Source organism: Chitinophaga sp. OAE865, from assembly GCF_040546735.1.
Classification (GTDB): Bacteria; Bacteroidota; Bacteroidia; order Chitinophagales; family Chitinophagaceae; genus Chitinophaga; species Chitinophaga polysaccharea_A.
Map to the genome: position 1 here is coordinate 6,012,830 of NZ_JBEPOF010000001.1, position 57,671 is coordinate 6,070,500.

Here is a 57,671-nt window from a genome sequence, read left to right on the forward strand (position 1 = left end):
TATGGTCCCGTTGTTTTATGCCTCCTGGAAAGCATGCCACAGGCTGGCCGCGCCGATCAGTGCAGCTGCTTCACCCAGGGTAGCCGTTACCACCGGGATGCTGATCTGTTGTTTTTCCAGTTCTCTTTTTAATAACGGGAGAAATAGATCCGCTGCGTTGGCGATATTGCCGCCAATTATTACTATTTCCGGTTGTTCTTCTTTAATAAAGGTAGAAAGGAAAGTGCCGAGATTAACGGCAAATTCGCTGAACAGTTGAAGTATTCTATCGTCAACGCCTATACGCGTTATGAGCGCTTTTACATCGGCTACTGCTTCACCGCTTATTTCCTGGTAGCGTTTTACAAACCAGCGGGTGGAGAGATAGTCTTCTGCGATTCCGTCTTTAAAAGGAGTGCGCCAGCGGTCGCCGTCGCTGGCCGTACCATCGCGGTAAACAGCCGAGCCCAGGCCGGTCCCCAGTGTAAGCCCTATTACCCGGTGGTAGTTCCTGCCTGCGCCACTGAAAACTTCGCCTTGCAGGAAGCAGCCTGCATCATTGATAAAGCGGATCTGCTGCGGGGAAATGCCCAGGCGCTCTGCCAGCAATTCCTTTACATTCAGGTTATATAAGGCATCGTATTTATGCTGTCCTTTCATAAGACTGATCCCGTGCTCATAATCGAACGGCCCCGGCATCCCAATACCAATACGCAGGATATCTGCCGTAGTATGAGAGCACACTTCACTGATAACAGCCGCCCAGCCATTGATAATATCTGCTACTTCGCCCTGCGAGTTAATACGCGTGCGGTTCCATGTGCCTTCTATGATAGATCTTGTATTCAGATCTACCAATGCTGCGGTAATGTGAGAGCCGCCGATATCTATTCCTAACGCCGTGGAATTTGTCATAAATTCAAAAAGATAGAATGTTTGCTAAATCGTTTAAGCTAAACAAATATAAAATATTATTTGGTTGACTTGCTCAGAAAAATCGTTTTAGCTTCGTAAAAAAATGGTTAAACAGCTCCCAATATAGGGTGTTTTTCTAAAAATCAAAAAAAAGGGTGGAATTTTAAATATTTTATCAAAAAAGATACCCGGGATTATCTGAAACGATCTGCAAACATCCCCAGGAGTATTTACCGGTAATTTTCATGTTATCCGTAGTTATCATCTCCCGGAAATTATTTTGGCAGATAAAAAATAATGATCAATTTTACATCGTAATTCATTCTTCAATGGAATCCGATAATTGCTCCGGCAACGACATCCTGATATCATATATCACCACGAACTTCAACACTTCGCCCCCACTTTCCTGAAACATACCCGCATGGATCAAACCCTGAACTGACATACTTTTCAGCAGTATGGTCATGCCATTGAATTCATCTTTACACAAACACATACCTTAACAACCACCCAACAAATGGAAAACACATTTATCAGATGGGCTTTGCTCATCGGCCTGCCCCTGCTATGCCTTGTATTGTACAAAGTAATTCTTCGTATATGCTTCGGCGTTGTTATTGTACCGGAAGACCGCATAGGCCTGGTAACCAAAAAATTTGTGCTGCTCGGTAAACAGGAATTGCCCGAAGGCCGTATCCTTGCCACCAACGGGGAAGCCGGCTTCCAGGCGCAAACACTGGCACCCGGCGTTTACTTCTGGAAATGGATCTGGCAGTACAGCGTTGCCTTCCAGCCGTTTACCATCATCCCCACCGGTAAAATAGGACTGGTATTGGCGAAAGACGGTGCCGAATTGGAAACAGGCGCCATCCTGGCACGTAAGGTGCCATGCGATTCCTTCCAGGATGCAGTGGCATTCCTGCAGAACGGCGGCCGCAAAGGCCGGCAAACCGCTATCATCACGCCCGGATCTTACCGTATCAACACTTTCCTGTTTGAAGTGGAAATCACCGACATGCTATCCATCCCGGATAACGCGGTGGGCATTGTTACCACTCTCGAAGGACAAGCCATTGAAACCGGTTCCATTGCAGGTAAAACCATCGAAAACCACAACAACTTCCAGGATGTGGACGCCTTCCTTGAAAAGGGCGGCTACAAAGGTTTACAGGAACAGGTAATCCTGGCCGGCTCCTACTTTATCAATCCCTGGTTTGCCAAACTGGAAATGGTGCGGATGACGGAGATCGCCATAGGTCATGTAGGCGTAGTGATCTCCTTCGTAGGTAATGATGGCGTAGATATCAGTGGAGCCGAATTCAAACACGGCAACATTGTAGCCAAAGGCACCAAAGGCGTTTGGGCCGAACCACTGGGCCCCGGTAAATATCCCATCAACCCCTATATCATGAAAGTGGAACTGGTACCTACCACCAACCTGGTACTGAACTGGGCCTCCGCCAGAAGTGAAGCCCATCAGCTGGATAAAAACCTCTCTACCATTACCGTGAGAAGCCGCGATGGTTTTACTTTCAATCTTGATGTGGCACAGATCATCCATATCCCTACCAATGAAGCGCCTAAAGTAATTGCCCGCTTCGGCAATATGAGCAACCTCGTTACCCAGGTGCTGGAACCTACCATTGGTAACTACTTTCGTAACTCCGCCCAGGGATCAGATGTGATCAGCTTCCTTACCAGCCGTAAAGAACGGCAAACCTCCGCGAAAGAGCATATCGGGCAAGTGCTGGATCAATATAACGTGTTTGGTGTAGATACGCTTATTGGCGACATTGTACCACCGGAAACGTTGATGAAAACATTGACCGACCGTAAAATTGCGGAAGAACAGAAAATCACCTATGATACAGAACGACTGGCGCAGGAAACCCGGCAGACTTTAGAAAAAGAAACCGCGATCGCTGAAATGCAGAAGGAAATTGTAAAAGCCGACCAGGGAGTATGGATAGCTGAAAGACATGCAGACGCTTCTGTGAAAAAAGCGACCGGTGATGCCAACAGCGTGCGGTTACAGGCTAATGCAGAAAGCGACCGGATGAAATTACTGGCAGGCGGTGAAGCGGAAAAAGTAAGATTGCTGGCCAAGGCAGAAGCCGAGCGTACTGAATGGATCGCAAAAGCAGATGCCGAGAAAATTGCCCTCACCGGTAAAGCAGAAGCAGAAAAGATCCTGGCTATCGGCCAGTCGAGCGCCGAATCCTACAAACTGGCTGTGGAAGCCATGGGTGGCAGCAACTTTACCCAGCTGAAAGTAATGGAAGCCATCGGCGCCCAGCAGATCCGCATCATGCCGGATGTGCTCATCGGTGGCGGAGATGGCGCCAACGGCCCTATCAGCGGGCTGCTCGGGCTTAAGCTCCTGGAAGAGGTAGCAAAGAAAAGCGACCCAGGCAAACAGTCGGAGTAATTTGCCCAAAACATAAAAAGGGAAGGCTCAAACACCTTCCCTTTTTCTTTATGCTTTGCGGTTGTCTATACTGTAAGGCCCTGCGCCGAAATAAGCCAGCAATAACGCCCCTCCCAGGATGGCCACATTTTTCATGAACATTGCCATTTGCATCTGTTGCTGCATAGGATCTTTTACCGTCCAGAAATTATGCATTGCAAGGCTTACCGGCACCAGGAAGATGACAATCAGCCATGCACCGTACTTCACCTTATATCCCAGCAGGATGCTCAACGCGCCCAACAAGGCCAGCAGCCCGGCAAAAGGCACCAGGAAACCGGGCGCAGGCACACCAGCAGCAGCGGCATAATCCGCTCCCTCGCCTGTAATATGGTTCAAACCGGACATGAGAAAAATCAGGGCAAATAAGATCCGGCCCAGCAGTGGAACAATTTTCATAGTTAACAGATTTTATTAATACAACAAACCTAGTGCTAAATATGTTCCCGCAAAACAGGGTTACCCAAAGGATAGTGGTAACCTCCATGATAGCAGTGTAATGCGTATCTTTAGACCTTAAAGAAAAAATGAACGTATGCGAAAAGAAAATTCCTCCAATGCCATCAACGGAAAACAGCTGCGCGGCGACTGCGGCACAGCATATACCCTGTCTTTGATCGGCGGCCGCTGGAAACCCAGCATACTGTGGCGCTTACTGGATGGCAAACTACGTTATAACGAACTGAAAAAGTCGATCACCGGGATTTCAGAAAGAGTGCTGGTGCTGCAGTTGAGAGAACTGGAAAATGACCACCTTGTTAAACGGATCGTATACCCGGAAGTGCCTCCGCGGGTAGAATATGAGCTTACCCCGCTGGGATGGAGTATGGAAAGTATGCTGCAGCATATCTCTGACTGGGGTACTATGCACCGGGAAGATGCCATAGCGCGCCAAAAGCCCAAAGACAGGACTGTAGCGGCTATGGCCGGTAAAGATTAATAAGAAAGTCCTGCATCCTCCAAAGCACCGGAAGCCAGGGCCGTCCAGTCGGCGTCATGTATGTCCTTTGCCAGGATGGTTGCCAGGCGGTTTTGTACCAGGTTGGCCAGCGGCATCGGCGTATACGACTTCCGCGCTGTTTGCAATACAAGATCCATATCTTTCAAACCCAATGCAGCACTGAAAGAGGGATTACCGGTAAATTTACGGTCCAGGATCATGGCGCCATAATTACGGAAAATGGGCCCTGAAAATAAGGTGGTAGTTAACATCTCGTAAGCGACCCTGGGGTCTACCCCGTTTTTCTCCGCCAATGCAAATGCCTCCGCCATGAGTTCCATTGCCCCCGCGATCATAAAGTTGCCCATGAGCTTCAGCACATTAGCGCTGCCCGCATCCTCTCCAAGATCAAACACATTGCGGGCAAACCCTGCCTCTAATAACGGCCGGATCTTTTCTTTGGCAGCAGCAGGCCCCGAAACCACGGCATTCCCTGCTTTTGCCGCCGCTGCATCCGGGCGCGCAAATACCGGCGCCGCAACAAATGTAACCCCATACCGGCTATGGCTTACCGATAGTTCCCTGGAAATATCAGGCGAAACTGTGCTCATTGATACATGAATACCACCGTTGCCCAGCGCCGCCAATAACGCATCTGTAGCTACTGCCTCCAGCGCCTTATCATCTGCCACCAGGCTCATTACTATGCCGCCTTTCACCGCCGTTTCTTCCGGGCTGCCTACCAGGATAGCGCCCAGCTGCTCCAATGGTAATGCCTTTTCACGGGTGCGGTTATAAATTCTTAAAGTATATCCTGCCTTCAGCAGGTTTTCTGCGATGGGATAGCCCAAATGGCCGGTGCCGATAAATCCGATGGTTTCCATAATACTTCAGTTAATTACTTGTTGATTCAAATCTATTGTTTCGCGAACGATTAATAAAACATTTTTCCGGATTGGTTTGTTGGTGAAGCCTGCTTTGTAGAAATATCCATTTCCCTCGGTAAATAAACCACCCACCTTTCATCACTTCTGCATTATTTAACGTATTTTAATAGTACCACTTTATAAACGCCACCGCTATGAGAACAATCCATCAATGGCTGGACGAGTACGGCAGCAGCCACCGTAACCATACCAATAAACTGATCCACTGGGTTTGTGTACCTGCTATTTTCTTCAGTATCGTTGGATTTTTATACGCGATCCCTTTGCCTATCGGCGGTGTGCGCGCTTATATTTCAGTGGCGCATGCAGCATTGCTGCTGCTGATTATCTACTACCTGCGCCTTTCTCCCTCCCTGGCCGGAGGCATGTTGCTGATCGGCGTGATATGCCTATGGCTATGGCGGCTTATAGCGGCCACCCCGCTGGTGATATGGCAGGTGGCACTGGCTATTTTTGTGCTGGCCTGGATCGGGCAATTTATCGGTCATAAAATTGAAGGGGCAAAGCCCTCCTTTTTCAAGGACCTGCAGTTCCTGCTCATAGGACCGGCATGGTTACTGAGCTTTATCTATAAAAAAGCGGGCATCCGTTTGTAAAAACGCTCAGGCAGCGGCGGCAAGATACAGCCTCAATATATAGCTCATTTCGTAGATGATAAATGCTATGACGAGCGCCCCGTGAAAGGTCCTGTTACTGATCCTGATGGCCATCAGGCAGAGGATAATATGTACAACATTGCGGATGGGGTATTCTATCCCGAAATGATGATAGTAATCATGCCCTTTTATCAGTGTATCCACCACATCTGCAATAAATGAAAATGCCAGTACACCAAAGAACCACTTTCGTCTCGAGTAAAAATAATCCTGGTATCCTTTATAATCTTTCAGGTCATCCGGGTATAATAAAGCGCAGAGCAGGAAAAAAGTAGTAATAAAGGAGATGATAAAGATGTATTCCGGGAAGGTCCATTTTTTTAACGCGTGCAATGGCATTTCCCACCACCAGAAATGTACCAGCATCACAAAGATATAGACTACCCATGAAAGATGTATCCAATAAGGCTTCTCCCGGTCGGGGTGCTGAATGAATTTGGCAGTGCCTTTGAGCAGATGTGCAATGCTGAGGCTCAGGATAAATCCTATTACCATTCTTACATGGCCGAATGTTTCCATAGCGTGGCGTTTCTATGAATTTAATTCATTACGCCTGAAAAAACAAAAGCCCCGATTAAGATCGGGGCTTATTTACCTAAACCTACAACTGTTACACTGTTATTGCAACAATATTTTATGTTGAAAACTATTTCCGTTAGTGCATAGCAGACGGATCAAGTTTCGCAGCTTTCTTAGCTCTTACCATGAGTACAAACGGCACACAGATCAGGAACAGCATACCCAGGTACAGGAACACATCCATATAGGATAATATGGCGGCCTGTTTGGTAACACTGTAATCCAGTAGTTTGTAACCGGTGTTCAGCGCCTGGTGAGGATCCATTCCTTTAGCCCCGAAGGTGTGCTGCAAATTGTTTACACGGTTGATCACATCCGGGTTATTGGTATCCAGTTTGGCAACCAGGTCGCTGCGGTGCAGCATATTCTGGCGGGCCATAAACGTAGTGATCAAAGCCACACCAAACGATCCGCCCAGCTGGCGCATCATACCTGTGAAGGCTGCACCCTGGCCAATCTGTTGTCCTTTCAAACCGGACAGCGACAACGTGGTAATAGGAATAAAGAGTAAACCCATACCAATACCACGAACAATCAGCATCCAGAAGAAGGCTTCCGAACCGGTATCTGCCGGTGTGATGATCTTATATCCCCAGAAACAGAAAACAAAGAACAGGAACATACCACTTGCCACCAGGTATTGCTGCGGGATGCCTTTTTCCAGCATCTTACCTATCAGCGGCATCATCACTGCGGTGGTTAATGCCGCAGGGATCATGAGCATACCAGACTGTGTAGCGGTCCATCCCAGGGAGCCCTGCGTATACAGCGGGATGATGAAGGTGGATCCATATAACCCGAAGCCCATGATAAACGACAGTACCGTACCAACCCGGAGGTTCCCGTTCTTGAGCACCCTTAGTTCCACAATGGGATTCTTATAGGTAAGCTCCCGCCATACAAAGAAGAACAGGGCCAGTACACTTGTTACCGTTAATGCAGTAATAGTGGAGTCGTTAAACCAGTCATCTTCCTGCCCGCGTTCCAGTACAAACTGCAAACAGCCTACCATCACCGCGAGGAGCCCTATACCCAGGAAATCTATCTCCGACATGGATCTTTTCTCGCCATACTTCGGGCTGCGCACAAACTGCAGGGTAAGCAGCGTGGCAATTACGCCGATAGGAATGTTGATGTAAAAGATATAAGGCCAGGAGTAGTTATCAGTGATATAACCACCTAACGGGGGGCCTAAAGTAGGACCGATAATTACACCCAATCCGTAAATGGCCTGGGCAATACCGCGTTTTTCAGGCGGGTAACTTTCGGTGATAATTGTTTGAGAGGTTACCAGCAATGCACCTCCACCCAAACCTTGTATAAAGCGGAATATGATCAGCTCCCACATCACGCTTGCGTTACCGCAAAGGAAGGAGGAAACGGTGAATATAATAATAGACGCCGCGAAGTAGTTACGACGACCAAATTGCTGTGATAACCAGCTGGTCATCGGTACTATGATTACGTTACCGATAGCATAGGCGGTAATGACCCATCCGATTTCACTGAGTGTAGCACCCATGTTACCACGCATGTCATTCAACGCCACATTTACGATAGTGGTATCCACTATCTCCAGCAAAGCGCAAAATATAGCGGTGATAGTGATGATCACCCTGCGCGAGCCGTATTCTACCAATGATTCTTGTTGCATGCAGCACTTATATTTTGAATGAAAACAACGCTACCCCGAGTTAATAATTAATGATGAACATGACCTTTCTATTGATGATCTGTTAGAGCTAATCGATTACGCCTGTCTGTTAATTATTGCATGGTTCCCACTAATTATTAACTCCGGGTACGTTGCTGTTCATTGATATGATTAGTTGAGATGCACATCTACCAGCACGTTCATACCCGGGCGCAACTGTTTTACCAGTTCATCGTTAGGGTTATCGAACTCAATTTTTACCGGTAAGCGTTGCACCACTTTTACGAAGTTACCGGAAGCATTATCCGCAGGCAGCAGGGCAAATTTAGAGCCTGTGGCCGGGGAGAAGGAAGTTACTTTAGCTTCCAGTCCTTTTTCAGGATAAGCATCAATATGTACGGTTACTTTCTGACCCAGTTTCATTTTATCCAGCTGTGTTTCCTTAAAGTTGGCCACCACCCATGGAGTAGTGCTCAGTACTACACTGAACAGCGATTGTCCTGCTGTAACAAACTGGCCGGGTTGCACATAGATCTTTGACAGCACGCCGTCTTCCGGAGCAACGATCACTGCGTAAGACAGGTTCAGTTTTGCATCTGCCACATCGGTTTCACGTTGTTTGATACCAGCGTTGGCAATGTTGATCTGCTTGGAGGTAGCGCCGCTCTGGGAGGCAACTACATGCGTCTGACGGCTGGCGGCAGCTTTTTGCTGGGCCAATACATCTAGCTGGCGTTCAGCAGTTTGTTTGGCAGCTGATGCCTGTTCAAATTCCTGCTGGGTGATAGAGTGATCTTTGATCAGGTTGGCATAACGCTCGTAATCCTGGCTGGCTCTCCAGAGGTTTACCTTTGCAGCTTCGATCTGCGCATCAATGGTGCTGATCTGTGCCTGTGCGGTGCTGATACCTGCTTCTGCGGCTACAGTGGAAGCCTCGGCAGCGCCCAGGTTCGCCTGTGCAGCATAAAGGGCGTTTTCTGCGGCCTGCACTTTAAGGGCCAGGTCGCGATCATCCAGGATTACCAATGTGTCGCCTTTCTTCACAAACTGGTTATCTTTCACTCTCACTTCTTTCACATAACCGGATACACGGGGTATAACAGGGCTTACATTGGCATCTATCTGCGCGTTATCAGTTTCTTCATGGTGTTGGGCATGAATGTATTTAGTGATACCAAATGCGCCGCCACCAAGTACCAGCACTGCCAGCACTATGACGAACCCTTTACTTTTCTTTTTAGGCGCGGTTGTTTCCTGCATGTTTATATTGTTAGTAGGTTTTGTTTGAGTTTGCGTTTCCACGGCTTTGATATTTATTGGTTTGTGGTATTATTTATTGTTGGATTCCAGTAAACCGGCTGACTGTAACAGTTTGTTATAAGCTACCAGTGCATCCGCCTTTGCATACGCATAGTTGAGATGCGCCTGCAAATTCGCCACGTCGGCATCCAGCAGATCTGTGGTAGTAGCCAGGTTGTTATCGTGCTTATTCTTCGTGATACGGTAATTTTCCTCTGCCTGTTCTATCGCCTTGATATAAGTATCCATTTTCTTATGGCTCAGGAGGTAGTTTTCGTAAGATTGATAAACATCGAGATGAATACCATCTATGAGCTTGGCCTCATTGGCCTGTACTTCCGCCAGTTGCGCCTTTGCGTAGTTTACTTTTGTACCTGTTTTCCAGAGGGAAGAAAGATTATATTTTAATCCTACACCGGCATTCACCGCATTGGTGATGGTTACCACGTTAGGAATATAAGCCGCCACATATCCGCCGGTTACAGCGAGTGACGGGAAATAATCTGCCTTTGCACCTTTTATACCGGCATTGGCTGCTTTCTCACGGGCGCCCAGTGAAGCCGCATCTTTACGGTTCTGGTAAGCCAGTTGCTCAAACTCTGCTACGCCGCGGCTGTCTACTTTATCTTCAACCTTAAAAGCGGTGCTGTCTACCTGGATCACTGTATTATCGGGCAGGCCCAGCATGATATCCATATTGAGGTTGGCAATTTTAAGGTTGTTTTCAGCGTCCATCAATGCCACCTGGTAATTGGATTGCTGCAGTTCTGCTTTTAAAAGATCATTACGCGCAAGGAGACCATTCTTTTCCTTATTCGAAAATTCCCTCACTCTCTCGTCCGACTGCCGGATGTTTTCCTGCACCAGCGCTACTGCAGCTTTTGCTTTATAAAGATTGCTGTAGGCAGCGATGGTATTCTGGATCACATCTTCACGGTCTTTATCTACATCCAGGCGGGCGGCTTCTGCCAGGTAACGGGCAGATTCCTTACCACTCTGAAGCTTTCCACCGGCAAAGATCGGCAGTGATACACTGGCTATTCCGTATGCAGCCTGGTTCACTTTAGGGCTTTCGGATTTGGTTCCTCCATTGTTATCATCTCCCATTTTCAGTTTCAGGTCAATATTTGGTTGTGTGAGCCTGAGATAAGAACCTGAAACGCTTACGTCCGGCAATTGGCCCTCATTGGCTTCTTTCAGTGAGGCGGTGGCCTGTTCTACTTTTGCATGACTCACCTTCAATTGTTTGCTGTTTTGTATACTCAACGATATGGCTTCATTTAACGAAAGCGGTTTTACGCTCTGTTGTGCGGATGCTGTCTGAAAGAAAAAAGCCAGCAGGATTCCCGACGCAAGCACATATAATCGTGGGTATATGCTTTTAGAATTCATGTTTTAGGATTGCTTTAAACAATTTTTTTAAATGTGTACTTACTCTGTTTTTCACAAACTCCCTGTATTCATCCTCGCTCAGATCTTCCACACCGGAGCTGCTTCTTAATATATGCTGGGCAGGTATTACCTGGTGAATAGTCCCGAATAATGTGGTCATCAGCATTTCCACGTCCACATCTTTATAAAAGATACCCGCTTCCTGGGCGCGTGTAACGATGGGGCGCATCAAACCGAGCATTTCTCCCTTTAGTTGCCAGATGAGATCCCTGATAGGGCTTTGCTGACTGTTCAGCTGTTCACGGCTCATAATGCACTGGAAATACTGCTCTCCAAGCATTTTATTGACGAACCGGTCGATCAGGCTGTTTATTTTCTCCAGTGGCTCCATCGTATCGTTCTCCAATAATTCATTGATGAACTTCCTGGAAGCCTCCAGTCTGTATTTGAAAATAGTTTCCAGCAATTTGTCTTTCGAACCAAAATAATAGGAGATCATGGCGATGTTCACATCTGCTTCCTGTGCTATATCTCTCACCGACGTGCCATGAAAGCCCTGATCGGCAAATAGCCGCTCTGCAACCTTTAAAATCGAGAGCTGTTTTTCACTATATTCTTCCATGTTCCTTTTTATGAATTTGACAACGCAAAGTTAAACAAACGTTTAATTTAAACAAGCGTTTATTTAATCGGTTGTTTAAATTTAAATTTCTCAATATTATAGTTAATTGATTTTCAATAAACAGCCCTAAAATTTTAAGCTGTTTTTAATATTTCTTAATAATAGATCAAGCTAAGAGGTGAAATCTTACCAGGTAGGAGGTTTTTATAGCGGAATTTTTTAATTTAAGGAGATGTATAACGCTTCTTCTATCTCTCATATAAAAACAAATTTCATGCGTGCTGTTTCTTCTTTTCCAGGTGCTGTTTTACTGGCTGGTCTTGTTACCGGCACCCTGGATATCCTATCTGCATTTGTATACTTTTCAATTGCCAGTCATGGACAGCCGGTGGGAAGGATACTGGTGTACATCAGCAGCGGCGTGTTTGGCAAGGCGGCATTTAACGCCGGGCCGGCTATGATGTGGTGGGGGTTGTTGTTTCATTACCTGATCGCACTGGTATGGTCGTTCGTTTTCTTCCTTATTTACCCGAAGCTGCCGGGCCTCCGCCAGCATCCCGTGGCTACAGGAATGGTTTACGGGCTGCTGGTATGGTGTGTTATGAACCTTGTGGTGCTGCCGTTAAGCCAGGTACCGCATGGACCGCTGCGCCTGGTGAATTCCATTATTAATATAGCTATCCTTATGGTAATGATCGGGATACCGCTTTCGCTGATGGCCCGTAAATTTTATACGAGGTAAAGGCAGGGATCATGAACAGCATAGTTATTGGCCAATAAAAGCATCTTACAAAATAAAAGCGGAGGAAATTTCCTCCGCTTCATCATTTATATTTTACACCCGGAAAATCCTTCTGTGCCTGCCGGAACTGTGTTTCCCATTCCTCCGGCCATCCGAAGGCAACAGTGGCCTGCGGTTTCAGGTTTACGCCCGCGGCGCCGCTCCAGAAATGAATAAATTCGCCCCAATTCATATCCTGCGTATAGGCGTTGCCGTTACGGGGGAAATTTGCGGCCAGCAAGGAGAAGAAATTGTTCAGCACTTTAGCGCCGCCATATTGATGATAGATAGGGTAAAACCAGTTTTTAAACCACTGCGTACCCGGCCGGGGAAAGTTGTCGGCTCCCTTCATCTGCATATCGAACCAGCGCTGCGCCTCTGCTTCCCAGCCGAGCGCGCGGTACACGTCGTACTGGTAGATCTCCATCCACTTGCTGTCTTTCCATATCGGGAACGCAGGCGAGCCATGCACCCCTTTGGCTGCCCCTTCCACGATATGCCCTACTTCATGCACTGCAGCATCCAGGTTCCAGCCGGTGGGGCTTACCCAGTCGCCCGCATGTCCCACGTCAATTACATTGCGGTAGTCATGGCTTGCATCAAAATAAGTAGATGGATGCCCGCCGGCATACTTGCCGGTGTGCAGCAGTACAAACAGGCGGTTATCCTTTCCAAAGGCGCCATAGGTTTGAGTGGTGTAATTCCATACTTTGGTTAGCAGCGTGTCCGGCCAGGTAATGGTTCCGGGCGTTTCTTTGTCGTAGTACACGGAAATGGAGGAGTTGCTGAACACCCGGCGCATCTCCTGCCGGTGCTCAAACCAGTGCTCCTGCCAGGTGGGCGGCGGCGTCAGCGCTGTATCTTCCACCAACCTGTGGCCTGCGGTGGCTGCACCTCTCCTATCCAACCGCTGCGCCGGACCAGCGATACACTGAAACGCAAAAGTGGCTATGGCAATAAAACTGCCCCCGGCCGGCCATACATACCTTGAATATCTCTTCATACAGGGATTTTATAAAAAATGCTAAATCGATTTTCTAATACAAAAAAAGTAGTATCTTACTGGTGAAAATAGCCAACAGGAAACTAATCAATTTTAAAAAATCCCTAACGGATTGTAAACAGAATTTAAAAGCATCGGGAACAGGCGTTATCAACAATTGAAGAAGAGGAAAAGTCAACCAAAAGTAACAAAGCGGAGCATGAGGCATTCCATCAAGCTGTATATCCTGACAGCGGTTATCTGTATTATCGCATTGGCTATCGTACAGTTTTTCCTGATATATAATACCTATCAGTTGCTGGACAGTCGTTTTAACTACGTGGAAAAAGGAAGGATCGGCGAAGCCTACAACCTGGCTATTGCCAACGATAAACTGTTCCCCGGCGGACAACCGCTGCTGGACAGCATCATAGTGCCGCAATATCCCTACCTGGAACAACTTTATAATACAAACCGTCACAGCTTTGATACTGCCTCCCAGCGCCTGGTGAACCGTATCATCCGGGAACTGGTAAAACATGAGAATACCGACAGCATGCTGAAAGCCATCAAAGCGAACGATGGGATCAAAGACTCCCTGCTGTTTGCTTTATGTATCCACCGGCTGGATATCAAGTTCAAAGACAGCCAGTACGTGAACGTTTATAACCGTTTTAAAAAATACCCGCTTATCCCGGCCAACAGGCAAAAGGAAATGGGCCTTTTTATTTGCGGCAACCTGCAGCAGCTGAATGAAAACAGTGCTGCCTCGTCGCTGGTAGCCAACTCCCCCATGCCCTACTCCTATTCCCTGTCGTTTTCTTTTTATGCCGATCCCTACAACCGCCGCACACTGGTGCTTCAGCAAATGAGATATACCATACTGCCCGGCTTACTTACCCTGCTGGCCGTGATTACGCTCTTTGCCATCACCCTGTTCAAATGGATACGGCAAAAACATTTGTCGGATATGAAATCTGATTTCATTAACAACATTACCCACGAATTCAATACGCCTATCACGGCGATTATTGTCGCCAATAAAAATATCCAGAATGAAAAAACGCTGGATAACAAACAAAGCGTTACCGCACTGTCTGAAATCATTAACCGGCAGGCGGAACGACTGAAGCTCCTGGTAGAAAAAGTGATCAATATTGCCGCCACGGAAAAACTGGCGCTTAAAACCACCACCACCGATCTCAATGAACTGATCAGCGGCATACTGGCGGTATACAGTCTAAATACCATGAAACAGGCTATCCGCTTCGATTTTCACAACAGCGGCGGCCCGCTCATGATAGAAGCAGATACTTTTCACTTCACTACCCTGCTGCAGAATATCCTGGACAACGCCGTGAAGTACAACGACCAGTCGGAGAAGATCATTACCATCACCACTTCCCGAGAAAAAGAATCTATTATACTAACTATACAGGACAACGGCATTGGCATGAACACTGCCACCCTCCGCCATATCTTTGAGAAATTTTACAGGCATCAGCCTAACCTGTCCAGGCCCACCAAGGGCCTGGGGTTAGGCCTTTACTATGTAAAACAATGCGTGGATGCACATGGCTGGACCATAAAAGTGAGCAGCGAACCCGGTGCAGGCAGCACTTTTGTAATTACCATACCTTCAAAAATATAACGCTATGAAACATCACATTCTGCTGGTAGAAGATGAAACAGATCTTGGTAACGTTGTGAAACAATACCTGGAGCTGATGGATTTCTCTGTCGACTGGCAACAAAACGGCCGGGCGGCGCTGGAGGCTTTTACGGCTACTCCTTCTGCCTGGCATATTGTACTGATAGATATCAACCTTCCTGAAATGGATGGCTTTGAACTGGCGCAGGAACTGGTAAAAATACAACCCAATGTTCCGTTCCTTTTCCTTACGGCGCGCAGTGAAAAGAAAGACCGGCTGTATGGCCTGAAAATAGGAGCGGATGATTATATCGTAAAACCATTTGATGTGGATGAACTGGTGCTCCGCATTAAAAACATCCTGAAAAGGAACCAGACCGTTAACAGCATCTCCGCCGGTAATGCCATTGAACTTGGCGGTATGCGTTTCCACAAAGATTCCCTGAAACTCACCGGCAATGGGAAAGAAACTATTCTTACACCACTGGAAAGCGACCTGCTGCTGCACTTCTATCACAACAGCAATAAAGTGATCCGCCGGGAAGATATCCTGCACCAGGTATGGGGAACAAATGATTATTTTGTAGGAAGAAGTTTAGATGTATTTGTATCCCGCTTCCGCAAATACTTCCAGGGAAATGAAAATATCAGTATCCGCAATATTTACGGGATCGGGTTCATGTTCAGCCTTACCTGAATAAAAAGGGCGGGCGCTACATCGCTTAAGGGCCCGCCCCTGCACATCTCGGATTATCTACAAGATGTTGTGCCTGTTTATCAACCGTCTCTTTATCAGTGTCATGTATGGGAAAAACAAATACAGGAGGGCCTTGCCGCTATAGGTGTTTTTCATAGTGATACATAGTTAACAGGGGTGATGAAAAAAAGTTCACCCGCCGTTGACTGTCTTTCATAAAAAAATGGATCGGATATAAAGTATATCCGATCCATTTCTTTTATGATGCAATTACCTTATTTCAGGGAGTTGATCCAGGTGGCAATCTTCACCGCATCAGCCTGTGGCACCTGCGGGAACGGAGGCATTGGCGTAGCATAGCCAGGCCAGTTTTCCGGCTGCGGATTTTTGATCAGCGCCAGTATTTTGGCAACAGAATAATTCCTTTTGGCTACATCGCGGAAACCAGGGCCAACCTGCTTTTTATCAGGATTATGGCAGGAAGAGCAAGTGTATTTGTTCAGCAATGGCTTCACCTGCTCATAGGTCAGCGTTTTTGCAGGAGCTGTTTTTGCTGCTGTGGATGCTGCTTTTGCCTCTGCTACTTTAGTGGCAGTGGTAGCTGGTTTGGCTGCAGAGTTTTTGGTGCTCAGTGCAGATACCGCCAGTTTGGCCCCATCCGGGATGTTATTCAGCGTATAGTATACATCAGGATGTACCAGTGAATAGGAATTTTCCTGGGTACGGATACCGTTCAGCGACAACTTGTGAATGTAGTACTGACGCAGCCCGTCGATCACCAGGCGCACCTTCATACCATCAGGAGATACCTGTACCCCTTTAATGGTAAGCTTCTCGGTATTAACGGTAGGGCTTCCGTACACGGGATGGTATTTATAGATAAAGCTCTCCACGTTGTAGGAAGCGATGTCTTCTGCATACTTTTTATCTACCGGTAAGGTGAAGGTAATTTCAAAACCATCCGGCATAGCATTTACCGTTCTCATTTCAAACGGCACCTTGTTGTTCCATACCAGGCGTTGCAGGCCCTGGTTAGCATCGCCGGCGGAGCCCCATCCACGGTTGGTTTCACCTACAAAGAGGGAACCGTCTTTACCCCAGGCCAAACGTAATACGCCCGACTGGAAACCGCTTCTGAAATCCCATGCAGCGCCCTGGTATTCTCCATTCACTTTCTCAAGGTATACCCTTACAATTTTACTTTGTCCCTGGTCGCCGATCAGCACCTGTTTTGCAAAGGGGCCGAAAGTTCCTTCGGGGATAGTGGTAAGCTGTGCATTGGAGATCCCTAAAACACCGTGTGGCAGCCAAACAGCCGGTACCTGTACTTCAGGAAAATATTTCTTCATATCAAACAGTGTCACAAACTTTTCGTTCTCTACGTTTTCAGGTTTGATAGCGCGGCCGTTGGCATCCTTGCGGAAACGGGGATCTACTTTAGCGTAAAGTTCTTCTGTAGTAAGCTTCACTGGTGAATTAGGCAGGTTGGTCCAGCGTAAACCGGCCGGGTGGCCTACAAAGCTGCCTTTTTTCACATGGGTTAAACCACCTGATCCCATCCAGTCGCCCTGGTTTTCTGTATAAAACAGTTCACCATCAATGGTACCGAGTCCGCAGGGAGAGCGGAAACCGGTAGCCCATGGTTCCATTTTACCATCTTCAGTGATGTGCATCATCCAGCCTCTCCAGGGCACACGGCTTTCACCGCGCCACCATTCTTCGTCGCCAAAGGCAACGTTACCGGAAACAAAGAAGGAACCATCTGTGCCCAGCACCGGGCCAAAGCTGTATTCGTGATAGTGACCAGACAGGGGCCATGCGAATACGGTTTCGAACAGGTCCATTTTGCCGTCCATATTGGTATCGGTCATTTTGGTAAGCTCTCCGCGTTGTGCGCAGTAGAGAGAACCGTTTTTATACGCCAGCCCCAGTACCTCATGCAGCCCGGAAGCCACTTTCCTGAAGTAAGGTGATTTGCTGGTGGGATTCTCTACTATAAATATATCGCCGCGGCGGGTAGCCACACCAAGGTCGCCGTTAGGCAGGGTGCATAAGCCCCCTACTTCCAGCAGGGTACCTTCTGGTGAGCTGATGCGCGCGATGCGGAAAAAGTCCTCTTCCTTCGGGGACTCCTGTGCTTTTACAGGCGTGATGGCCGTTGTCATCAGGAACATACCTGCGGCTATTCCTGCTGTAATTCTTTTATAGTTCAGTTTCATAATAGTCATTAGTATTGCTGCTTAGAAGATAACCGCATAACCTGTTTTCGCCTGTATCGGCACTATCAGCTCCGCGCGGCCGTTCTGATTGCGGATAATGGGATTTGCTTTGGCATCATCCATCTTCACATAATAGGATTTATCGCCAATCACATACAAACCAGGGGATACCTGCTCTATACTATCTCCTACGGCTATACGCAGATACAGGTCGGAGGCAGGTTGCTGCACCGTAACGGTACGGTGAATGCCCTGGTTTTCCGGGAGCACGCTGATATCATCTGTTACAGCGGTACCATAAATATTATAACGGAAAGTAGGTTTACCGCTTTCATCGAGTGAATAACCGGTTGGACGGAAGCCGGTACCTGTAGTATCCGCGCTCCAGGCAGTTTCTTTGGTAGCCAGTTTACCAATGGCCAGTGCAGGCTGGTTGGTAAGCACCTGTACGGTACCCAGCGGGCGGGAAGATCCATCGCCGCGGTCATGCCACATAGGCGTGGTGTTCAGGAATTCGCCGCGCCATACCTGGAAAGGCAGACCGTTGTCCATATCGTAGGTGTAATGCACTTTGGTTGGGCTGCCTACAGACACAGCATGTACCACGCGTTTGCCGCCACGAACATCCATGAAACTGCGCAAAACTGTGTTTTCGTTGGCCGTTACCAGGATAGGATCAGTGGGATCATCAGCGGGTACATTGGTATCGCTGATCACGAACTCGCGGATACCTGCTTCACTTACAGATAAAGTGATGGACGGTTTAGCCCAGTCGGTGTTTTTGACGTATAATACTTCCACAGGGTAGTTACCCGGCTGCAGGTCAATGCTGCCACGGCCATCCCAGCCCCTCGGGAGGATCACCTGCTGGTTGTTCACCTTCAGCACACCGCCGCCGCCGGATGTATGCAGGTTGAAATGATATTTACCGGCTGCTTTAACGGCCAGAGTAGCGGTGTAGCGCACCAGGAACTCATTGTCCGGCAAACCTGCAATGTTGGAGGTAAGCAGCGGGGAGGTTCCGGTAACGGCAGGTTTCAGGGTAGCAAAGTTGGGTTCTTTATCGAAGCTGCCTTTGTACACGCTGTATTTTACGTCTTCCAGGGTTGGTTTGGGAGCGCTGAAGTTATTGATCACGATGTTTCTGAAAGCCACGGTACCGTGATCGCCCTGGATACGAAGCGGACCGGAAGGCACTTCATTATTTTGTACAGCGCCGCGGGTAGGTCCGGAAAGCACTACGTTTTCCTGGATGGTTACGCCATTCAGCTCCAGCTTCAGGATAACGGCATCGGCGATTTTATTGCCGGCGGCATCAAAGCGGGGGGCCTGGAAGGAAATTTTCATGTGCTGCCATAAACCGGGAGCGCGGCTTACATTCTGACGGGGAGCATGGCCGTCATAGCCCTGCAGTCCTTCCGGCTTGCTGTCGTTCCAGCGTTCATAGATCCCTCCGTTGTCGGATGCGCGGGGAGCTAAGGTACCCCAGCTGTCGAGCAACTGGATTTCATACCTTCCCTGCAGGTAAATGCCTGAATTAGAACCTTTAGACATCATATAATCCAGTTCAAGATCCAGGTCACCATGTTCCAGCGTACTGAAAAGGTCTTTACCATGTGCATTCTTTTCCGGCAGGTTTACCAGGATACCGGTACCTGCAGTTGTTTGCAGCAGGTTGTTCTGTTGCAGGTCTGCTTTAACCCCGCCGGCTATACGCCAATTGGCTGCAGGCTGCTGGAATGCAGATAAATCTGTTAATGGCAATTTGTTCTGTGCCATCATCTGTTGACAACTGCCAATACTTAAAATCAATACCAAAGTTCTCCGGTCGTACGCACGTAACTGTGTCAACTTTGGACGGAACCTGTTCCATCTAAGCATAGATCTGGATTTTTTTTAAAAAGTTTACATTGATTGCTAAATGCTTTTAGCGTTTCAGGTGATACATCAATTTTTTTGTACAGGTACTTCCCAATTGTTAATGAAATTTAAATTCTCAACTATCGCTAAACGTGGGACTGTGCTAAATTTGAATCACGGGTGCCAAAATAGAAATTAATTACAACAAAGTAGTGCGCGGGGGAAAAAAAATTACACCAGCGGTAAAAAACTCCTTTGGCGATGCGCGGATTTTGTCTGACTCAGGATTAAACTGATTACTCCTGATTAGACTGATTTGATTTCTTTGGATTACTAAAGATTCAGGGAGACTTAAGCGGATTGGCCTGCCGCGGATTTTGTCTGACTCAGGATTAAACTGATTACTCCTGATTAGACTGATTTGATTTCTTTGGATTTAAAAAGATTCAATGAGATTTAAGCGGATTGGCCTGCCGCGGATTTTGTCTGACTCAGGATTAAACTGATTACGCTGATTACGCTGATTTGATCTTGTAATGATCATTAAAAATAAAGATTCAGGCGAAAGTATCCGCTTAAATCTCCCCGAATCTTTTTAAATCATTACAAAATCAAATCAGCGTAATCAGCGTAATCAGTTTAATCCTGAGTCAGACAAAATCCACCGCCGAACGCGCGCTACAACACCAACCCGAAGCCCGCCAGCTTATTAAGCGTGCTTTCATAATCGGTATGACAAACGCCGTTAATACCCAGCCCCGCTGCTACGTCGATGAACATGGAGCGATCCTCTATATATACTACTTCGGCAGGTTTTACCTGTGCAATGTCCAGTGCAATTTTATAAATGTCCGCATCCGGTTTACGGAAATGCACAAAGCAGGAGGAAATATAAAAGTCAACGAACCTGCTGATATTAAAATGATGGATACGGTGCTCATTCAGCTCCCGGCCTTCGTTATTTACGATCGCAATTTTCAGCTTGTATTTTTCTTTCAGCTTCGGGATCAGCTCCAGCATCTCCGGGTATGGCGCCGATTGGGCATACATAAAATCGCGGAAATCCTGCCGGCTGAATGATCGCTCTTTATAAAATACCACCCGGGTAAGGTATTCATCCAGGGTAAGTTTACCTTCTTCATAGGTATCAAAAGTGAGATGATGCCGTTCTTCTGTTTCCAGGGCATCCAGGTCAAAGGTCTGGATAGCCAGCTTGCGCGCGGCCCTGTCCCATCCATTGGTTAATAATACACCGCCTATGTCCAGGAATAGTGTTGTGATCTTTGTATGATTATCCATTTGTAATTTTTTTACCCTGCTAATGTACGCGGATTTTGTCTGACTCACTGATTACGCTGACTATACTGATTTTTTTTAAATAATTGGGGAGATATAAGAGAGTAATACCCGCTTATATCCCCCCAAATCATTTAAAAATCCAAAGTGATCAAATCAAACAAATCAGTATAATCAGCGTAATCAGTGAGTCAGACAAAATCCATTTATTTCTTCTTTTTGGTTTTCTGCTCCGCTATATAACCGTTAAAGCTGATGGGCGACCGGTCGCTGCTGGTTACCTGGAGGGAAGCATATCCCTCGCTTGACACACTTAAATTAAACGATTGCACCGATCTGTGATCTTTGGGTTTAATGGTGATATTCCAACCATCCTTTTTACCCGGTGTAATGTTGTAATCGAAGGATTTGGTTTTGAAATCCAGTGGCGATTTTGTAGCGCCGTAATCCACAGAAGTATAAGCCCGGCCAAAATATGGCAGGTAACTTATCACGGAATCCGCTCCCACAACTACATTGTATTCCGATGTAAGGTTACGCATGCGGCCACTCATAGGCAGCGCATTCTGCGCTACGAAAACATAATTCTGCGAGTCTATCAGTGATTTGATCCTGGCTGTTTTGTCTGCTTTCTGCTGCGCTTTTGTTTCCTGCGCAAAAAGACTGGTAGAAATAACGGCGCCCAGTAAAAGAAGCATCGCTGTTTTTAATACAAAGAACCTTTTCATATGGTAAGTTTTTACGTAAGAGGAAATGCCAATATCGTACCATAACAGCCGGGGCTACGTTTTGTTCACTGTCAGAACAACACAAATTGCTGTTAAAATACTACTTTTAAGGATCGATGATAAACCCGGAAACATGCCCAACCCATATATCTCGTTACTGAAAACAGCCTGGAAATATGCCCGGAAAGAGCGTAAGAAATATCTGCTCGTCTATTTCCTGTTCCTGATGGCCAATGTCGTTTTTTCCCTGAACCCCGTATTGTTCGGTTGGTTCATAGGGAGCATACAGCGCGATAGCCCTAACCTGCCCCGTTATACCATGATCTTTGCCGGTACTTATTTCGCGCTTAAACTCCTGGAATGGTGCTTTCATGGCCCGGCCCGTATCATGGAACGGCAGCTGGCCTTTAACCTGAGCCGGAACTTCCTCCAGGAACGATACCACCAGGCCCTGCACCTTCCTGTGAAATGGCACCAGGATAACCACAGCGGCTCAGTGATTAATCGCATACGGAAAGCATATGAGGCCCTGAAAGAATTCTTTGAACGGGGCTTTATGTATCTCCACGCCATCTGTAAACTGCTCTTCTCTATGATCGCCATGCTGTATTTCTCCCCCCTCTACGGGAGTATAGGTATTGCGCTGGGCGTGCTTTGCATATGGATCGTACTGCGGTTCGACCGCCCCTTTATCCGCACCCTCAATGAAATCAATGAAGGCGAGCATGTGGTGTCGGCAACGCTGTTCGACAGTCTCTCCAATATTATGACAGTGATCACCCTGCGACTGGAGAAAAGCATGGAAAACGGCCTGCTGGCAAAGATACAGCGCATCCTGAAGCCCTTCAGGAAAAACACCGTGATCAACGAATGGAAATGGTTTGTGGCCGAAATGATGATCTCATTGATCTACTGCGTAATAGCGGTGGGTTACGTTTTCCAGCATTGGGTACCCGGCGAAATCTTTTACGTGGCCGGGCTGGTAACCCTCCTGGGTTATGTAAACCAGTTCACCAGCGTATTCCAGGACGTTGCCTGGCAGTACACAGATGTGGTACAATATAATACGGCAGTGGATACCGCGGGGAATATCAGTGAAGCCTATACGCAGCATCACCGCCCCGATGCAGCGCCGGAACTGCCGGCCAACTGGAACCGGATCAGCATCAGCGCGCTGAGCTTCTCCCACACCGCCACTTATGAAGACAATGCCGGTCCACAGCGCCTGCACGACCTCCATCTCCTGATCGAAAAAGGGAAAAAGATCGCTCTTATTGGGGAAAGCGGCAGCGGAAAAAGTACGCTGCTGGCCATTTTACGCGGCCTGTATGAGCCGGAGCCCGGAGTAACGATACAGGTAAACGGTGAGGCGTTACCGTTAGCTACCGTTAATGAAAGCGTTACCCTGTTCCCGCAGGAGCCCGAGATCTTTGAAAACACCATAGCATACAATATTACACTAGGCCTGCCCTTTCAACCGGAAGAGATCATGGCAGTATGCAGCAGCGCCCATTTTTCAGAAGTGGTGGAAATGCTGCCGCAGGGGCTTGCATCCGATATCCGGGAAAAAGGCGTGAACCTCTCCGGCGGACAAAAACAACGTCTCGCACTGGCCCGCGGCATCCTCGCTGCACGCAACAGCCAGGTGATCCTCCTGGATGAACCCACCAGCAGCGTAGATCCTAAAACAGAAGCCATGATCTACGAAAAAATGTTCCAGGCGTTTTCCGATAAAGCCATCATCTCCGCCATGCACAGGCTGCACCTGCTGCCGCAATTCGATTATATCTACGTACTGGACCAGGGCCGCATTGTATCTGAAGGCACCTTCCATTACCTGCGCAGCAACAGCGCCGCTTTCCAGGAGCTCTGGAAACACCAGGAAAACAAATAGCGTTTTTTGGTAATATTTTATTATCATTGCAACTGCGTTTTCATCCTATGGAATGGTTCTCTCCCACCAGTTACTATCACCCTATGAAAACTCTATGCAAAAAATTTCGCTGTATGACCTGAAACGCAAACTGAGAAACAGTCAGGAGCCAGATGAAATTATCACCCTGCTCGGCTATAACCTTTCATTCTTTACACGGGAGGAGCGGTCACAACTATTATGCGATTTACTGGAATACCAGGAGATATTTTTTGAAGCGGCGGAACTGCTGATCGAAGAAGGCGGCGCAGATATGCATTATAAGAAAGAAGATATTATCCCCATTATTTTTTGTGCAGTGGGCGCCAATAAACCGCAGGCTGTACAATACCTGCTGAACAAAGGTGTGCCGCTTTATATCGATAATGCAGATTATCTTTTTGCCATCGCCTATATTTTTAAACATCACCGGCTGGCAGCTATCACCGATATGCTGCTGATCCTCATTGAACACAACATCCATTTCAATTTTGTACTGGCCAGCATGGATACGCCGCTGCTGCTGGCAACCAGGCATAATAATAACCGGGAAGTAGTACAGTTCCTGTTATCGGAAGAAGTAGATAAGTATGTATATGATGAAGACGGATTTACCGCTATCCATTATGTGCCCTTCGCCAAAGCGCCGTACCTGTATAAGGATATGATCACCTGTATGGCCGATATCGGGGTAAGAACAAAGTTTGCCACCAGTATGGAACCGGTATTTGAATGCGTGATCAGGGTGAGTGAGCACCACACTTTCGAAGAGTTTATCTATGAAGCGCTGAATGCCTTCCTGGAAAACAGGCACCGTATGTACGACGATATTTTTGAAAAGTACTATTACCGGCTGCACCTGATAGCAGAACATATTTCCAATATACGCGCCAGTGCCGGCGATGCTGCATAGCAACCCTTTAATACCGGTACATCCCGTTAAGGCAAATCATGGTTTGTACATGTGAAAATATTTTCATATTTTAGAACAACTGATATTTTCTATACCTAAATTAACCAGAATGCTCACAACACTTGCTGTACTGGCCACCCTCTTCTTCCTGGCCCACGTTTATCTCCTCTTTACCTCATTCGGGAAAAAAGGATTTCAAAAACAAAAATACCTTTGGTCGCATATCACCCTGTGGATTACGGGTGGGCTTGCCTGCCTCATTGCCCTCTTCTTCGCCGGGAAAGGCATTTCCGGTGTGATCGATGTGTTTAATACCCCTGGTAAAGCGGCCCTGCTGTTCCTTATTGCCCTGGCTTTATCAGGCGCTGCACACAGCATCGTGAAACTGCTGGTACTGCCCAGATACCAGGGAGCCGCCTGAATAACGGGATATATTATACGAAAATCCCCTGGCGGTTACCAGGGGATTTTTGATGCGCGTTTCCACATAAAATGTTAAAGGTGGAAAATTTTCTTTTGCCATCAACAATATTGATTATATTTATACCCTGTTGATCCTGGTTTCTTATAACCGCCGGCGCTGGCTGGCTACCGCAACACCTGCAATACTCCGCAGGTTCTGACAGATGATCACCATCAAAAGAAAAAATTGCGCGTTGAAATCATCTTCATAAATAATTATTTTATTAGCACGAAAAGAGAGACACATTTTTATGAATAAGAAAGATATCTGGAGATATAAATCTTTGGAGCAGTTGGAGAATAAGAGTTGGGGAACGGCCACAGATAAGGATTCGGGAATAGTTCAGAAATGTCTTGCCTTAGTTAAAGTACCAGTAGTAAAATTAGCCGCAAGCGAATTGCGCATTTTAATCGGACAATCATTTAATCCTTCTTACCTGGTTCCTTTAGCATTGGAGATATTACAACATGATGTACTGGTAACTGCCGGTATGTATCCCGGCGACCTGCTGAAAGCCGTGCTCGACGTTCCTGCTGCTTTCTGGGAAGAACATCCCGACCTTCACAAAAACCTGCTTGACCTCATGCAGGAACGAAGCGAAGAGATTGAAACAGAAATAGACCTGCCTGAATTCTGGCGTAATAACCTGGTCATGTAAGCATTGTTATTCCTGCGGCAACTTATCTTCTCCCGCTTAAAATAACAACATCACCGGAAAACCTGTCACATCTCCTTCAGTATAATACTACATTACTCCACGTATTTATCAGTAAGGATCTTACCGGAGCTGCTGCAGCGTATACTGCGTAACAGGAATGTTTTGCCAGTACGGCAAAAAAGTATCGCTATTCGTCAAAATTGAATAACGACAACTGCCCTGATGGAGGTAACTTCTCCTGGCTCAACGGCGCATCATTAAAATTAGATAGGGTAATACCTAACAGGCGGATCCGCTTATCTTCCGGGTAAGTAGCTGCCAGCAACTGCTTTGCCGTATCTACAATAATATCATAATCGCCTACAGGAAACGGGAAGGAATGATTCCTGGTGATCTGCTTAAAATCACTATACTTTATTTTCAGGGTAACAGTACGGCCTTTCAGCTGGTAGCGCTGCAACCGGTCGTATACCGTTTTCCCGATCTTTTCCAGTTCCGCTTCCATATCAGCTACCACGGTTAAATCATATGGGAAAGTATCTTCCGCACCAAGCGATTTCGTTTCCCTGTGCGGCTGCACTTCCCGCTCATCTATCCCCCTCACAATCCGGTAATAGAAACTACCTACTTTGCCAAAATGGGTTTTCAGATCCTGCTCCGATAACTTCTTCAGATCAGCCCCTGTAAAAAGCCCCATCCTTTTCATTTTATCGGCAGTTACCTTTCCCACGCCATGGAATTTTTCTACCGGCAGCGTTTCCATAAAAGACTCAATAGACGATGGCCCGATAAACGTAAGCCCGTCCGGTTTATTGAGGTCCGACGCAATTTTTGCCACAAACTTGTTTACAGACACACCCGCTGAAGCGGTGAGCTGCAACTCATTCCTGATGGCCTGCTTGATCTGCCCCGCAATTTCAATGGCGGAACCAATATTCAGCTTATCCTGGGTTACATCCAGGTAGGCCTCATCAAGCGATAATGGCTCTATCAGATCCGTATAACGGGAAAATATTTCGCGGATATGCCGGGACGCTTCCTTGTACGCATCAAAACGGGGCCTGATAAAAATAAGCTCCGGGCATAACTGCAAGGCTCTTTTGGAAGGCATGGCGGAACGCACGCCAAACTTACGCGCTTCATAACTGGCAGTGGCTACTACCCCACCCCGGCCCTCCGGCGAGCCGCCCACAGCAATAGCCTTGCCGCGGTAAACCGGGTTATCGCGCTGCTCTACAGATGCGTAAAACGCATCCATATCAATATGAATAATTTTTCGTTGTATACTGTTTGGTCTGTTCTCCATTTCAACACGCCGGAAGCCCATGTAAAGATATTCAGTATTTGGCGATTCAACCCACAAAAAAGATATTTTTACAGCACATACCGTTACCTTCATACACTAAACTTTCTAACAGTGGCCGACTACGATCAGGAAATTTCACACGAGCACAAAAAATTTGAAAATATCACCTGGGAAGGCAAAACACTCTCCGGCAGGGAGTTCTACGACTGCCACTTCTATAAATGCAGCCTGAAGGAATGCATCTTTATAGAATGTACTTTTGAGAAATGTACTTTCGAAGAATGCGATCTTTCGCTGATACAATTCAAACAAACTGCTTTCAGCCGCGTGACACTGCAATATACCAAAGCCATTGGCATTGCCTGGCACAATGCCCGTAGCCCGCTCACAGTAGAGTTCCATCACAGCCGTATCAGCTACTGCAGCTTCTCCGGTCAGAACCTGAAAAAAGGAGTTTTCCTCCATTGCCAGGCAGATGAAGCCGATTTCTCCGGCTGTAACCTCTCACAGGCCGACTTCTGCGGCACCGATCTCGCAGGAGCGCGCTTCTCAGAAACAGATCTTACCCAGGCCAACTTCACCGGCGCCCAGCGATATGCCATTGATGTACAAAGCAATAAAGTAAGAAAAGCGAAATTCAGTTTGCCCGACGCTCTGGCGTTGCTCGATGGATTGGGCGTGGAGATAGTAGAATAACGCGACGAAATTCACATGGATTTTCTTACTTTGGAAAGAAAAGCAGCTGCGCTATGATCAGGAAGAAAGAAGGCTTTCAGGGCCAGCGGATGATCGTTATTCCACGTAATATCCTCAACAGGAAATGCGCCCGGGAACCGGCGCTTATGCCGCTGTATATCACGGATATAGGATATTATCCCAAAGCGCTGTTCCATCACAGGAAAAGGGCGCAGGGCGCAGAACAGCATATTCTGATCTATTGCCTGGAGGGTAAGGGCAGCATCTCGCTGAAAAAAGAAGTACATACTATCCAGGCGGGCGACTGCTTCCTGCTGCCGAGGAAATGCGCGCATGAATACAGCGCAGATGAAAATGACCCATGGACCATCTACTGGGCCCATTTCCTGGGAACCAGTGCAGATGGCATTGTTCAAACAGCTATCAGGGAATGGAAAGGGAATAAGGTATACCTCCCACACTCGCCCGACAGACTGCACCAGTTTGAGCGCATCTACGAGCAGCTGCAAAGAGGCTACAGGGAAGAAAACCTGGTTTGGTCCAATATGAACTTCTGGTCGTTCCTCTCCTCCTGTGTTTACCCCGACCTTACCCAGCAGGGGAAAGCTTTCCGTCAGAATGATGCCATCGATCAGTGCATCGATTATATGAATAACCACCTCGACCAGATGCTTACCCTCCAGCAAATGGCGCAGGCGGTAAATCTCTCCCAGTCACATTTCTCTTACCTTTTTAAAAATAATACCGGGTTCTCTCCCATCGAATACTTTAACCAGCTGAAAGTTCAGAAGGCTTGCCAGTACCTGCTCTTCACACAACTGCGTATCAAGGAAATAGCCGCCCAACTTGGCATGGAGGATCCTTATTACTTCTCCCGGATGTTTAGCAGGGTGATGGGTGTATCACCCAATCAATACAGGGAAAAGAAATCGTAACCGTAAGATAATCCATCATAATCAGCATATCATCTAGCCCCTGTTTCATGCCACCGGCTTATTTTTACGGACGTCAATGAAAAAACAATGGACCATTTTTCCACGTTGAGGATTACAGTCAGCCTCACCCTGGCAGCAGGAGCAGGTTTGCTCTTTGCCGCCTGCAGTTCTGACAGGAAAGTAGACTTCAGCACCGAGGTAAAACCAGTGCTAAACAAGCATTGTATCAGCTGCCACGGTGGGGTGAAGCAAAGCGGCGGATTCAGTGTACTGTTCAGGGAAGAAGCCCTGGGCGTAACCAAGTCCGGCAAGCCCGCTATTATTCCCGGTCACCCGGAAAAAAGCGAATTCATACGCCGCCTTACCTGCAAAGATCCTAAAGAACGGATGCCGCAGAAAGGCGAGCCGCTTACCCACGCAGAAATAGATATACTCACCCGCTGGGTGAAACAGGGCGCAGAATGGGGAGAGCACTGGGCGTATGTATCTCCCAAAAATATCCCGGTACCTGATATCGATGTTCCCAAGGGGAATGAAATAGACCACTTCATTCAAGCAAAATTAAAAGAAGAAGGACTGAAACCTTCCCCGGAAGCAGATAAAATGACCCTGCTACGCCGCGTAAGCCTGGACCTTACCGGCCTGCCACCCACTCCTGAAATGGCCAGGCAGTTTGCCGTCAGCAACGATCCCAAAGCATATGAAAAAATAGTGGACAGCCTCCTGCAATCGCCCCACTACGGCGAACGCTGGGCCGCCATGTGGCTGGACCTGGCCCGCTATTCCGATACCAAAGGATACGAAAGGGACGATAGCCGGCGGATATGGCGCTACCGGGATTGGGTGATCGACGCATTTAATAACGATATGCCGTACGATACCTTCACTATTGAACAACTCGCAGGAGATCTGCTGCCTGACCCTACCCGCGACCAGCTCATTGCCACGGCGTTTAACCGCAATACCATGACCAACGACGAAGGCGGTACGCAGGACGAAGAGTTCCGCACCGCTGCCGTAATGGACCGCGTAAGCACCACTATGGATGTGTTCCAGGGCGTTACCATCGCCTGTGTGCAATGCCACAGCCATCCTTACGATCCCTTCCGCTTTGAGGATTACTATAAGCTGATGGCCTTCCTTAATAATACCCGCGATGAAGATACCCATATGGAACATCCCAAACTTCGTTTGTACGACAGCGTTAGTACTGCCGAAGTGAGGCAGGTAAGCGATTGGGTAGCGCAAAACGGTAACACCCAACAGGCAAAAGAAGTACAGGAATTCCTGAAAGTACTGGAACCAAAAGTACATGCGCACGTGGCGGATAATTATATCAACGGCGCCCTGCTGGATACAAAATATATGGGCATCAGGAATAACGGCAGCTGCCGCCTCCCGCAACAGAACATGGAAGGTAAAACACAGCTGCTCATGAACTACTGGACCGGCAGTAAAGGCGGTTCTGTAGAGTTCCGTCTCGATAGCCTGAACGGCCGCACTATCATCAAACATAACCCTGGCGCCCACCAACGGCCGCCTCGCCATCAGCATGCCGTTGCCACCCGTTACCGGCACACATGATGTATATCTTATTTTCCGCAACCCGTCCCTCAGCCCCGCAGATGCAGTATGCAGCGTGGAGTGGTTTGCGTACCTGGGCGATATTCCCGGTAAAGGAAAACCCGGCTATGATAAGATCAACAACACCTGGTTATCTCTCATCAATCAAAATCCTGATGATGTACCGGTAATGATTGAAAATCCGCCGGTAATGGCCCGTACCACCAACATTTTTGAACGGGGCAACTGGATGGTAAAAGGCAAAGCAGTAACACCGGATGTACCGCATTCACTGAACCCCTTCCCGGCAAAAGCGCCGCGCAACCGCCTCGGTTTGGCCATGTGGCTCACCGATACCAAAAACCCGCTCACTGCCCGCGTAATGGTGAACCGTTTATGGGAACAGGTGTTTGGCACCGGTATCGTGGAAACTCTGGAAGATTTCGGTACACAGGGCTTCACACCATCGCATCCCGAACTGCTCGATTATCTCGCTTACCAGTTTATGCATAAATACAGGTGGCATGTAAAACCACTGCTGCGCGAAATTGTATTGTCAGCCGCCTATAAACAAACTTCTTCCAGCACCCCCGAACTGCAGGAAAAAGACCCCGCTAACCGCCTGCTAGCCAGGGGACCGCATTTCAGGCTTACAGCAGAAGAAGTAAGAGACCAGGCCCTCACCGTGAGCGGCCTGCTGAACCGCCAGCTGCACGGCCCCAGTATTATGCCCTACCAGCCCGATAATATCTGGCAAACCGTGTGGAGCGGCGCAACCTGGAAAACCGCCGACGACGGCAACCAGTACCGCCGTGCGGTATATGTTTACCAGAAACGTACCAGCCCATATCCATCTATGCTTTCGTTCGACGGCAGCAGCCGCGAGGTATGCCTGCAGCGGCGTATCCGCACCAACACGCCACTCCAGGCATTGGTTACGCTCAACGATCCGGTATACGTGGAAACGGCAGCCTCGCTGGCAAAGCATATGCTGAAAAACGGCGGCAACGATGCAGCGGCGTGTATCCGTTGGGGTTATCAGACGGCGATGTATAAACCACTGCCCGATAATAAGCTGAAAGTGCTGCAAAAACTGTATACACAGGCGCTGGCAGAATATAAACAAAAACCTGCCGAAGCGGATAAACTGTTGCAGCATAAAGAAAACACACCACAAAAAGCGGAACTGGCGGCACTCACTGTGGTAGCCAACGCTATTATGAACCTGGATGAATTCCTGACTAAATCTTAATGCGGTATGACTAAGCATGCACGACTGATAAAGGAAGCAAATGATCAAACGCTGCGGTATTTCACCCGCCGCCACTTTCTGATGGATTGTGTGAAAGGCCTTGGAGCTGCCGCGTTCAGCTCTTTTCTCGCCAGCTGCGGCAGCAGCAGCAAAACCCTGGTAGACCTGGCCGGAAACCCCATGGCGCCACGGGTGCCACAATTCCCCGCAAGAGCTAAAAGCGTGATCTACCTGCACATGGCAGGCGCCCCTTCACAGCTGGAACTGTTCGACTATAAACCGGCCCTACAGAAATTACATAACCAGCTATGCCCACCATCCCTGCTGGAAGGGAAAAAGTTTGCCTTCATCCGCGGCGTTCCCAAAATGCTGGGCCCACAGGCTGTTTTCGCACAACATGGCGAATCCCGCGCATGGATATCCGATCACCTGCCGCACTTTGCTACTATGGCAGATGAAGTGAGCTTCCTGAAAGCAGTACAAACAGACCAGTTCAACCATGGCCCCGCGCAGCTGCTCATGCAAACCGGCAGCGCAAGGCTGGGACGCCCCAGCATCGGCTCCTGGGTTACCTACGGCCTCGGCTCTGAAAATGATAACCTGCCAGGCTTCGTAGTGCTCACCTCCGGCGGGAAAACACCTGATGCAGGTAAAAGCGTATGGGGCAGCGGCTTCCTCCCCTCCGTATACCAGGGCGTACAATGCAGAACCAAAGGAGAGCCGGTGCTTTATCTCACCGATCCCGATGGTATGAGCCGCGATCTACGCAAAGAATCTATCAACGCCATCAACGAGATCAACAAACAGGAATACGCCACCTTCGGCGACCCGGAAACATTATCACGTATCTCCCAGTACGAACTGGCTTACAAAATGCAGATCTCTGTGCCGGAAGTGATGAACATCAGCAACGAACCTGATTATATCCACGAAATGTACGGCACGCAGCCAGGCAGGGAATCCTTTGCCAATAACTGCCTGCTGGCACGCAAACTGGTGGAAAAAGGCGTACGCTTTGTACAGCTGTACGACTGGGGATGGGATAGCCACGGCACCGACGAAAACCTGGCGATCGACTACGGCTTCCGGAACAAATGCCGGGAAATTGACCGCCCCATTACCGCTTTGCTGAAAGACCTGAAACAACGCGGTCTGCTCGATGAAACCCTGGTGATCTGGGGCGGCGAATTCGGCAGAACCCCTATGCAGGAAAACAGGGATGGGAAAGACATGCCTTTCCTGGGCCGCGATCACCACGTGGAAGCCTTCACCATGTGGATGGCAGGCGCCGGTATCAAAAAAGGATTTTCCTACGGTGAAACCGACGAAATAGGCTATGCCGCCATAAAAGGTAAAGTAGCCATCAATGATATTCATGCCACCATACTGCAGCAGATGGGCTTTGACCACGAAAAGCTCACCTACCAGTTCCAGGGCCGCCCGTTCCGGCTCACAGATACCGGCGGAAAAGTAATTACACCCATACTAAGCTAAACCTACATGAACAGTAACAGGAGAAACTTTATCAAACAATCAGCCATACTTGGTTCCGCATTATGTATCCCTGCCCTGCCGGCATTTGCCGCCGCTACACCTGTAACCGCAAAAGAAGGATACCGCCTTATTGTACTGGCCACCAACTGGGGTTATACCGGCAGCATCAACGATTTCTGCGCACAGGCAAAAAAAGCCGGGTACGACGGCATCGAAATATGGTGGCCCAACGAAACCGCCGCGCAACAGGAACTGTTTGCCGCGCTGGAACAACACGGGCTTGAAGTGGGATATTTGTGCGCGGGCTACGACAGCGACTATACGAAACATGCGCAGCAGTTTGAAACCATGCTGAAAGCAGCTACCGGTCATAATAAGATCAAACCGTTATATATTAACTGCCATTCTGGGAGAGACTATTTCTCCTTTGAGCAGAACAGCGCTTTAATAGATATGACTTACCGGGTCTCCAAACAGTCGGGCATACCGGTGTACCACGAAACACATCGCTCACGCATGCTGTTTGCCGCGCATATTGCCGGTAAGTTCATCGACGCAAAACCAGACCTGCGCCTTACCCTTGATATTTCGCACTGGTGCAACGTACATGAATCGCTGCTACAGGACCAGCAGGCCACGGTTGCCAAAGCCCTGGGCCGGGCCGGGCATATACACGCCCGCATCGGGCACCCGGAAGGACCGCAGGTGAATGATCCCCGCGCGCCCGAATGGGCCAATGCCGTGAAAGCGCACTTTAGTTGGTGGGATCAGATAGTACAGCGCCATCAGGCTGCCGGTAAACCACTCACTTTCCTCACTGAATTTGGCCCGGCCGATTACCTGCCTACGCTGCCGTACACCCGGCAACCGGTAGCCGACCAATGGGATATCAATGTATTTATGATGAACCAGCTAAAACAACGTTACAGTAAACCATGAGATTATTGATCAGTAGCGGCAGCTGGAGTATGTTTATCGGACGTTCGCATCCTTTACTGGTACACCTGCCTATCGGCATTTTAATTATTGCATTTATACTCACCCTGCTGGCACGCAGGGAAAAATGGCGGCATGTACAAAGCGCCCTGCCCGCGGTATTGCTGGCAGCAGCACTGTCTGCCATACTCAGCTGTATCACCGGCTACCTCCTTTCACTGGATGGAGGCTATGAAGAAAAGCTGCTGCAAACGCATAAATATCTCGGTATAGGCGTGGCCGTTATCAGCACCGGCCTGTACCTGCTGGAAAAATATAAACACCGCTTTCCACGCCTGCAACTGCCCGCCGCCCTGCTCATGATATTGCTCCTAAGCGCTGCAGGGCATTATGGTGGTAGTCTTACCCACGGCGATGACTACCTCACCCAGGCCATGCCTGCGCCTTTACAGCGGATGACAGGCATGAATAAAGCAATTGATAACGCGGCAGCCTATACGAATATTGGTGATGCCCGCTTGTATGAAGACCTGGTGCAGCCTGTACTGGCCAACCGTTGCTATGGCTGCCATAACGAACAAAAACTGAAAGGCGGCCTCCGGCTGGAGTCCATTGCCCTTATCCGTAAGGGCGGGGAGCACGGCCCTGTGCTGAAGGATAGTTTGCCGGAGGAAAGCGAGTTATTCAAGCGGTTATTATTACCTGAAGAAGACGAGCACCGTATGCCCCCAAAAGGCAAGCCTTCCGTGACACCGCAGGAACTGGAACTGCTGCACTGGTGGATTGCCGAAGGCGCCCCTGCCGGCAAAACCGTGAAAGAGCTGGGAAAAACGCCGCGTATCCTTGCCGTGCTGGAAGGGATGCAACCGGCTACCCCGCTGGATAAACAGGAATTTGTACCTGAGGAAGGTACCGGCGCTCCCAGCGCACAGAAAATGGCCGCCCTGGAAGCAAAAGGCGTAAAGGTAATGCCGGTAGGCACAGGAAGTAATTACCTCACCGTAGATGCCATTAATGCCGCAGGCTTCAGCGACCGCGATATGGAGTTGCTAACGGCGCTGAAGGAACAACTGATCTGGGTGGATCTTTCCGGTACCGCTATCACCGACAACGCTTTTGCCGCACTTGGCCAGCTGAAGAAGCTCACACGGCTGGATCTGAGGAATACTGCCATTAAAGGCAATGGCATAAAGGAACTTGGCAACTGCAGGGAGCTCCGCTATCTTAATCTCGCCGGAACGGCGGTAAATTCCGAAGGACTATTAGCCTTAAGGCAAAATAAAAAGCTGCAACAGTTATATGTGTACCAGGCCGGTGTTACACCTGCCGCATTCAGGCAGCTGCAGCAGGCGTTACCAAAGCTGAAGCTGGATACAGGCGGTTACCGTTTACAACAACTGGCATCTGATACTATTATTTATCATAAGATAAGCGGGTAATGATGCCGGCGTTTACAGTTATTTATCCGGAAGCAGCAGGTTATGATGCCGGCCCTGGAAATCATCCGTAACATGGTATCCGCCGGTATCAGCTGCCATTAAACAGCAACTGCGTGCAGACATCACCGTTACTCATACACCTGCGCCGCATTCGCCAGCCGCAAGGCAATTTTTTTAGCCAGGGATCTGGGGGACAGCACTTTCATATGTTCCCCGAATCCCAGGATCTCCCGCTCCAGCTCAAAATTCAGGACTACATCAATGCTCACGATAGTCCCCTTCTCATCTTCCTTTAATATTTCCTGCGAATGATGCAGCGGCTTTGTAAGCACATAAGGCGCATGCTTGGGATCAATTTGCAGTACTACTTTATGTACCGGGTCTTTCTCCGTTTTGGTAACGCCTATCAGGTTATTGTAATACTCATCAAAGGGCATACCTTCCCAGGCAACGAATTTTTCTTTGGGCAGTTCCTGGATGCTGATGATACGATCCAGCGCCAGGGTTAGCAGCTGATGATGGTGTTTGTTCCGCGTGATCAGGAACCAGCGGTTGCGGTATTCCTTCAGAAGATAGGGATAACAGATGAATTCCCGGGCCTTGCTGGCCTTAAAGGATTTATAGGCAATCAGCAGAGCCCTCTTATGCAGTGTTGCCTGGTAAAGCGGGTTAATATGCGATAACCCCAGCAGGCGGTGATTATTCTCCAGCTGTATACAGTTCAGGTGCGCACCGGTCGATTTATACAGGTTATTCTCCAGCCGCGCTATCATATCGCTCATATCATCAAAGTAACTGAAGCCGTTGAACTGTTTCAGCACCGCTACTATTTCCTTCATCTTATCCACGTCGGCATTATTAATGGGAGCGTTTGTAATGCTATAGGCAGGATCGCTGTAGGTATAATACTTGCGGTCCTTTACTATAATAGGCGCATTATAACCCAGCTTATCACTGCGCATTAACTGGATATCCGCCTGGATGGTGCGCCTGCTCACACCACTGCTGATACCTTCAAAATCATACAACACGTCTGCTACTTTCTCAATGAGATCTTCCAGCGTCCACTTACGGTAGTGGTTACGCAGGCATTCATCGATGGCCTTGTACCGGATCAGGGCCAGCTTATTAATGGACATACTAACTATTTGTACAAAGAAACGAAATTACTACGCAATATACCTGCGTAGAATTTTTTATTCTTCTGAAAATAAAAATTTAAGTAGATGATAACCAGTATATTAAAAATATTTTTAGAAAATTAATTAAATACGCAGATGTATTGCGCAGATGTATATGCATCTTTGTTTCATCGGAAGCGGTCAAATAAATGTTACTTCATTCGATTAAAAAGAACATTTGTAATTAACGCAGAAGATGGGAAAGCAGTAGTTCAATGGTTGAACACCGGATCCTGTAGTTTTGAAATTACCGCCAGGGTCAATTAAAACTTACTTCCTGATTCCAACCCGGAGTTGCTGGTTCGAATCCGGCCTGCTTTACGAATCGAGGTCAATTGTTGCTTACTTCTTTTTTTGGTAAAACAGCAACAAAATTATCTGATTATTAAATACGACTACAATGGACGCTTTATTAAGAACAGGATTAAGACAACAGGCTATTTACATTCCTGATACAGTTGTGAATACAGACACGCTGCACATCACGCCGGCGGCGGGAATGCTGGTGACCAATCTTGCTAAACTGGGATTCGGCGTTACGGAAGATCTTCTGCACGCGCTGAACCATACCTCGCCTGCCTACCAGGCTACTATCCTGGAAACATTCCAGGAAGTGATGGGTGTGAAAGCCAACTGGACCCCGCTGATAAAAAACTGGCAGGTGCCTACCAACGAATCGTTCATGGATCACTTTATCACCTACTTCACCAATAAATTCAAAGGCCCCGGCACAACGCTCCAGTGCGGGCATATCATTCCTGCGAATACTTTTCCGCTGGAAAGATATAACGGCTGCCCTTACTGCGGTACACCGTTTGAATTTGGGGAGCTGGAGAACATGGGTCAGGGAAGCAAGATCCGTGTACTGGAACGCTGGAACGATAAGCTGGCAGCGAAATACATGGAAGATCTGCTGACTTCCAAAACAGCCCTGGATGCTACCCAGGTAGAAAGCATGAAAGCATTACTGCATATTTTTCCGCTGCCTGCTGTAAAAGTGGGTATGAAAGAAACGCTGATCACAGTTATAGATGTACTGATCGAAAAAGAGGAAACAGAAAAAGCGGGGACAATGTTTACTACGCCTACGGATATACTCCGCTACCTGTGGTACAAACATACCGGCTTCCTGCAACTGGTTAAACCAGGCACCATCATCAAACGGAAAGAAAAAAACAACCGGCAGATGCACCCAGATAGCTATCCTACGTTGCAGTCGGTATCGGCGGCAGCCATGCTGAAACTGAAATACAACCGCCGGCAGGGATTGATGGTCGCCCGGTGGCTGAACAGCCTTGACATGGATATAACAGCCATGTGTGAGATCATGCATCCGCAACGTAACATGTGGGTACGCTTTATCCGCGCCCTTCGCCTTCCTGAATTCAGCAAACGCGAAGGCTTCGGAAAACTCCGGGAACTGCTTGACCGGTTCTACCGCCAGGATTATACGATATGGCAGGGACAGGTGAATCATTACCGTTTACGTTATGATGCCACCAATACACTGCAGCTGCTGCAACAGCGCCCAGGCCTGTTTGCCCGCTCGCTGTTTGCCAATATGCTGTGGTTTGGCCCTGAAGTCGTGGTTGCGGCCTTTGATAACATCACCCATAAAGTACCTGCCCGGCTGTTGCTGACCCTGCAGATGTATGCAACCTATTACTTCGATAAATCAGCTACCCGTGCAGTAAAACCACTGGGCGGCGTGAGTAAAAGCATCCCGGCCAACCGCCAGCTGCACATCTATGAAGATGATCAGGTACAGGAAATGCAACAGGCTGTAACACACCTCTGCATCTCCGCCATGAAGAAACGCTTCGCAGCGGTGCCTGCCACTGCCAAAAGTATCTACATCGCGCCGGAGCTGTACAAAATACCACTGTCTATCGGCGACCGCAGCGAACAGCTGCAGGACCTGCCAGGCGCATTAATGGGTACCCGGTTTAAAGTGGAAGGCGATAAGATCATCCTGTTCATGCAATGGGGTAAAGGCTTACCTGCCCAACACCTGGATATGGACCTCAGCTGCCGTATCGCTTATGAGAACAACCGTACAGATCACTGCTCTTTTGCCAACCTGAAAACAACCGGGTGTATACATAGCGGGGATATCCGTTCCATACCGGACCAGATAGGTACCGCGGAATATATTGAAATAGACATTCCTGCACTGGCCCAGGCCGGCGCACAGTATGTCACATTCACCTGCAATGCCTACAGCCAGGGCGCCATTGCCCTGAACCTGGTATTGGGATGGATGAACAGTAAACACAAAATGACAGTATCCAATAAAAGCGGCGTAGCCTACGATCCTTCATGCGTGGATCATATGGTACGCATCACCGGCGGGTTAGCCAAAGGGCTCGTGTTTGGCGTACTGGATGTGGCAGCCCGGGAAATCATCTGGCTGGAAATGGCCTTCGATGGCCAGATTATCCAAAGCCTTAGCACCAGCAACGTACAGGCTATCCTGAAAAAACTGGACAGCAAACTGACCATCGGCCAGCTGCTGGCGGCCAAGGCCGAAGCCCAGCAACTGCAGCCTGCCACCGAAGCAACCGCCGACGAAGTGTACAACATGCAATGGGCGCTGAACACCGCTGCCGTAACACAGTTGCTCATCGATTAAAACAGTTATACAACACAATTACTCACCCGTTAACATTAAACATTTATAAAAATCAACACATGATCACCGCCGCGATGCAGTCACTCATTGATTTAATATGATAAGATCAACACATGATCCATCAAATAAATCATCATCATCCTGAGTCAGACAACATCCGCCTATCGCCTTCGGCGATCCCGGTATAACAACAGCAGCAAGCCCGCCGTGCTGCTGTTGTTATTGTGATTTAACACACTTTTTGCATCCGCCCTCGTCAATTTTCTGAAAATGGTGTTATATTCATTCCATTGTCATACATGGATAGAAAGATTTTACTACTACTGCTACTGGTTGCACCTGCTGTAGGGTATGCCCAGCAAACAGATAAGGCAGACTCAACAGTCACTGTTTCAGCGCCCAAAGGATTTTTTGATAACATTAAGTATTATCTGAAGCATACCAACGTAGAAAAGAAAAAGAAAAACCTGGACCTCAGCTTTATCGGAGGCCCGGTTTATACCCCTGAAACCAGCTTCGGGCTGGCCGTCATGATGGCCGCACAATACAAAACAGATAGGAAAGATTCCCTGCTGCCTATCTCCAATGCCGCGATATACGCCTCTGGCGCCCTCACCGGGTTTTATGGCATCGGGATCAGCAATACCACCATATTTCCGCACGACCGGTTCCGGCTGGCACTCAAAGCCTCTTTCAGCTCCAGGCCCAACAAATATTGGGGCATAGGCTATGAAGCCGGCAGCCATAAAGACGATTACACCGAATATGTACAGCTCACAGAAAAACTCCAGGCCGATTTCAGCGTGAACCTGAATGGCAACCTGTTCATGGGTATCTGTACACAAATACAGAACGTGCAAACAAAAAAACTCGATACAGCCGGCGGCAAGCCGCTCATGATACCGGGAAAAGTGCTCGGCATCGGGGCGGGCCCGTTTATTGTGTATGATACGCGCGACTTTATTCCGAACGCCTACAAAGGCATGTACGTGCGACTGGGGTACCGCTTTTTTCCTTCCTTCATGGGTAATAAGGCCGTATTTTCGCAGCTGGACCTGCAGTTCGACTGGTACAAGCAACTCTGGAAAGGCGCCGTACTGGCTACAGACCTCTACGCAGAAGAACGCAGCGGCAATGTCCCATGGAGCCTTCTGGGAGAAGCCGGCGGCTCTAACCGTCTGAGGGGTTACTACGAGGGCCGCTTCCGCGACAAGAACTACCTGGCCGCCCAGGTGGAGCTACGGCAGCGGATCTACAACCGCAGCGGCGTGGTGGCCTGGATAGGCGGAGGCAACGTATTCCCCCGCTTTAATGAACTTGAATTCCGGCAGTCGCTTATCAGCTACGGCGTCGGCTATCGCTGGGAGTTCAAAAAACGTATCAATATCCGGCTGGATTATGGCAGGGGCAAGGATCAATCGGGTTTTTACTTTGGTATTAACGAGGTTTTTTAAGGAGATGCCCGGGTGATGATCCGAAACCTTTAAATCAACGCCAAACCCTTTACAGCAAATCGTTTCCTGATCAAGTCCACCTCACCTCCATGTACAAAGCACCTGGTAAGCATATGCAAAGCAACTGCCAGGCATTTCCCTGGCAATTACTCCTCCTGTCACCTTAAATTAAATGTACCACGTGGCTATTTTTGTGTAAGATTCCTTTCTTTTAACGCGGCAGCGCTTTCCCCGGGCATGATACTGAAATATGCGTATCTCCCTGAGGCCCCGCGAAACGGCTTCCAGGCAAGCGTTTACTTCTCTCCCTTATTCCCCTCCATCTGCTTAATAATATTATTCACCTCCGTTTCGGTGGCGCGTAACTTCTGCTGGCAAAACTCAATAAGCACAGCAGCACGCTTTACCTTTTCCGCCAGCAGGTCTACGGAAACAGCTTCATTCTCTATTTCTGCTGCAATCAGCTGCAGTTCATTATAGGCAGTTTCATATGTCAGTTCCTGGCTCATGTATAGTGTTTTTTTCAGTAATAGTTGCTTCCAGTGAGGCATCCTGCAATACCACCCTGATATGGCTTCCGGGTTCAAGGGTAGACGCATCGGGAAGAATTTGCCCGTCCCGGTACACGATGGCAAAGCCCCGTTTCAGGATACTGGCGGGACTCATCAGTTTAAACAGCGAATCGTAATGCGCAACCTGTCCCCTTTTGCTTTGAATATACAAACGGCTGAAAGAACGGAAGCGGCCAATCATATTGTCCAGGTCATTCAGGCGGTTGGAAACAGTGATCCTTGGTTTCGACAACACGGCATTGGACACATTCAGCAGTTCCCGGTGCCGGTTCAGCAGTATGGACTTCGAGGTGTGCAGCACCACGTTGTTGCACACATGCAGGGCCTCTTTATGATGGGCCAGCAGCGTCCTCGACTGGTTAATAATAGTGCTGTTCAGGTACGACAATGCCTGGAAATGCGCGGAGAACAGCTGCTGCGAACGGATCACAATATGCTGTTGCATACCGGTCACCAACTCTTCAAATGAACGGTTATGCGCAATGATCAGTTCCGCTGCTTTAGTAGGTGTTTTGGTGGCGGTATGCGCCATCATATCGGTGATGGTCTCATTTTTCTGATGCCCTATTCCCGTAATCACCGGGATGGGAAACTTCGCCACCGCCCTGCCCAGGATAAAGGTATCAAAGATCAGGAAATCGGTTTGCGCACCTCCCCCGCGGATAATCACCACTGCATCATAAGGCACCTGTCGCTGGTAAATATCTATCAGCCGTTGCTGCACCAGCTCCGCCCTGGTTTCCCCCTGCACCACGGTGAAATAATTATCGATCTTAAACGTATACCCGAAATGGTTATGCTCCAGCGTATGCCGGAAATCCTGGTAACCGGCGGAATTGCCGGACGTGATCACCGCCAGCCGCTGGATCACTCCGGGCAACGGCAACTGGTTGTTGCGGGTAATGTAACGGTCGCCCACCTTCCGTATAAAATCCGCACACTCGGTGGTAAGCCGAAGCAACGTTTGTTGTTTCTGCTGTTCCAGCAGCCCCACCGTAAAACTGGTATCTATATCCAGCAGCGTGATCTGTAACCCGTGTACCTGGTGATATCCTACAGCCACTTTCACCAGCACGTGAATATCATTCTTAAACTGCTGCCCGGTAACAAATTCAAATTCCTTTATCCGGATAGCGCCGTTCCCCCATGCAACCGCCGATACTTTAGCCACAATGCCACCTGCATTCGCCTCTTTTTCCACCAGGTCAAAATAATGATATCCCTTCTGCTGGTAATACGAATGATTGGTAACATCTGCCACTACCCAATAGGTTTGTTCTGCAAACACCTGTTGAAGCGCCTGCTGGATTTTTCCTGTAAGAACAGATAGTTTTATGAAAGATGAATCGGTCATGGCAGTGAGTAAAGATAAGTAAAACGTTTATTATGCTTTTTTGCTACTTTTAGCCGGTAATCAACCATTCATTGTAGATAGTAGCATTTTCAGGATGTCCAATAATTCAGACAACGAACGGGAACTGCTCCGGCTGGTAGCTGCCGGGGATGAGTATGCGTACCGGGTTTTATTTGACCGGTATTCGGACAGAATGTATATGAATGCACTGCATTTTACCAAATCAGCAGAACTGGCGCAGGACCTCACACAGGAGATCTTTATCCGTATCTGGATGAACCGGGCGAAACTCGCTGCCGTGGACCGTTTTGATGCCTGGCTGTTTACAGTGGCCAGGAATGTGATCCGCAATGAGTTAAAGAAAAAAGTATTGCCGGTAGAAAACGCGGAATCGCTGGATGCTTATTTCAGGGACAATAATCTAACCCCGCAGGAAAGAGTAGAATATAAGGAGCTGGAAACGGCCGTTCACCAGGCCATTGAAAATTTACCCCCGCAAATGCAAGCGGTGTTCCTTTTAAGCCGGCGGGAAGGACTAACGCATGAAGAGATTGCCCGGCGCATGAATATCTCTGTTGTTTCTTCCAAAACCTATATGGTCCGCTGTCTGCTTGCGATCCGCAGACACCTCGGCAAAAATGCCGGCAAACTGGGCATCCTGATCTTTTTCCTCTACCGGTAAAAATATTTTCTTCCAGACGTCTTACCTCTGTTTATTTGATTGTCTTTACCTGGAACGGCCTTCAGGCGGCAGGGACTATTATCATTTTTAACAACGCATTATTATGTTGCCATCCGAATTTCAATATCTGGTAGAAAAATTCCTGGACGATAGCATTACCCCGGAAGAGTTACAGCGTTTCCGGCAATGGGTGCTGGAAGACAGGGCCGTAGCCATACAGGAAGCCGCGATAGAAGCTGTATTGCAAAAAAATAATTATCCCGGCGAAATGCCGGAAGATAAACAGGTGATGTTCTCTTATATACTGGAAGAGGCGAATCGGCGCACTGCCACGCATTCCGGTAGGAAAACAGTGAACATGCGGAGATGGTGGGCGGCGGCAGCTGTTTTATTACTGCTGGGCGCCGGCTTTTATTTCCTTACCCGTACTGAGTTGCCGGTAGCAGTAGTTGCACAACACTCCAATAACATCATCCAGCCGGGCAGGGAAGGCGCTGTGCTTACCCTTGCGGATGGTTCACAGGTGGTGCTCGACAGCCTGAAAAACGGGGTCATCACCCAACAGGGAAATACGGATGTAAGGTTCCGGAACGGGCAGCTGTTATACAACAGCCGCAATAATGCTGCTTCTGCGTCCCTTGTCTATAATACGGTAGCTACGCCCCGGGGCCGCCAGTTCCGCGTGATATTGCCGGACGGTACTGCCGTTTGGCTCAATGCCGCCTCCTCGCTCCGGTACCCGGTTACTTTTCCGGAAGAAGAAAGAAATGTAACCGTTACGGGAGAAGCCTACTTTGAAGTAGCTGCTGATGCGCACAAACCATTTACCGTGAAAACAGACAACGGTACTGCTATCAGGGTATTGGGTACCAGCTTTAACGTAAACGCCTATACGGACGAATCGGCATTGCGGGCCACCCTTTTACAGGGAAAGATCCTGGTAAAAACCACTACCGGCAACCAGGTATTGCTGCCGGGAGAACAGGCAGTGGTAGGCCAGTCCATTACTGTAAATAAACAGGCGAATACCAGCCAGGCCATTGCCTGGAAGAACGGCATATTTAATTTCCAGCAGGCCCCGCTTGAAGTGGTGATGCGGCAAATTTCCCGCTGGTATGATGTAGAAGTAGTATACGAAAAGAATATCCCGGCTATTACTTTCGGCGGTGAAATGGGACGGGATCTTGAGTTGAAGGACGTACTGGAATTCCTGCAGGAATCAGGTGTACATTTTAAATTATCAGGAAGAAAACTGACTGTTATGCCATAATTATTAATCAACCAGATCATCGGCCACAAAAAAACCGGAAGCGGTTCGAAGCACTTCCGGTCAGAGGTTGGCTTAACTGAGAAAACAAGTCACGCAAGACTGCTTATTCATCAACTAAACCATTGCAAAGCTATGCAATTAAATGCTCTTTGTAACCGGTCGGGGAAAGGTGTGCAAAGCCCGCATGTCCCCGGGACTCCAGCTGTGTACAGCTGCCGGTTATCAGCCAAAATCAAAGGATCGCACTACCGGACAACGATCCCAATACTAAAAGTCATGAAACTAACCATGCTTCTTCTTATAGCTGCATTCCTGCATGTAACGGCGGGCAGCTATGCGCAACAGATCACCTTTTCGGGGAAAAATGTACCGCTTGAAAAAGCATTTTCCGTGATCAGGGAACAAACCGGGTACCTGGTGGTATACAATGCCGAGCTGCTGAAAAATGCCAGGACAGTTACGGTAAACGCGCGCAATATGCAGCTGGAAGCGTTCCTGGAGCTTACGTTCAGGGAACAGCCGCTCAAATATGTGATCCGTAACAATACGATCCTTGTAACAGGAAAACCCCGGCCGCAGCAGTCACCGAGCACCACGCCGGCCAGTTTCGCTGCTGCACAGCTGGCACATTTAAAGGGAACCGTGGTCAATGAAAAAGGAGAACCGCTGCCCGGTGTCACCATCCTGCTGAAAGGCAGCGCCCGCGGTACTGTTACGGACGACGGCGGCTTATTTCTGCTCAGCGGCGATGTGGAAGAAGGCGCCGTACTGGTGGTAAAGATGATCGGCTATATCCCCCAGGAAATTACGGTGAATGGGCGTAGCGATATCCGTATTGCCCTCCGGGCGGATGTTCGGAACCTGGAAAATGTGACAGTTTCCACCGGGTACAAAAAAATCCCCAAATATCAGCTTACCGGCGCCGCTTCAGTGGTAACGCAAAAGGAATACGATCAACGTGTAGCCGTTACCGGTAACTTCCTGGAAAGCCTGGAAGGAAAGGTACCTGGTTTGGTGTACAACAGCCAGTCCGGGGAATTGTCTATCCGCGGTGTTTCCACCTTTGATGCGGTAAAAAGGCCGCTGATAGTGGTAGATGGCTTTCCCACGGAAATAGACCTTAACACTATCAATCCTATTGATATCGTTTCCATTTCCGTACTGCGGGATGCCGCTGCTGCTGCCATTTACGGCGTACGCGCCTCCAACGGGGTGATAGTGGTGGAAACCAAACGTGGAAAATCCGGTAAAGCAAGATTCGGTTTGCGCGCCACCACTGCACTGCAGCAATCGCCTGATTTTGGTTACCTGAAATTTGCGGGTGCAAAGGAATTTGTAAGCCTGCAGGAAGCACAGTTCAGGCGCAGCAACCCCGATGAAAGCGCCTATACCGCTTATGGCCGGCCCATGAGCCCTGCCACTGCCATCCTTTTCGATGAACAGCAAAAACGCATTACTGCGGCCGTAGCCCGGCAAAAGCTGGATTCGCTGGGCAGTTACGATAATACAGCAGAATATAGAGACCTCTATTTCCGCACCCGCCAGGCTACCAATCTTAACCTGGATGTAAGCGGGGGAAACGACAAAAGCACTTACCTGCTGGGCGTGAATTATATTGCCGAACAACCGGTGAATATTGGCGCGAAGAACAACCAGCTGATCCTGAATTTTGCCAATACCTATCAGCTTTCCAACCGGCTGAAAATGGATTTCCGCAGTGTGTATTCGCACGCCGAATCTGAAAAAGGCTTCACTGCTCCCATCAATGATTTTTATCCCTATGAAAAGCTGGCCGACGCCAACGGTACTCCCCTGGCGGTTGCGCAGGGAACCAGCAGGGACTATCTTAACTTTGGCGTTAGCCGTGAGCGTAACAACCGTCTCATTGCACAGGGCCTGTATGATCAGCTCTATTATCCCTACCGTGAGCTCACAGCCAATACCACCAGCATCAATACCAATGTGTTCCGGGTACAGGCCCGGCTGGAAGGAAAGCTCACCGATTGGATGTCGGCAGAAGTGGGCGGTAATTATGAACGGCAGCAAGGGCTGCAGGACAACCTGCTCAATGAACAATCCTACACGGTACGCAAACTGCTGAACCTTAAAGCCGCCAAAGATCCCAACGGAAGACCTTTGTTCATTGATATCCCGCAGGGTAATATTCTCCGGAGAACAGACCAGAAAGCGGTGAACTACACCCTGCGCGCACAGCTGAATTTTGATAAACGCTCTGCCAACGGCCGGCATGAAATGTCGGGCATACTTGGCGCCGAACAGCGGAAAACCACCAGCGACAGCTATCTTAACAGTTACTTCGGGTACGATGGTCAATCCCTGATCAGCAAACCCGCTAACCTGCAACGCGCGAGCCTTTGGGGAAACCCTGCATTCCCGGACGTATCCCAGTTTGGTGGTGCTCTTTCGCTGAAGGATTATCTCAATGAAACCAGTTCCGACCGGCGCTTTCTTTCCTGGTATGCACAGGGCACCTATATCTACAACAGTAAATATATTGTTACCGGCAGTTACCGTATCGACCAGTCCAACCTGTTTGGCGTGGACCCTAAATATAAGTACCGCCCTTTATGGTCCGCTGGCGCTGCATGGCGCCTCCATATGGAAGATTTCCTGAAAGACAAAACCTGGATCAGTGAGCTGAAGCTGAATGCTACCACAGGTTTCAATGGTAACGTACCACTGAGCAACAACGGCCCTTTCCTCATCCTGGCTTCGCAGCTGAACAATGTATTTGAGGTATCCCAGCCATCTTATTATGTGATGACGCCAGAGAACCAATCATTACGCTGGGAAACAACCCGCACCTACAACTTCCGCCTGGACTATGGATTCTTTAACAACCGGCTGTTTGGCTCTGTGGACTATTACTACAAAAGAACGGGCGATGTGTTCGGGCAATTTGACGCTGACCCTACCAGTGGCTTTAACCAGTACAACGCCAACACCGCTACTATCCGGAACAGCGGCGTAGACCTGCTGATTTCATCCGTAAATGTACAAACCCGCCGGTTCGAATGGCGCACCAGTCTCACCGCATCGCTGAACCATAATAAAGTACTGGCGGTAAAAGCCAGCGAGTATGATAATTCAGAATATATTACCAGCAGCCGTATCAACCGGCAGGGCTATCCCATGGATGCCTTATTCAGCTATAACTACGGCGGACTAACGGATATGGGTAAACCCTTTGTATATGATGCCAAAGGTGGCCGGCATATTCTTGATTTTTACGGCAATGCGGTGGTGGATGTAGCATTTGAAGACCTGATCTACAGCGGTACCACTACGCCCAAATATGTACTGGGTCTGAATAACCAGTTCACTGTAGGCGCATTTGATGTTTCATTCCTCTTCATGTATTACGGGGGTCATGTGATGCGGGTGGAACAACCCAATCCTGTGAACATCACTACTTACAGTACTCCCCTGTTAGAAGGCTCCTCCAATTACTGGAAAAAAGCCGGCGATGAGCTGTATACCAATATTCCCGGGCTAACACCTGGCAGAGCGCAGGATCCATATTATTTTTCTTCGTATGCCCGTTACGGTTACCAATATGCAGCACAGTTTATCCGCAAAGCCGATTATATCCGGCTACGCGACCTGATCGTCACCTATAACCCGAAGTTTGAGTTTCTGAAACGGATGGGGCTCAGTCAGACGCAGATCCGTTTACAGGGACAAAACCTGTTCTACTATACTTTCAGCGGAAATGATATTGACCCGGAGGCGATAGACCGTACCAGCGGCGTGCGACAACTGCCACAACGGCCGCTTTACAGCATTTCCCTTTTTACTAACTTCTAATCATTCATCTATGAGATCAATCAATATTGTCTTTGTCCTTTTACTTACAGCCGCCGGTTTCTCCGGCTGTGATAAGTTCCTGGAAGTGAAGCCAAAAGGGATCGTGATCCCGGAGAAGCTGAGCGATTACCAGCTGATGCTGAATTCCAGGCAACTGACCCTTACATTTCCACCTGCCTTGTTATATTGTACAGACGATTATTACGAGGAATTTGATGACCTGAGCACTGTGCCCGCAGCTAATGCTTACTACTGGCGGCCAGGGATCGACCAGAACGAAAAAGAAAGCCCCGCTGCATGGGGCGATCTGTATAATAGTATTTACAATGCCAATGTGATCATCAATAATGTGATGGCCACCACAGATGGCACACCGGCCGCCCGTGCCTCCACACTCGCAGAAGCCCTGGTGATCCGTGCAGACTGCTATTTTATGTTACTGACGCTTTTTGCAAAAGCATATAATCCCGCAACTGCCGCCAACGATCCCGGTTTGCCGCTGGTGCACAGCACCAATGTAACCGATAAAGCGCCGCCACGGTCTTCCGTACAAACAACACTGGATACCATCGTTACCAATGTAACAGATGCCATTGCTGCATTGCCGCTCACCAACCTCAACAAATACCGGCCTACAAAATATGCTGCGTATAGTTTGCTGTCAAGGGTGTATCTGTATATGCAGGATTATGCCAACACGAAAAAGTATACGGACCTGGCGCTAACCGCGCCGCACAGCATGATCAACTTCAATGATTATGAAGATGCGTATGCCTTTCCTCCAACTGATATGAATCCACAGGTGCTCTGGCAACGCGCTTCGTCAGATTATACGATCCCCTCTATGATGGGCATGCAGCGTGGATTGAGTACTTTATACCAACCTGGCGATCTCCGGTTGCTCTTTCTAGCCTATTCGTTTGATACCGCTCCGGATGATTACTATTATTCCGCTGAAAATGGCTACTCCAATTTCGGTACTACCTTCCAGGAAATGTATCTGACAAAAGCTGAAGTACTGGCACGTGATAATCAAACCGAAGCCGCCATGAACGTAGTAAATGAACTGCGGAAATACCGGTTCAAAACAGATGCTTATACGCCCCTGGCGGCGACTGATAAGGAAGACGCGTTAAAGAAAGTGCTGGAAGAACGCAGACGGGAACTGGCCTTCCGCGGGCCGCGCTGGATGGATATGAAGCGCCTGGACCGCGAAGGGCGTATGCCTTTGGTAGAGCGCAGGGTGAACAGCACCGGCGCCTTAAAAGGCACGCTGGAACCAGGCAGCAAAAAGTATGTTTTCCAGATCCCTGCCCGCGTACAGCAATTTAACCCGGATATGCAATTAAATGACCGTTAATCACTATTACATGAAAAGCATTATTCTCGCACTGATACCCTGCACACTGCTGTTCACAACAGCCGATGCACAAAAACAAAATACCACCCTTTCCGGCAAATTGAACAGCAGAGATATTACTACGCCGCTGCACCTGAAAAATATGACCGGAGCCGACCTGCTGATCCCCGTAAATGGGGACGGAACCTTTAGCAGCAAAGTGAACTTACCTGCAAAAGGATTCTATTCCCTGACCGGCGTAGGGCAGCTGTACCTGGAACCGGGCTACCAGCTCCAGATTGCGCTGGGACCAGATAGCACTTACCGCTTCAGCGGCAAAGGCAGCATTGAAAACAATGCCGTTTCGGACGCACGGAAAGCACTGTCCAGATATGTACAGACTTCCCCGAAGCGGTTGCTTTCACAGGAAGCCTTGTATACCCCCGTACCAGTATTTATCAGCAAAATGGACGCTTTTGTGAAAGATGGACAACATTTGTTTGACCAGTCGCCCAGCGCTTTTTTCCGGGAGATGGCCGGTAAGGACCTTGCCTACTATGCTAAATATGTGCTATCCGACTACAGCCTGTATTACGGAACAGACCTGGAAAAACAGGAAGCCTTCTTTAAAATGATGGAAACCGGCGACCGCACAGATACCGCTTTCCTGCGCCGCTTATCGGAGGCACGCAGCGCCATGTGGGTGAAAAGGCCCGACAGCACAGAGCGCAGGCTGCTGGATAATATCACCATGAACAACTGGGATAAGAACGATTCCGCATTGTTCCAGCAATCTGCCTGGTACAGGGAAGTGCTGGACCACTACCTTTCCGTTATCCAGTACACAAAGTACAGGCATTTGTTTGAAGCATCTGTGAAAGACAATAACATACGGACCCTGATGGACCTGTATATTTCCAGGGGTGAGATCACGAATTCCTTTATGCTGGAATATTACACCTATACCGGCACACAGAATGCGTTGAAAATGCTGAAGGATAAACAGGTGCGCGATAGTTTGTATAAAGATTACGTTGCCGGCGCGAAACATCCTGCATACCTGAAAGAGATCCGGGACATTTACAGGAATGCCAATACCTATAGCGATAATTCCCCTGCCCCTGATTTTTCTTATGAAGATGTGAACGGTAAAAAAGTTTCCCTGAAAGATTTACGCGGGAAATATGTTTATATAGATGTTTGGGCCACCTGGTGCGGCCCCTGTAAAATGGAGATCCCCCATTTATCGAAGATAGAAGCGCTTTACGAACATAAAAAGATCCGGTTTGTGAGCCTGTCGGTAGACAAACCCGCGGATAAACAAAAGTGGAAAGATTTTGTGCAGAAAGGAAACCTGAAAGGTATACAGTTGCTTGCGGATAAGGATTTCCGGTCCGACTTCATCCAGAAATTCAACATCAATTCCATTCCACGGTTTATACTGATTGCGCCGGATGGCAAAATTGTAAGTGCCGATGCGCTGCGGCCTTCCAATCCTGAATTGAAAGCATTGCTGGATAAATTACTAACGGAAGGATAAATAAAAGAGGGCGTCATTCATTTACCGGCCTCCCCTGCCTACCTTCCAGGTGCCGGATCATGCCGTTCATCTGCTCCAGCTGCGTTTTCCAGATTTCGATACTCCTGATACGTTCTAAGGTTCAAAAGTTATTGTATGCGGCCAATGCCGCATACAATAACTTTTCTGTTTTTAATGAACCACAAGATCAAAATAAGCGAAGCACTGGCAAGTTGCCAGCACCTCGCATTTATTTTTTATTCAATACTTGGGATGTGGTTTACACCTTCACCTTTTCCGTTTTTTCAGATTAATACAATCTATTGCAAATTTATTCTGTCAGATATAACTCTTGCAATGGTCTTACATTCATATGATTATTTTTTTCAAATGATTCTGAAAGCGCATTTACCGTGGCCATTGCAGCAGGTAAGGTTGTAATTACAGGTATATCATGTATTAAAGCCAGTTTGCGGACATCCATTTCATCCTGTATTGACCCTTTGCCTACACAAATATTAATGATCATGTTAATTTTCTTATCTCTGATATAATCTATCACAGAAACCCCTTCTTTGTCCGAACTAATCACAATAGAATTATTGGTAAGACGAGACCTACCGTCTACTATTTTATTTAAGTGTTTTTGGGTTTTAGGAGAAAACAGTATATCAAATCCAAGTTCAGTTAGTTGCATCGCCAGTGGAACGATAGAAGGAATATATTTTTCATCCACGCTAATAAATACATTTCCGGAAGTAGGAACATTATATCCTCCTCCTATTTGCGATTTCAAAAAAGCCATTCCAAAAGTATCCGCTATGCCCATAGACTCACCTGTTGACTTCATCTCAGGAGTGAGTAAAATATCGGACCCGGGAAACCGCTTGAACGGAAATACTGCTTCTTTCACAGAATAATAAGGTGGAACAACTTCTCTTAATTTTAATTCTTCAATGCTTTTTCCCAGAATGACTTTCGTTGCCATTTTTGCCCATTGAACCCCAGTTGCTTTACTCACAAATGGAACTGTACGGGACCCTCTTGGGTTCACCTCCAGAACATAAAGCTGACCATCTTTTGTAATGGCAAATTGAATATTCAGCAATCCAATCACATGTATTTCTTTAGCAATAGCAATGGTAGCTTCCCGGATTTCGGAAAGTATCTGTTTGCTTAACGAATAAGTCGGAAGGGAACAGGCCGAATCACCGGAATGAATTCCTGCTTCTTCAATGTGTTCCATGATACCAGAAATCACACATTCTTTTCCATCAGCCAAGGCATCCACGTCCACTTCAATTGCATCTTCCAAAAATTTATCAATAAGAATTGGATGTTCCGGAGAAATGGCCAGCGCCTTACTCATATACGTCTTTAGTTCCTCCTGATTATATACAATTTCCATAGATGACCCTCCTAAAACGTAAGAGGGCCTCACAACTACGGGATAGCCGATTTTTTTTGCCGCAGCTGACGCTTCTTCTAAAGAGGTTACAGTATCATTTGCAGGTTGAATAAGATTTATTTTATGAAGGAGTTGCTGAAATTTTTTTCTATCTTCCGCCAGATCAATATTAGCCGGAGATGTCCCCAATATTTTCACTCCTGATTTCTCCAATTGGATGGCCAAATTCAATGGTGTTTGTCCACCAAACTGTATGACGACCCCCATTGGCTTTTCATTTTCATAAATATTAAGTACATCTTCCAACGTGAGCGGCTCAAAATATAATTTATCAGAAACGTCAAAGTCAGTAGAAACGGTTTCTGGGTTGCAGTTCACCATAATGCTTTCATATCCTTCTTCCCTTATGGCCATCGATGCGTGCACGCAACAATAATCAAATTCAATGCCCTGTCCAATCCTGTTGGGTCCTCCGCCAAGTATCATCACTTTCGGGTTAAGTGTTACTCTCGATTCATCATCCTCTTCATATGTAGAATAGAAATAAGGCGTGAACGCTTCAAATTCTGCAGCACAGGTATCCACCAATTTATAGGTTGGTAGCACCCCAAGTTTTTTTCTAATCGTTCTCATTTCTATTTCGCTTCCAAAACCGAGAAGGTTTTTTAGCTGTATGTCAGAAAACCCATATTGCTTTGCCCGTCGGATACTTTGCTCATCTGCAATAATACTTGTTGCAGTTTTGAAAATCTGGTTCATTTGATTCAAAAACCAAGGGTCAATATGTGTATAGGCATAAAGCTGATCAATACTCATTCCCTTCTCCAAAGCATACTTAATAAAGTAAATTCTTTCCGGATTGGGCTTACTGAGTTTTTCAACTAACAATTCCTCGGTCACTTCTGTCATATCCTTATTGTCAAAACCCAACCCATATCTTTTTGTTTCCAATCCGCGAAGACCTTTTTGAAACGCTTCTTTAAAAGTTCGGCCAATTGCCATGGTTTCCCCAACAGATTTCATAGACGTCCCCAGTAGGGGCTCTGCTTTTGGAAATTTGTCAAAATTGAACCGGGGAATTTTTACTACGCAATAATCAATAGTAGGCTCAAAGCACGCCACCGTTTTTTTAGTGATATCATTTTGGATTTCATCGAGTGTATATCCTACAGCAAGTTTCGCAGCAAATTTAGCTATTGGGAAACCTGTTGCTTTTGATGCCAGTGCAGAACTTCTGGATACCCTTGGGTTCATTTCGATTACAATCATCCGCCCATCTTTAGGATTCACGGCAAACTGGACATTGGAACCGCCGGTTTCTACACCGATTTCTCTCATGATGGCAATAGAGGCATCACGCATCTTCTGGTATTCTTTATCTGTAAGTGTCTGAGCCGGAGCAACAGTTATTGAATCGCCAGTATGAACACCCATTGCATCCAGGTTTTCGATGGAACAGATAACGATTACATTGTCATTCTTATCCCGCATCACTTCAAGTTCGTATTCTTTCCAGCCAATGATGGATTCTTCTATCAATACTTCAGTGATTATACTACTTTTCAATCCTTCAGCTACAATAGTTTCCAGATCATTTTCTGAATAAGCAATTCCTCCACCGGTGCCACCTAATGTAAATGATGGTCTCACCACGCAAGGATACCCCATACGCATTGCCGCCTGTTTCGCATCTTCCAAAGTATTCACAACATCAGATTTGGGTAAATCCAATCCAATGTTCAACATGGCCTGTTTAAACAATTTTCGATCTTCTGCTTTTGCAATGGATGCAGGCTTTGCCCCTAGCATTTCAATATTGTATTTTTTGAGAATGCCTTTGTTATGTAAATCCATGGCAAGATTCAATGCTGTTTGTCCACCAAAAGTAGGAAGCACCGAATCGGGTTTTTCTTTTTGAATGATCTTCTCCAATATTTCTACCGTGAGCGGTTCGATATAGGTTTTATCGGCCGTATCCGGGTCGGTCATAATGGTAGCAGGATTCGAATTGACAAGAATAATCTTATAACCATCTTCCCGCAAGGCTTTGCAAGCTTGCGTACCAGAGTAGTCAAACTCACAGGCCTGACCAATAACAATCGGACCGGGACCAATAAGCAATATACTTTTTATATCTTTTCTTTTGGGCATAAATTTAATGTTAATTGTGTGTTGGTATTTAAGAGATTGGGTATTGGATTTTATTTAAATTGATAACAGCGACTCTTTTGCAATAGTGCGCAATCTCTCTCTTTCCATCATGTCGATAAAATAGTCAAAGAGATATCTTGAATCGTGCGGACCAGGAGAAGATTCTGGATGATATTGGACAGAGAATGCGGGGTATTTTTTGTGGCGGATACCGGCAATAGTTTGGTCATTTAGATTTATATGTGTAATCTCTACTTCCTCTTTATTAAGACTATTGCGGTCAATAGCATAATTATGATTTTGAGACGTAATTTCAACCTTCCTGGTTGATAGGTTCATGATTGGATGATTTACTCCATGATGGCCAAAACGCAGTTTGATTATTCGGGCACCCAATGCGAGACCTAATATCTGGTGACCAAGACATATTCCAAAAAAAGGAATTTTTCCCAGTAATTCTTTCACCAATTCAACCACGTCTACCAAGGGTTCGGGATCGCCGGGCCCGTTTGACAAAAACACCCCGTCAAAGCCTCCTTCTAAAATAGTTTTAGCATCTACAGAACAAGGAAACACCGTCAAATCACAATTCTTATCTTCAAATAACCGGAGGATGTTATATTTGATTCCGCAATCAACCACGGCAACTTTATAATCTGGAAATTTATTTTTATCCCATTTAAAACTCGTCCTCGTAGTAACATCCTTCACTATGTTTTTTCCTACAATTTCGTCAGCTTGTTTCAGCCTCTGCACCAGTGTTTCTAAACTTTCAGAGGAGGTGGTGAGCATTGCTTTCATGGCACCTTTCTCTCGTAGATATCGAGTGATGGCCCTTGTATCAAAACCTTCTACGCCAATAATGTTGTGTTCTTCTAAATAAGCTTTTAATGTTTTAGTGCTTCGCCAGTTACTTGGCTGAGGTGTGTATTCCTTTACAATTAATGCATCCAGGTAAATTTTGCGGGATTCGACATCTTCAGCGTTGATTCCATAATTGCCAATCATGGGATAGGTCATTACCACCATTTGTCCATAATATGATGGATCGGTCAATACTTCCTGATAGCCACTCATGGCTGTATTAAAAACAACTTCTGCAACCCGTTCTTCATTAGGAACGGAGGTAAATGTTTTTCCGTGAAATATCTTTCCATCTTTAAAAATAAGATGTGCATTTTTAGGTTTGCTGGCAAACTCAGACTTTTCGGCAAGCACGTTTTCAAGGAAAGCATGTAGTGGTTTAATAAGATCGTCGGAGGTTTTAAAATTACAGTAGCTAATCCTGGCCATATCGTTAAGGTCCCTTAGCAAAGTTGTTTTAATTGGCGTTTTGTCTTGTACCGCTACGAAAATGGGAATGTTTTTCCCTTTGAAAATGTTATATGCCACTTCAAATGCAGTACTTTCACTGAGGCCCGTTTTGATAACGACCATAGCATCCGCTTCATCGAGCAACGATAGCCGGTAATCCCGGAAATTTTTCGGTGTAAATTCAATCCCTGTATTTTTTTCAAAGGATTGTTTAAAGGTAAGCTGATTCGCAGCTTCCATGTCGGTTAGAAACCTAACCTTATATGGTTTCCCTAAGTCTAAATGCTGTAAGGCATCCATCACTTCCTGGATAACTCTTTGTTCCTCTTCACTTGTTTCAGAAAAGGGTTGTCGAACAAATAAATTTAAAATGTGCATGTCGATTTTATTTTGGTGTTTAGTAAATAATCAATAGTTCAGTAGTTTTAACAACCAGGTGTGCAGTTATGTGGATAAAAATATTCTTTTGCAAAAGATATTAACAGGAGGAGAAAGGGAAGAAAAAGGCAGCAAAATTTGGTGAGAAACAAGATTCTACCGCCTTTAATAAAGTAATTAGCTTTATCAGAGTATTGACCAAGTTAGTGAAATGACCAGACCACCTGGCTGCAAGATCAGCTTTTCCGGTTGGTTTGATATTGCCTTTAGCAGCCTGCTGAATAAAGAATGTATTGCCGCATTTGACCCGAGCTATGTTCCTAAAAGCGGTAAGAATACCTAAGGTATTAGTCGTTTCTGGAGCAGCAAAGACCGCCGTGTGCTGCGGGGTATGGAAATCGGGTGCCTGACACTGATCGATGTTAAAGATGCAACGGCTTATAGCGTAGAATCGGCACATACGCCTGCCAGCAGAGAACAAAGCCGTATGGCACATTATGTAAAAACGATAAAGGATAATGCTGGGCATCGTCAAGGTAGTGTACCTGCAAAACAAAGCAAGTGGAGGATACACTATATTATTAAGTACAGACACCGATATGGAAGCCGGTAAGATCATGCGCTACTACAGTTTACGCTTACAGATTTAATTTTTAATCCGGGACGCCAAACAACACATGGGACTGGAAGAATGCCAGGCAGCCAGTGAAACCAAATTATATAACCATTTTAATTTTTCGACCATGACGGCATCATTAATGAAGTTAACCTGTTGGGCCAGTTTGCCCGACAAGGGGAATACTCCTTTCTCCATACGCAGTATCAAAACCTGGTTCTATAACAAGCATCTGACCGAAACTATTTTTTCAAACTTAGGACTGGGGCTGAATTGCAATAAAATAAAACAACTATACTCCAAATGCCTCAATATTGGATTGATGGCCGCTTAAATAACTACCGAACTATTGACAAAAAAAACACAAAAAACGGGAGCGTTAATGGTTAACTTGACCTGCCTTCATTATATAGTCCCATGTAACGCCCCACGGGTCAGGACGCCATTTGATATATAATGTATCATTAAATCGGGATGTCAATTTGCTCTCGATATTTAACTTTTGCACTTCCATCCTTAAATTGATTGCTTTCAGACTCAGCGCGGTAGTAGGAGTGGAATTATCTTTTTTACCCCCCATTGATTAGGAACACCAATAGGCACAAGACAGCAAAAATAAATTTCACGCCATGTATTAATGGTTTCATAGTAAGTAATTGGAAGTAGGGTTAATGGGTTACAATTAAAAGCTTACATTCTTCATTCAAAGTTTATAATATGAGATCAGAACACAATGAGA

The 57,671-nt window shown here is 47.4% G+C and carries 46 protein-coding genes and 1 tRNA gene; 27 read left to right on the forward strand and 20 right to left on the reverse strand.

All coding sequences use genetic code 11. The features are described from left to right. Positions 1-15: 15 nt before the first annotated feature. Together ABIE50_RS24025 and ABIE50_RS24030 are read right to left on the reverse strand one after the other, a co-directional pair. Positions 16-894 (reverse strand): ROK family protein, encoded by an 879-nt coding sequence (locus tag ABIE50_RS24025; RefSeq protein WP_209858877.1) that lies wholly within the window; start codon positions 892-894, stop codon positions 16-18. A 319-nt stretch (positions 895-1,213) separates the two neighbouring features. After that, complete coding sequence (locus ABIE50_RS24030; protein WP_209858875.1) at positions 1,214-1,387, reverse strand: hypothetical protein; 174 nt, start codon at positions 1,385-1,387, stop codon at positions 1,214-1,216. 27 nt (positions 1,388-1,414) lie between these two features. Here ABIE50_RS24030 and ABIE50_RS24035 point away from each other — a divergent pair, with 27 nt between their 5' ends. Then, the gene (locus tag ABIE50_RS24035; protein WP_209858874.1) at positions 1,415-3,325 is read left to right on the forward strand and encodes an SPFH domain-containing protein; all 1,911 of its coding nucleotides are present in this window, start codon (positions 1,415-1,417) and stop codon (positions 3,323-3,325) included. A gap of 48 nt (positions 3,326-3,373) precedes the next feature. Here the strand turns inward: ABIE50_RS24035 and ABIE50_RS24040 are convergent, their stop codons facing one another. Next, positions 3,374-3,763: a DoxX family membrane protein gene (locus ABIE50_RS24040; RefSeq protein WP_209858873.1), complete on the reverse strand. Its 390-nt coding sequence runs from the start codon at positions 3,761-3,763 to the stop codon at positions 3,374-3,376. Between the two features lie 136 nt (positions 3,764-3,899). Here ABIE50_RS24040 and ABIE50_RS24045 point away from each other — a divergent pair, with 136 nt between their 5' ends. Beyond that, on the forward strand, positions 3,900-4,304 hold the full coding sequence (locus ABIE50_RS24045; protein ID WP_209858871.1) for a winged helix-turn-helix transcriptional regulator: 405 nt from the start codon (positions 3,900-3,902) through the stop codon (positions 4,302-4,304). On the opposite strand, the gene ABIE50_RS24050 is transcribed toward ABIE50_RS24045, so the two are convergent. Next, the gene (locus ABIE50_RS24050) at positions 4,301-5,188 is read right to left on the reverse strand and encodes an NAD(P)-dependent oxidoreductase (protein WP_209858865.1); all 888 of its coding nucleotides are present in this window, start codon (positions 5,186-5,188) and stop codon (positions 4,301-4,303) included. The two genes, ABIE50_RS24045 and ABIE50_RS24050, sit on opposite strands and share 4 nt — an antisense overlap. Positions 5,189-5,385: 197 nt before the next feature. On the opposite strand from ABIE50_RS24050, the gene ABIE50_RS24055 reads away from it, so the two are divergent. After that, positions 5,386-5,847, forward strand: coding sequence for an Mpo1 family 2-hydroxy fatty acid dioxygenase (locus tag ABIE50_RS24055; RefSeq protein ID WP_209858863.1), 462 nt, complete (start codon positions 5,386-5,388; stop codon positions 5,845-5,847). Between the two features lie 6 nt (positions 5,848-5,853). Here ABIE50_RS24055 and ABIE50_RS24060 read toward each other — a convergent pair whose 3' ends face one another. The 5 genes from ABIE50_RS24060 to ABIE50_RS24080 all read right to left on the reverse strand — a co-directional run bounded on the left by ABIE50_RS24060 (position 5,854) and on the right by ABIE50_RS24080 (position 11,453). Further along, entirely contained in the window at positions 5,854-6,426 is a 573-nt protein-coding gene (locus ABIE50_RS24060) for a hypothetical protein (RefSeq protein WP_209858861.1), read from the reverse strand. A gap of 136 nt (positions 6,427-6,562) precedes the next feature. Further along, positions 6,563-8,140 carry a DHA2 family efflux MFS transporter permease subunit gene (locus ABIE50_RS24065; protein WP_142688079.1) on the reverse strand — a complete coding sequence of 526 codons (1,578 nt, stop codon included), beginning with the start codon at positions 8,138-8,140 and terminating at the stop codon, positions 6,563-6,565. 171 nt (positions 8,141-8,311) lie between these two features. Then, the gene (locus ABIE50_RS24070) at positions 8,312-9,400 is read right to left on the reverse strand and encodes an HlyD family secretion protein (protein ID WP_209858859.1); all 1,089 of its coding nucleotides are present in this window, start codon (positions 9,398-9,400) and stop codon (positions 8,312-8,314) included. 69 nt (positions 9,401-9,469) lie between these two features. Next, positions 9,470-10,831: a TolC family protein gene (locus tag ABIE50_RS24075; protein ID WP_209858857.1), complete on the reverse strand. Its 1,362-nt coding sequence runs from the start codon at positions 10,829-10,831 to the stop codon at positions 9,470-9,472. After that, complete coding sequence (locus ABIE50_RS24080; RefSeq protein ID WP_142688076.1) at positions 10,821-11,453, reverse strand: TetR/AcrR family transcriptional regulator; 633 nt, start codon at positions 11,451-11,453, stop codon at positions 10,821-10,823. The genes ABIE50_RS24075 and ABIE50_RS24080 overlap by 11 nt, the downstream gene beginning before the upstream one ends. 274 nt (positions 11,454-11,727) lie before the next feature. On the opposite strand from ABIE50_RS24080, the gene ABIE50_RS24085 reads away from it, so the two are divergent. Next, positions 11,728-12,195: a hypothetical protein gene (locus ABIE50_RS24085; RefSeq protein ID WP_209858855.1), complete on the forward strand. Its 468-nt coding sequence runs from the start codon at positions 11,728-11,730 to the stop codon at positions 12,193-12,195. 82 nt (positions 12,196-12,277) lie between these two features. On the opposite strand, the gene ABIE50_RS24090 is transcribed toward ABIE50_RS24085, so the two are convergent. Further along, positions 12,278-13,237, reverse strand: coding sequence for a hypothetical protein (locus ABIE50_RS24090; RefSeq protein ID WP_209858853.1), 960 nt, complete (start codon positions 13,235-13,237; stop codon positions 12,278-12,280). A 199-nt stretch (positions 13,238-13,436) separates the two neighbouring features. Here ABIE50_RS24090 and ABIE50_RS24095 point away from each other — a divergent pair, with 199 nt between their 5' ends. Beyond that, positions 13,437-14,867: a sensor histidine kinase gene (locus ABIE50_RS24095; RefSeq protein WP_209858851.1), complete on the forward strand. Its 1,431-nt coding sequence runs from the start codon at positions 13,437-13,439 to the stop codon at positions 14,865-14,867. 4 nt (positions 14,868-14,871) lie between these two features. Then, positions 14,872-15,564 carry a response regulator transcription factor gene (locus tag ABIE50_RS24100; RefSeq protein ID WP_209858849.1) on the forward strand — a complete coding sequence of 231 codons (693 nt, stop codon included), beginning with the start codon at positions 14,872-14,874 and terminating at the stop codon, positions 15,562-15,564. A 275-nt stretch (positions 15,565-15,839) separates the two neighbouring features. On the opposite strand, the gene ABIE50_RS24105 is transcribed toward ABIE50_RS24100, so the two are convergent. From ABIE50_RS24105 to ABIE50_RS24120, 4 genes are all read right to left on the reverse strand, one after another. After that, positions 15,840-17,783, reverse strand: a complete 1,944-nt coding sequence (locus ABIE50_RS24105; RefSeq protein WP_209858847.1) for a hypothetical protein — start codon at positions 17,781-17,783, stop codon at positions 15,840-15,842. A gap of 21 nt (positions 17,784-17,804) precedes the next feature. Continuing rightward, positions 17,805-19,664 (reverse strand): 3-keto-alpha-glucoside-1,2-lyase-like domain-containing protein, encoded by a 1,860-nt coding sequence (locus ABIE50_RS24110; protein WP_209858845.1) that lies wholly within the window; start codon positions 19,662-19,664, stop codon positions 17,805-17,807. A gap of 657 nt (positions 19,665-20,321) precedes the next feature. After that, positions 20,322-20,942, reverse strand: a complete 621-nt coding sequence (locus ABIE50_RS24115; RefSeq protein ID WP_209858843.1) for an HAD family hydrolase — start codon at positions 20,940-20,942, stop codon at positions 20,322-20,324. Between the two features lie 203 nt (positions 20,943-21,145). Next, the gene (locus tag ABIE50_RS24120) at positions 21,146-21,667 is read right to left on the reverse strand and encodes a DUF4251 domain-containing protein (protein ID WP_209858841.1); all 522 of its coding nucleotides are present in this window, start codon (positions 21,665-21,667) and stop codon (positions 21,146-21,148) included. Between the two features lie 133 nt (positions 21,668-21,800). Between ABIE50_RS24120 and ABIE50_RS24125 the strand changes: the two genes are divergently transcribed. From ABIE50_RS24125 to ABIE50_RS24140, 4 genes are all read left to right on the forward strand, one after another. Beyond that, positions 21,801-23,561, forward strand: coding sequence for an ABC transporter ATP-binding protein (locus tag ABIE50_RS24125; protein ID WP_209858839.1), 1,761 nt, complete (start codon positions 21,801-21,803; stop codon positions 23,559-23,561). Between the two features lie 94 nt (positions 23,562-23,655). Beyond that, a complete protein-coding gene (locus ABIE50_RS24130) occupies positions 23,656-24,492 on the forward strand; it encodes an ankyrin repeat domain-containing protein (RefSeq protein ID WP_209858837.1) in 837 nt (278 codons plus the stop codon). Between the two features lie 109 nt (positions 24,493-24,601). After that, a complete protein-coding gene (locus ABIE50_RS24135) occupies positions 24,602-24,913 on the forward strand; it encodes a hypothetical protein (RefSeq protein WP_209858835.1) in 312 nt (103 codons plus the stop codon). A gap of 292 nt (positions 24,914-25,205) precedes the next feature. After that, a complete protein-coding gene (locus ABIE50_RS24140; RefSeq protein WP_209858833.1) occupies positions 25,206-25,613 on the forward strand; it encodes a contact-dependent growth inhibition system immunity protein in 408 nt (135 codons plus the stop codon). A 187-nt stretch (positions 25,614-25,800) separates the two neighbouring features. Here the strand turns inward: ABIE50_RS24140 and dinB are convergent, their stop codons facing one another. Further along, the gene (dinB, locus tag ABIE50_RS24145; RefSeq protein ID WP_354028294.1) at positions 25,801-26,940 is read right to left on the reverse strand and encodes a DNA polymerase IV; all 1,140 of its coding nucleotides are present in this window, start codon (positions 26,938-26,940) and stop codon (positions 25,801-25,803) included. A 90-nt stretch (positions 26,941-27,030) separates the two neighbouring features. On the opposite strand from dinB, the gene ABIE50_RS24150 reads away from it, so the two are divergent. The 7 genes from ABIE50_RS24150 (at position 27,031) to ABIE50_RS24180 (ending at position 35,234) form a co-directional block, all read left to right on the forward strand. Continuing rightward, on the forward strand, positions 27,031-27,615 hold the full coding sequence (locus ABIE50_RS24150) for a pentapeptide repeat-containing protein (RefSeq protein ID WP_209858831.1): 585 nt from the start codon (positions 27,031-27,033) through the stop codon (positions 27,613-27,615). 53 nt (positions 27,616-27,668) lie between these two features. Further along, the gene (locus ABIE50_RS24155) at positions 27,669-28,550 is read left to right on the forward strand and encodes an AraC family transcriptional regulator (protein WP_209858829.1); all 882 of its coding nucleotides are present in this window, start codon (positions 27,669-27,671) and stop codon (positions 28,548-28,550) included. Positions 28,551-28,637: 87 nt separating this feature from the next. Next, positions 28,638-30,134, forward strand: coding sequence for a DUF1549 domain-containing protein (locus ABIE50_RS24160; protein ID WP_354028156.1), 1,497 nt, complete (start codon positions 28,638-28,640; stop codon positions 30,132-30,134). Continuing rightward, the gene (locus ABIE50_RS24165) at positions 30,103-31,365 is read left to right on the forward strand and encodes a DUF1553 domain-containing protein (RefSeq protein ID WP_354028157.1); all 1,263 of its coding nucleotides are present in this window, start codon (positions 30,103-30,105) and stop codon (positions 31,363-31,365) included. The genes ABIE50_RS24160 and ABIE50_RS24165 overlap by 32 nt, the downstream gene beginning before the upstream one ends. A gap of 6 nt (positions 31,366-31,371) precedes the next feature. Next, a complete protein-coding gene (locus ABIE50_RS24170) occupies positions 31,372-32,859 on the forward strand; it encodes a DUF1501 domain-containing protein (RefSeq protein WP_209858825.1) in 1,488 nt (495 codons plus the stop codon). Positions 32,860-32,865: 6 nt separating this feature from the next. Next, entirely contained in the window at positions 32,866-33,798 is a 933-nt protein-coding gene (locus tag ABIE50_RS24175) for a sugar phosphate isomerase/epimerase family protein (RefSeq protein ID WP_209858823.1), read from the forward strand. Continuing rightward, complete coding sequence (locus ABIE50_RS24180) at positions 33,795-35,234, forward strand: c-type cytochrome domain-containing protein (protein ID WP_209858821.1); 1,440 nt, start codon at positions 33,795-33,797, stop codon at positions 35,232-35,234. Before ABIE50_RS24175 ends, ABIE50_RS24180 begins: the two co-directional genes overlap by 4 nt. Positions 35,235-35,362: 128 nt before the next feature. Here ABIE50_RS24180 and ABIE50_RS24185 read toward each other — a convergent pair whose 3' ends face one another. Then, a complete protein-coding gene (locus tag ABIE50_RS24185) occupies positions 35,363-36,373 on the reverse strand; it encodes a helix-turn-helix transcriptional regulator (RefSeq protein ID WP_209858819.1) in 1,011 nt (336 codons plus the stop codon). A 243-nt stretch (positions 36,374-36,616) separates the two neighbouring features. On the opposite strand from ABIE50_RS24185, the gene ABIE50_RS24190 reads away from it, so the two are divergent. The 3 genes from ABIE50_RS24190 to ABIE50_RS24200 all read left to right on the forward strand — a co-directional run bounded on the left by ABIE50_RS24190 (position 36,617) and on the right by ABIE50_RS24200 (position 40,501). Then, a tRNA-OTHER gene (locus ABIE50_RS24190) sits at positions 36,617-36,736 on the forward strand. Between the two features lie 79 nt (positions 36,737-36,815). Continuing rightward, the gene (locus ABIE50_RS24195) at positions 36,816-39,047 is read left to right on the forward strand and encodes a hypothetical protein (protein WP_209858817.1); all 2,232 of its coding nucleotides are present in this window, start codon (positions 36,816-36,818) and stop codon (positions 39,045-39,047) included. Positions 39,048-39,346: 299 nt separating this feature from the next. Next, positions 39,347-40,501, forward strand: a complete 1,155-nt coding sequence (locus tag ABIE50_RS24200) for a BamA/TamA family outer membrane protein (RefSeq protein WP_209858815.1) — start codon at positions 39,347-39,349, stop codon at positions 40,499-40,501. Between the two features lie 296 nt (positions 40,502-40,797). Here the strand turns inward: ABIE50_RS24200 and xseB are convergent, their stop codons facing one another. Continuing rightward, the gene (xseB, locus tag ABIE50_RS24205) at positions 40,798-41,010 is read right to left on the reverse strand and encodes an exodeoxyribonuclease VII small subunit (RefSeq protein WP_142688054.1); all 213 of its coding nucleotides are present in this window, start codon (positions 41,008-41,010) and stop codon (positions 40,798-40,800) included. Then, positions 40,988-42,427, reverse strand: a complete 1,440-nt coding sequence (xseA, locus tag ABIE50_RS24210) for an exodeoxyribonuclease VII large subunit (RefSeq protein WP_209858813.1) — start codon at positions 42,425-42,427, stop codon at positions 40,988-40,990. The genes xseB and xseA overlap by 23 nt, the downstream gene beginning before the upstream one ends. A gap of 40 nt (positions 42,428-42,467) precedes the next feature. Between xseA and ABIE50_RS24215 the strand changes: the two genes are divergently transcribed. The 5 genes from ABIE50_RS24215 to ABIE50_RS24235 all read left to right on the forward strand — a co-directional run bounded on the left by ABIE50_RS24215 (position 42,468) and on the right by ABIE50_RS24235 (position 51,086). After that, a complete protein-coding gene (locus tag ABIE50_RS24215; protein WP_209858811.1) occupies positions 42,468-43,109 on the forward strand; it encodes an RNA polymerase sigma factor in 642 nt (213 codons plus the stop codon). Between the two features lie 103 nt (positions 43,110-43,212). Then, positions 43,213-44,379, forward strand: a complete 1,167-nt coding sequence (locus ABIE50_RS24220) for a FecR family protein (RefSeq protein WP_209858809.1) — start codon at positions 43,213-43,215, stop codon at positions 44,377-44,379. A 276-nt stretch (positions 44,380-44,655) separates the two neighbouring features. After that, positions 44,656-48,207 (forward strand): SusC/RagA family TonB-linked outer membrane protein, encoded by a 3,552-nt coding sequence (locus tag ABIE50_RS24225; RefSeq protein ID WP_209858800.1) that lies wholly within the window; start codon positions 44,656-44,658, stop codon positions 48,205-48,207. A 10-nt stretch (positions 48,208-48,217) separates the two neighbouring features. Continuing rightward, entirely contained in the window at positions 48,218-49,567 is a 1,350-nt protein-coding gene (locus ABIE50_RS24230) for a RagB/SusD family nutrient uptake outer membrane protein (RefSeq protein ID WP_209858799.1), read from the forward strand. Between the two features lie 10 nt (positions 49,568-49,577). After that, positions 49,578-51,086, forward strand: coding sequence for a TlpA family protein disulfide reductase (locus tag ABIE50_RS24235; protein WP_209858797.1), 1,509 nt, complete (start codon positions 49,578-49,580; stop codon positions 51,084-51,086). Positions 51,087-51,396: 310 nt separating this feature from the next. Here ABIE50_RS24235 and carB read toward each other — a convergent pair whose 3' ends face one another. Next, positions 51,397-54,624 carry a carbamoyl-phosphate synthase large subunit gene (carB, locus tag ABIE50_RS24240; protein ID WP_209858795.1) on the reverse strand — a complete coding sequence of 1,076 codons (3,228 nt, stop codon included), beginning with the start codon at positions 54,622-54,624 and terminating at the stop codon, positions 51,397-51,399. Between the two features lie 54 nt (positions 54,625-54,678). After that, positions 54,679-56,316 carry a glutamine-hydrolyzing carbamoyl-phosphate synthase small subunit gene (carA, locus tag ABIE50_RS24245; protein ID WP_209858793.1) on the reverse strand — a complete coding sequence of 546 codons (1,638 nt, stop codon included), beginning with the start codon at positions 56,314-56,316 and terminating at the stop codon, positions 54,679-54,681. A gap of 211 nt (positions 56,317-56,527) precedes the next feature. Here carA and ABIE50_RS24250 point away from each other — a divergent pair, with 211 nt between their 5' ends. Both ABIE50_RS24250 and ABIE50_RS24255 read left to right on the forward strand, forming a co-directional pair. Next, positions 56,528-56,659 carry a hypothetical protein gene (locus tag ABIE50_RS24250; protein ID WP_354028158.1) on the forward strand — a complete coding sequence of 44 codons (132 nt, stop codon included), beginning with the start codon at positions 56,528-56,530 and terminating at the stop codon, positions 56,657-56,659. Positions 56,660-56,834: 175 nt separating this feature from the next. Then, entirely contained in the window at positions 56,835-56,966 is a 132-nt protein-coding gene (locus ABIE50_RS24255) for a hypothetical protein (RefSeq protein ID WP_354028159.1), read from the forward strand. Positions 56,967-57,671: the final 705 nt, after the last annotated feature.

What these genes read in the sequence shown, in the direction of transcription:
- ABIE50_RS24025 (WP_209858877.1), bottom strand. Translation starts at nt 894, where the DNA reads ATGACAAATTCCACGGCGTTAGGAATAGATATCGGCGGCTCTCACATT.
- ABIE50_RS24035 (WP_209858874.1), top strand. Translation starts at nt 1,415, where the DNA reads ATGGAAAACACATTTATCAGATGGGCTTTGCTCATCGGCCTGCCCCTG.
- ABIE50_RS24040 (WP_209858873.1), bottom strand. Translation starts at nt 3,763, where the DNA reads ATGAAAATTGTTCCACTGCTGGGCCGGATCTTATTTGCCCTGATTTTT.
- ABIE50_RS24045 (WP_209858871.1), top strand. Translation starts at nt 3,900, where the DNA reads ATGCGAAAAGAAAATTCCTCCAATGCCATCAACGGAAAACAGCTGCGC.
- ABIE50_RS24050 (WP_209858865.1), bottom strand. Translation starts at nt 5,188, where the DNA reads ATGGAAACCATCGGATTTATCGGCACCGGCCATTTGGGCTATCCCATC.
- ABIE50_RS24055 (WP_209858863.1), top strand. Translation starts at nt 5,386, where the DNA reads ATGAGAACAATCCATCAATGGCTGGACGAGTACGGCAGCAGCCACCGT.
- ABIE50_RS24060 (WP_209858861.1), bottom strand. Translation starts at nt 6,426, where the DNA reads ATGGAAACATTCGGCCATGTAAGAATGGTAATAGGATTTATCCTGAGC.
- ABIE50_RS24065 (WP_142688079.1), bottom strand. Translation starts at nt 8,140, where the DNA reads ATGCAACAAGAATCATTGGTAGAATACGGCTCGCGCAGGGTGATCATC.
- ABIE50_RS24070 (WP_209858859.1), bottom strand. Translation starts at nt 9,400, where the DNA reads ATGCAGGAAACAACCGCGCCTAAAAAGAAAAGTAAAGGGTTCGTCATA.
- ABIE50_RS24075 (WP_209858857.1), bottom strand. Translation starts at nt 10,831, where the DNA reads ATGAATTCTAAAAGCATATACCCACGATTATATGTGCTTGCGTCGGGA.
- ABIE50_RS24080 (WP_142688076.1), bottom strand. Translation starts at nt 11,453, where the DNA reads ATGGAAGAATATAGTGAAAAACAGCTCTCGATTTTAAAGGTTGCAGAG.
- ABIE50_RS24085 (WP_209858855.1), top strand. Translation starts at nt 11,728, where the DNA reads ATGCGTGCTGTTTCTTCTTTTCCAGGTGCTGTTTTACTGGCTGGTCTT.
- ABIE50_RS24090 (WP_209858853.1), bottom strand. Translation starts at nt 13,237, where the DNA reads ATGAAGAGATATTCAAGGTATGTATGGCCGGCCGGGGGCAGTTTTATT.
- ABIE50_RS24095 (WP_209858851.1), top strand. Translation starts at nt 13,437, where the DNA reads ATGAGGCATTCCATCAAGCTGTATATCCTGACAGCGGTTATCTGTATT.
- ABIE50_RS24100 (WP_209858849.1), top strand. Translation starts at nt 14,872, where the DNA reads ATGAAACATCACATTCTGCTGGTAGAAGATGAAACAGATCTTGGTAAC.
- ABIE50_RS24105 (WP_209858847.1), bottom strand. Translation starts at nt 17,783, where the DNA reads ATGAAACTGAACTATAAAAGAATTACAGCAGGAATAGCCGCAGGTATG.
- ABIE50_RS24110 (WP_209858845.1), bottom strand. Translation starts at nt 19,664, where the DNA reads ATGCTTAGATGGAACAGGTTCCGTCCAAAGTTGACACAGTTACGTGCG.
- ABIE50_RS24115 (WP_209858843.1), bottom strand. Translation starts at nt 20,942, where the DNA reads ATGGATAATCATACAAAGATCACAACACTATTCCTGGACATAGGCGGT.
- ABIE50_RS24120 (WP_209858841.1), bottom strand. Translation starts at nt 21,667, where the DNA reads ATGAAAAGGTTCTTTGTATTAAAAACAGCGATGCTTCTTTTACTGGGC.
- ABIE50_RS24125 (WP_209858839.1), top strand. Translation starts at nt 21,801, where the DNA reads ATGCCCAACCCATATATCTCGTTACTGAAAACAGCCTGGAAATATGCC.
- ABIE50_RS24130 (WP_209858837.1), top strand. Translation starts at nt 23,656, where the DNA reads ATGCAAAAAATTTCGCTGTATGACCTGAAACGCAAACTGAGAAACAGT.
- ABIE50_RS24135 (WP_209858835.1), top strand. Translation starts at nt 24,602, where the DNA reads ATGCTCACAACACTTGCTGTACTGGCCACCCTCTTCTTCCTGGCCCAC.
- ABIE50_RS24140 (WP_209858833.1), top strand. Translation starts at nt 25,206, where the DNA reads ATGAATAAGAAAGATATCTGGAGATATAAATCTTTGGAGCAGTTGGAG.
- dinB (WP_354028294.1), bottom strand. Translation starts at nt 26,940, where the DNA reads ATGGGCTTCCGGCGTGTTGAAATGGAGAACAGACCAAACAGTATACAA.
- ABIE50_RS24155 (WP_209858829.1), top strand. Translation starts at nt 27,669, where the DNA reads ATGATCAGGAAGAAAGAAGGCTTTCAGGGCCAGCGGATGATCGTTATT.
- ABIE50_RS24160 (WP_354028156.1), top strand. Translation starts at nt 28,638, where the DNA reads ATGGACCATTTTTCCACGTTGAGGATTACAGTCAGCCTCACCCTGGCA.
- ABIE50_RS24165 (WP_354028157.1), top strand. Translation starts at nt 30,103, where the DNA reads ATGCCGTTGCCACCCGTTACCGGCACACATGATGTATATCTTATTTTC.
- ABIE50_RS24170 (WP_209858825.1), top strand. Translation starts at nt 31,372, where the DNA reads ATGACTAAGCATGCACGACTGATAAAGGAAGCAAATGATCAAACGCTG.
- ABIE50_RS24175 (WP_209858823.1), top strand. Translation starts at nt 32,866, where the DNA reads ATGAACAGTAACAGGAGAAACTTTATCAAACAATCAGCCATACTTGGT.
- ABIE50_RS24180 (WP_209858821.1), top strand. Translation starts at nt 33,795, where the DNA reads ATGAGATTATTGATCAGTAGCGGCAGCTGGAGTATGTTTATCGGACGT.
- ABIE50_RS24185 (WP_209858819.1), bottom strand. Translation starts at nt 36,373, where the DNA reads ATGTCCATTAATAAGCTGGCCCTGATCCGGTACAAGGCCATCGATGAA.
- ABIE50_RS24195 (WP_209858817.1), top strand. Translation starts at nt 36,816, where the DNA reads ATGGACGCTTTATTAAGAACAGGATTAAGACAACAGGCTATTTACATT.
- ABIE50_RS24200 (WP_209858815.1), top strand. Translation starts at nt 39,347, where the DNA reads ATGGATAGAAAGATTTTACTACTACTGCTACTGGTTGCACCTGCTGTA.
- xseB (WP_142688054.1), bottom strand. Translation starts at nt 41,010, where the DNA reads ATGAGCCAGGAACTGACATATGAAACTGCCTATAATGAACTGCAGCTG.
- xseA (WP_209858813.1), bottom strand. Translation starts at nt 42,427, where the DNA reads ATGACCGATTCATCTTTCATAAAACTATCTGTTCTTACAGGAAAAATC.
- ABIE50_RS24220 (WP_209858809.1), top strand. Translation starts at nt 43,213, where the DNA reads ATGTTGCCATCCGAATTTCAATATCTGGTAGAAAAATTCCTGGACGAT.
- ABIE50_RS24225 (WP_209858800.1), top strand. Translation starts at nt 44,656, where the DNA reads ATGAAACTAACCATGCTTCTTCTTATAGCTGCATTCCTGCATGTAACG.
- ABIE50_RS24230 (WP_209858799.1), top strand. Translation starts at nt 48,218, where the DNA reads ATGAGATCAATCAATATTGTCTTTGTCCTTTTACTTACAGCCGCCGGT.
- ABIE50_RS24235 (WP_209858797.1), top strand. Translation starts at nt 49,578, where the DNA reads ATGAAAAGCATTATTCTCGCACTGATACCCTGCACACTGCTGTTCACA.
- carB (WP_209858795.1), bottom strand. Translation starts at nt 54,624, where the DNA reads ATGCCCAAAAGAAAAGATATAAAAAGTATATTGCTTATTGGTCCCGGT.
- carA (WP_209858793.1), bottom strand. Translation starts at nt 56,316, where the DNA reads ATGCACATTTTAAATTTATTTGTTCGACAACCCTTTTCTGAAACAAGT.
- ABIE50_RS24250 (WP_354028158.1), top strand. Translation starts at nt 56,528, where the DNA reads ATGACCAGACCACCTGGCTGCAAGATCAGCTTTTCCGGTTGGTTTGAT.
- ABIE50_RS24255 (WP_354028159.1), top strand. Translation starts at nt 56,835, where the DNA reads ATGCTGGGCATCGTCAAGGTAGTGTACCTGCAAAACAAAGCAAGTGGA.